The sequence below is a fragment of the Thermostichus sp. OS-CIW-32 genome, from assembly GCF_054060415.1.
Map to the genome: position 1 here is coordinate 56,215 of NZ_JBSSDD010000008.1, position 57,671 is coordinate 113,885.

Annotated in this window: 48 protein-coding genes, 1 tRNA gene and 1 CRISPR repeat array (2 of these 50 only partly in view); of the genes, 23 read left to right on the plus strand and 26 right to left on the minus strand. The window is 55.6% G+C overall.

Going from position 1 to position 57,671, the window contains the following annotated elements; translation table 11 throughout:
- From ACVWY8_RS10080 to tgt, 3 genes are all read right to left on the minus strand, one after another.
- Positions 1-334 carry the beginning of a hypothetical protein gene (locus ACVWY8_RS10080; RefSeq protein ID WP_457394516.1) on the minus strand. Its footprint begins 932 nt before the window's first position, so 334 of the gene's 1,266 nt are visible here — the first part of the coding sequence; the start codon lies at positions 332-334; the stop codon falls past the left edge of the window.
- A 94-nt stretch (positions 335-428) separates the two neighbouring features.
- Positions 429-1,040 carry a hypothetical protein gene (locus ACVWY8_RS10085; RefSeq protein WP_011432163.1) on the minus strand — a complete coding sequence of 204 codons (612 nt, stop codon included), beginning with the start codon at positions 1,038-1,040 and terminating at the stop codon, positions 429-431.
- A gap of 113 nt (positions 1,041-1,153) precedes the next feature.
- Positions 1,154-2,251, minus strand: coding sequence for a tRNA guanosine(34) transglycosylase Tgt (tgt, locus tag ACVWY8_RS10090; protein WP_457394513.1), 1,098 nt, complete (start codon positions 2,249-2,251; stop codon positions 1,154-1,156).
- 125 nt (positions 2,252-2,376) lie between these two features.
- Here tgt and ACVWY8_RS10095 point away from each other — a divergent pair.
- A tRNA-Leu gene (locus ACVWY8_RS10095) sits at positions 2,377-2,459 on the plus strand.
- 57 nt (positions 2,460-2,516) lie between these two features.
- Here ACVWY8_RS10095 and ACVWY8_RS10100 read toward each other — a convergent pair.
- Positions 2,517-2,894 (minus strand): hypothetical protein, encoded by a 378-nt coding sequence (locus ACVWY8_RS10100; protein WP_414422305.1) that lies wholly within the window; start codon positions 2,892-2,894, stop codon positions 2,517-2,519.
- Positions 2,895-3,358: 464 nt separating this feature from the next.
- Between ACVWY8_RS10100 and ACVWY8_RS10105 the strand changes: the two genes are divergently transcribed.
- A complete protein-coding gene (locus ACVWY8_RS10105) occupies positions 3,359-7,939 on the plus strand; it encodes a GAF domain-containing protein (RefSeq protein ID WP_457394511.1) in 4,581 nt (1,526 codons plus the stop codon).
- Positions 7,940-8,197: 258 nt separating this feature from the next.
- Here ACVWY8_RS10105 and ACVWY8_RS10110 read toward each other — a convergent pair whose 3' ends face one another.
- The 3 genes from ACVWY8_RS10110 to ACVWY8_RS10120 all read right to left on the minus strand — a co-directional run bounded on the left by ACVWY8_RS10110 (position 8,198) and on the right by ACVWY8_RS10120 (position 9,898).
- A complete protein-coding gene (locus ACVWY8_RS10110; RefSeq protein WP_041436191.1) occupies positions 8,198-8,341 on the minus strand; it encodes a chlorophyll a/b-binding protein in 144 nt (47 codons plus the stop codon).
- 103 nt (positions 8,342-8,444) lie between these two features.
- A complete protein-coding gene (locus ACVWY8_RS10115; protein WP_414375558.1) occupies positions 8,445-8,747 on the minus strand; it encodes a glutathione binding-like protein in 303 nt (100 codons plus the stop codon).
- An 86-nt stretch (positions 8,748-8,833) separates the two neighbouring features.
- A complete protein-coding gene (locus ACVWY8_RS10120; protein ID WP_457394509.1) occupies positions 8,834-9,898 on the minus strand; it encodes a polyamine ABC transporter substrate-binding protein in 1,065 nt (354 codons plus the stop codon).
- A gap of 356 nt (positions 9,899-10,254) precedes the next feature.
- Positions 10,255-11,613: a CRISPR direct-repeat array (repeat unit 36 nt; unit sequence GTTCCCCCTTCGGGGGGATCCCTAGAAATTGGAAAC).
- Positions 11,614-11,692: 79 nt separating this feature from the next.
- Between ACVWY8_RS10120 and ACVWY8_RS10125 the strand changes: the two genes are divergently transcribed.
- Positions 11,693-12,217 carry a GNAT family N-acetyltransferase gene (locus tag ACVWY8_RS10125; protein WP_414343795.1) on the plus strand — a complete coding sequence of 175 codons (525 nt, stop codon included), beginning with the start codon at positions 11,693-11,695 and terminating at the stop codon, positions 12,215-12,217.
- Positions 12,218-12,220: 3 nt separating this feature from the next.
- Positions 12,221-12,925 carry an esterase/lipase family protein gene (locus tag ACVWY8_RS10130; RefSeq protein WP_011432154.1) on the plus strand — a complete coding sequence of 235 codons (705 nt, stop codon included), beginning with the start codon at positions 12,221-12,223 and terminating at the stop codon, positions 12,923-12,925.
- Between the two features lie 9 nt (positions 12,926-12,934).
- On the opposite strand, the gene psb29 is transcribed toward ACVWY8_RS10130, so the two are convergent.
- From psb29 to ACVWY8_RS10175, 9 genes are all read right to left on the minus strand, one after another.
- The gene (gene psb29, locus ACVWY8_RS10135) at positions 12,935-13,654 is read right to left on the minus strand and encodes a photosystem II biogenesis protein Psp29 (RefSeq protein WP_041436186.1); all 720 of its coding nucleotides are present in this window, start codon (positions 13,652-13,654) and stop codon (positions 12,935-12,937) included.
- A 395-nt stretch (positions 13,655-14,049) separates the two neighbouring features.
- Positions 14,050-15,444, minus strand: coding sequence for a 23S rRNA (uracil(1939)-C(5))-methyltransferase RlmD (rlmD, locus tag ACVWY8_RS10140; protein ID WP_457394507.1), 1,395 nt, complete (start codon positions 15,442-15,444; stop codon positions 14,050-14,052).
- Between the two features lie 152 nt (positions 15,445-15,596).
- Positions 15,597-16,784 (minus strand): GNAT family N-acetyltransferase, encoded by a 1,188-nt coding sequence (locus tag ACVWY8_RS10145; RefSeq protein WP_457394504.1) that lies wholly within the window; start codon positions 16,782-16,784, stop codon positions 15,597-15,599.
- Between the two features lie 241 nt (positions 16,785-17,025).
- On the minus strand, positions 17,026-18,084 hold the full coding sequence (locus ACVWY8_RS10150) for an ATP-grasp domain-containing protein (RefSeq protein ID WP_414350608.1): 1,059 nt from the start codon (positions 18,082-18,084) through the stop codon (positions 17,026-17,028).
- A 39-nt stretch (positions 18,085-18,123) separates the two neighbouring features.
- Complete coding sequence (locus ACVWY8_RS10155) at positions 18,124-18,855, minus strand: alpha/beta hydrolase-fold protein (protein WP_457394501.1); 732 nt, start codon at positions 18,853-18,855, stop codon at positions 18,124-18,126.
- 153 nt (positions 18,856-19,008) lie between these two features.
- Positions 19,009-19,662 (minus strand): LON peptidase substrate-binding domain-containing protein, encoded by a 654-nt coding sequence (locus ACVWY8_RS10160; RefSeq protein ID WP_011432147.1) that lies wholly within the window; start codon positions 19,660-19,662, stop codon positions 19,009-19,011.
- 95 nt (positions 19,663-19,757) lie between these two features.
- A complete protein-coding gene (ruvC, locus tag ACVWY8_RS10165) occupies positions 19,758-20,306 on the minus strand; it encodes a crossover junction endodeoxyribonuclease RuvC (protein WP_457394499.1) in 549 nt (182 codons plus the stop codon).
- The gene (gene pgsA / locus ACVWY8_RS10170; RefSeq protein ID WP_414329287.1) at positions 20,281-20,799 is read right to left on the minus strand and encodes a CDP-diacylglycerol--glycerol-3-phosphate 3-phosphatidyltransferase; all 519 of its coding nucleotides are present in this window, start codon (positions 20,797-20,799) and stop codon (positions 20,281-20,283) included. The genes ruvC and pgsA overlap by 26 nt, the downstream gene beginning before the upstream one ends.
- A gap of 78 nt (positions 20,800-20,877) precedes the next feature.
- Positions 20,878-21,813, minus strand: a complete 936-nt coding sequence (locus tag ACVWY8_RS10175; RefSeq protein ID WP_011432144.1) for a nucleoside hydrolase — start codon at positions 21,811-21,813, stop codon at positions 20,878-20,880.
- Between the two features lie 121 nt (positions 21,814-21,934).
- Here ACVWY8_RS10175 and ACVWY8_RS10180 point away from each other — a divergent pair, with 121 nt between their 5' ends.
- From ACVWY8_RS10180 to ACVWY8_RS10220, 9 genes are all read left to right on the plus strand, one after another.
- Complete coding sequence (locus ACVWY8_RS10180; RefSeq protein ID WP_457394496.1) at positions 21,935-22,939, plus strand: circadian clock protein KaiA; 1,005 nt, start codon at positions 21,935-21,937, stop codon at positions 22,937-22,939.
- Between the two features lie 2 nt (positions 22,940-22,941).
- Entirely contained in the window at positions 22,942-23,244 is a 303-nt protein-coding gene (kaiB, locus tag ACVWY8_RS10185) for a circadian clock protein KaiB (protein WP_457394493.1), read from the plus strand.
- 28 nt (positions 23,245-23,272) lie between these two features.
- Positions 23,273-24,898, plus strand: a complete 1,626-nt coding sequence (gene kaiC / locus ACVWY8_RS10190; RefSeq protein WP_011432142.1) for a circadian clock protein KaiC — start codon at positions 23,273-23,275, stop codon at positions 24,896-24,898.
- Between the two features lie 219 nt (positions 24,899-25,117).
- Positions 25,118-26,236, plus strand: a complete 1,119-nt coding sequence (gene pilM / locus ACVWY8_RS10195; RefSeq protein WP_457397067.1) for a type IV pilus biogenesis protein PilM — start codon at positions 25,118-25,120, stop codon at positions 26,234-26,236.
- 60 nt (positions 26,237-26,296) lie between these two features.
- On the plus strand, positions 26,297-27,004 hold the full coding sequence (locus tag ACVWY8_RS10200; protein ID WP_457394487.1) for a PilN domain-containing protein: 708 nt from the start codon (positions 26,297-26,299) through the stop codon (positions 27,002-27,004).
- Complete coding sequence (locus tag ACVWY8_RS10205) at positions 27,004-27,705, plus strand: hypothetical protein (RefSeq protein WP_414350594.1); 702 nt, start codon at positions 27,004-27,006, stop codon at positions 27,703-27,705. Before ACVWY8_RS10200 ends, ACVWY8_RS10205 begins: the two co-directional genes overlap by 1 nt.
- Before the next feature lie 364 nt (positions 27,706-28,069).
- Positions 28,070-30,118, plus strand: coding sequence for an AMIN domain-containing protein (locus ACVWY8_RS10210; protein WP_457397069.1), 2,049 nt, complete (start codon positions 28,070-28,072; stop codon positions 30,116-30,118).
- A gap of 76 nt (positions 30,119-30,194) precedes the next feature.
- Positions 30,195-31,376 (plus strand): Ig-like domain-containing protein, encoded by a 1,182-nt coding sequence (locus ACVWY8_RS10215; RefSeq protein WP_457397070.1) that lies wholly within the window; start codon positions 30,195-30,197, stop codon positions 31,374-31,376.
- Between the two features lie 84 nt (positions 31,377-31,460).
- A complete protein-coding gene (locus tag ACVWY8_RS10220; RefSeq protein WP_414329093.1) occupies positions 31,461-31,838 on the plus strand; it encodes a hypothetical protein in 378 nt (125 codons plus the stop codon).
- A gap of 177 nt (positions 31,839-32,015) precedes the next feature.
- Here ACVWY8_RS10220 and ACVWY8_RS10225 read toward each other — a convergent pair whose 3' ends face one another.
- The gene (locus ACVWY8_RS10225) at positions 32,016-32,582 is read right to left on the minus strand and encodes a DUF2854 domain-containing protein (protein ID WP_414423555.1); all 567 of its coding nucleotides are present in this window, start codon (positions 32,580-32,582) and stop codon (positions 32,016-32,018) included.
- Positions 32,583-32,704: 122 nt separating this feature from the next.
- On the opposite strand from ACVWY8_RS10225, the gene ACVWY8_RS10230 reads away from it, so the two are divergent.
- Positions 32,705-34,246 carry an aminotransferase class I/II-fold pyridoxal phosphate-dependent enzyme gene (locus ACVWY8_RS10230; RefSeq protein ID WP_457394482.1) on the plus strand — a complete coding sequence of 514 codons (1,542 nt, stop codon included), beginning with the start codon at positions 32,705-32,707 and terminating at the stop codon, positions 34,244-34,246.
- Between the two features lie 16 nt (positions 34,247-34,262).
- Here ACVWY8_RS10230 and ACVWY8_RS10235 read toward each other — a convergent pair whose 3' ends face one another.
- Together ACVWY8_RS10235 and ACVWY8_RS10240 are read right to left on the minus strand one after the other, a co-directional pair.
- On the minus strand, positions 34,263-35,705 hold the full coding sequence (locus ACVWY8_RS10235) for a hemolysin family protein (RefSeq protein WP_457394479.1): 1,443 nt from the start codon (positions 35,703-35,705) through the stop codon (positions 34,263-34,265).
- Between the two features lie 264 nt (positions 35,706-35,969).
- A complete protein-coding gene (locus ACVWY8_RS10240) occupies positions 35,970-36,200 on the minus strand; it encodes a PepSY domain-containing protein (RefSeq protein WP_414413623.1) in 231 nt (76 codons plus the stop codon).
- A 406-nt stretch (positions 36,201-36,606) separates the two neighbouring features.
- Between ACVWY8_RS10240 and ACVWY8_RS10245 the strand changes: the two genes are divergently transcribed.
- Together ACVWY8_RS10245 and ACVWY8_RS10250 are read left to right on the plus strand one after the other, a co-directional pair.
- Complete coding sequence (locus ACVWY8_RS10245; RefSeq protein WP_011432133.1) at positions 36,607-37,527, plus strand: branched-chain amino acid transaminase; 921 nt, start codon at positions 36,607-36,609, stop codon at positions 37,525-37,527.
- Positions 37,528-37,592: 65 nt separating this feature from the next.
- The gene (locus ACVWY8_RS10250) at positions 37,593-38,111 is read left to right on the plus strand and encodes a phosphoribosyltransferase (RefSeq protein ID WP_414329088.1); all 519 of its coding nucleotides are present in this window, start codon (positions 37,593-37,595) and stop codon (positions 38,109-38,111) included.
- A gap of 207 nt (positions 38,112-38,318) precedes the next feature.
- Here the strand turns inward: ACVWY8_RS10250 and ACVWY8_RS10255 are convergent, their stop codons facing one another.
- Complete coding sequence (locus ACVWY8_RS10255; protein WP_457394476.1) at positions 38,319-42,098, minus strand: FkbM family methyltransferase; 3,780 nt, start codon at positions 42,096-42,098, stop codon at positions 38,319-38,321.
- A gap of 203 nt (positions 42,099-42,301) precedes the next feature.
- Here ACVWY8_RS10255 and ACVWY8_RS10260 point away from each other — a divergent pair, with 203 nt between their 5' ends.
- Positions 42,302-42,853 carry a type IV pilin protein gene (locus ACVWY8_RS10260; RefSeq protein WP_457394473.1) on the plus strand — a complete coding sequence of 184 codons (552 nt, stop codon included), beginning with the start codon at positions 42,302-42,304 and terminating at the stop codon, positions 42,851-42,853.
- 118 nt (positions 42,854-42,971) lie between these two features.
- On the opposite strand, the gene ACVWY8_RS10265 is transcribed toward ACVWY8_RS10260, so the two are convergent.
- The 3 genes from ACVWY8_RS10265 to ACVWY8_RS10275 form a co-directional block, all read right to left on the minus strand.
- Positions 42,972-43,922 (minus strand): glycosyltransferase family 2 protein, encoded by a 951-nt coding sequence (locus ACVWY8_RS10265; RefSeq protein WP_457394470.1) that lies wholly within the window; start codon positions 43,920-43,922, stop codon positions 42,972-42,974.
- Between the two features lie 17 nt (positions 43,923-43,939).
- Entirely contained in the window at positions 43,940-45,259 is a 1,320-nt protein-coding gene (locus ACVWY8_RS10270; protein ID WP_457394467.1) for a 2OG-Fe(II) oxygenase, read from the minus strand.
- A 159-nt stretch (positions 45,260-45,418) separates the two neighbouring features.
- Positions 45,419-45,562 carry a hypothetical protein gene (locus ACVWY8_RS10275; protein WP_011432125.1) on the minus strand — a complete coding sequence of 48 codons (144 nt, stop codon included), beginning with the start codon at positions 45,560-45,562 and terminating at the stop codon, positions 45,419-45,421.
- A gap of 486 nt (positions 45,563-46,048) precedes the next feature.
- On the opposite strand from ACVWY8_RS10275, the gene ACVWY8_RS10280 reads away from it, so the two are divergent.
- From ACVWY8_RS10280 to ACVWY8_RS10290, 3 genes are all read left to right on the plus strand, one after another.
- Positions 46,049-47,791, plus strand: a complete 1,743-nt coding sequence (locus tag ACVWY8_RS10280) for a glycosyltransferase family protein (RefSeq protein ID WP_457394464.1) — start codon at positions 46,049-46,051, stop codon at positions 47,789-47,791.
- A gap of 201 nt (positions 47,792-47,992) precedes the next feature.
- Positions 47,993-49,966 (plus strand): O-linked N-acetylglucosamine transferase, SPINDLY family protein, encoded by a 1,974-nt coding sequence (locus ACVWY8_RS10285; RefSeq protein WP_457394461.1) that lies wholly within the window; start codon positions 47,993-47,995, stop codon positions 49,964-49,966.
- A 232-nt stretch (positions 49,967-50,198) separates the two neighbouring features.
- Entirely contained in the window at positions 50,199-50,924 is a 726-nt protein-coding gene (locus tag ACVWY8_RS10290) for a hypothetical protein (protein ID WP_457394458.1), read from the plus strand.
- Here ACVWY8_RS10290 and ACVWY8_RS10295 read toward each other — a convergent pair.
- Entirely contained in the window at positions 50,921-53,185 is a 2,265-nt protein-coding gene (locus ACVWY8_RS10295) for a serine/threonine protein kinase (RefSeq protein WP_457394455.1), read from the minus strand. The two genes, ACVWY8_RS10290 and ACVWY8_RS10295, sit on opposite strands and share 4 nt — an antisense overlap.
- Positions 53,186-53,554: 369 nt before the next feature.
- On the opposite strand from ACVWY8_RS10295, the gene ACVWY8_RS10300 reads away from it, so the two are divergent.
- From ACVWY8_RS10300 to ACVWY8_RS10310, 3 genes are all read left to right on the plus strand, one after another.
- Complete coding sequence (locus ACVWY8_RS10300; protein ID WP_457394598.1) at positions 53,555-54,523, plus strand: NAD(+) kinase; 969 nt, start codon at positions 53,555-53,557, stop codon at positions 54,521-54,523.
- 45 nt (positions 54,524-54,568) lie between these two features.
- Positions 54,569-55,207 carry a histidine phosphatase family protein gene (locus ACVWY8_RS10305; RefSeq protein WP_457394452.1) on the plus strand — a complete coding sequence of 213 codons (639 nt, stop codon included), beginning with the start codon at positions 54,569-54,571 and terminating at the stop codon, positions 55,205-55,207.
- A gap of 64 nt (positions 55,208-55,271) precedes the next feature.
- Positions 55,272-56,231: a patatin-like phospholipase family protein gene (locus tag ACVWY8_RS10310; RefSeq protein ID WP_414424644.1), complete on the plus strand. Its 960-nt coding sequence runs from the start codon at positions 55,272-55,274 to the stop codon at positions 56,229-56,231.
- A gap of 103 nt (positions 56,232-56,334) precedes the next feature.
- Here the strand turns inward: ACVWY8_RS10310 and ACVWY8_RS10315 are convergent, their stop codons facing one another.
- Both ACVWY8_RS10315 and ACVWY8_RS10320 read right to left on the minus strand, forming a co-directional pair.
- Complete coding sequence (locus ACVWY8_RS10315; protein ID WP_457394449.1) at positions 56,335-57,378, minus strand: DUF58 domain-containing protein; 1,044 nt, start codon at positions 57,376-57,378, stop codon at positions 56,335-56,337.
- Positions 57,379-57,642: 264 nt separating this feature from the next.
- Positions 57,643-57,671: the 3' end of a DegT/DnrJ/EryC1/StrS family aminotransferase gene (locus ACVWY8_RS10320; protein ID WP_457394596.1), read on the minus strand. 1,129 nt of this gene lie beyond the right edge of the window; only the last 29 of its 1,158 coding nucleotides appear in the window; its start codon lies off the right edge, out of view; it ends in the stop codon at positions 57,643-57,645.

Here is a 57,671-nt window from a genome sequence, read left to right on the forward strand (position 1 = left end):
CTTCTGCGTAGTGAGAATGAGTAAGCTGCACTTCCCCGCCTGAAGGTGTCACCTCAAACGCCAGCCGCCCAAATCCTAAAAAACTGAAGATCTGAGCTGCCACTGCCAGGCGCTCTTGGGTCTCCTGAATGCCAAGAGCCTTGAAAGCTCCGTACAGAAGACTGTAAAAGATCTCCTGGGCTGCCGTGCGCAGGATCCCTACTCCATCGATCCAGTCGGGATCTTCAATAGTCTGCTGCAGGAATAGGTTGTAGTGATGGCAGTGGAAGATAACCGGCTCTCCAAACAGGGAGATCAGCTTGCGGTTGCGGTCGAGATGGAGATGTTCAAGCATGGACAAGTGGGTTGAGATGAATGATAGTGCTCAAAGCAGGCCCCTGAGCGCGGCAACTGCCCTCAGGCAAAGCTCGCCAGCCATTCTCGACTACTCAAACCGGCATGGCAATAGGCAGCCGCTCTCGGCCCAAAAGATCGGCCACTGCCTTGTAGAGAATGCGCAACTCCTGCCGGGTCAGGGTGCCTTTTTCAAGGCGGTTGCGGTCTAGACCTGTTTTCAAAGACAGGCGCAGGGCCACAAAGTTGGGATCCGGAGCGTAGCGCTTGGCATAGTCCATCAGAGCCTGAGCCAAAGACATGGTGCTGTCCTGCACAGGGGGCAGTAGCGGCTTTCCGTCAATCAGAATGGCTTTGATGCGCTCTGAAATGGCTCTGAGGTCGGTGATGGAACGGGTCAGAAACAAGACAAAGTAGGGGCTTTTGGGAAACGCTTTGATGACAACCCGCAGCGCCGGAGTACCTGCCAAGAGGTAGTCCGCCTCTTGGTCGGGGCTGACGGTTTGACAAAGGCGGCTATTGGCCTGCAACAGGTCGCCGGCGTAGGTGCCCAAACGTTCTAGGGCTTGCTCCTCTTGGGAATCGCTGACGTAGGTTACTTTGGCTACTGTAGCACCATCAGTGGCCCGCCCTATCAAAACAGCAATCAAGCCCGGAAGGCCGGCGATGTGCTGTTCAATCACGCTGCTGAGGGTTCGGATAGCCATGATCTGACTCCTTCCTGCGGCTACATGGGATAATTTAAGTATATACACGGGATATTGGAGTATCTAGTGAACTAGGATGGATCGGATATTTCCAGAGAAATCTCCTGACCGGCTTAGCTCCAGGGATCCCAGTGCTCATGAAATTGGCCTTCCAAGATGGCCTGACGCATCTTCTGGGTGTAGCGCATCAGCTCCGTGATGTTGTGGATAGAAAGCAGGGTATAGCCCAGGATCTCCTGGGCGCGGATGAGGTGACACAAGTAGGCTCGGCTGAAGTGGCGGCAGGTGTAGCAGGGACAGTCGGGATCGATGGGATCCAGGCTGCGGCGGTGCTCGGCATTTTTGATGTTCCAGCGTTTGCCCCGGCTGATCACCGTGCCATGGCGGGCATAGCGGGTGGGGATCACGCAGTCAAACAAATCCACTCCGGCGGCCACGGCGGCCCGCATCTCTGCATAGGTGCCCACCCCCATGAGATAACGGGGGCGATCTGCCGGCAGTAGAGGGGCTGTTTGCCGCACAACGGCGTGCATAAACTCGACCGGCTCCCCCACACTCACCCCGCCAATGGCATAGCCCGGCAGATCCAACCGACAGACCTCTTCCACCGCCCGCCGGCGCAGCTCAGGGTAAACTCCCCCCTGCACAATGCCAAACAAAGCCTGATCTGAGCGGCGATGGGCTTTCACGCACCGTTTCAGCCACTGGGTGGTTCGCCGCACCGCTGCTTCCACTTCCTCAGGGCTGGCAGGGTAGGGCGGGCACTCGTCGAAGGCCATGATCACATCGGCACCCAAGGCATTTTGAATCTGGATGGATAGCTCTGGGGTGAAGTGAATGATGCGGCCATCGAGAGGAGAGCGGAACGTCACTCCCTCCTCGTTGATTTGGCGAATGGCGCTGAGGCTAAAGACCTGGAAGCCGCCTGAATCGGTGAGGATGGGGCCCGACCAGCCCATAAAGCGGTGTAGCCCCCCTGCTGCTTGAATGATGTCCTCGCCGGGCTGTAGGTGCAGGTGATAGGTGTTGCTGAGAATAATATGGGCGCCCGTTTCCTTGAGCTGGGCCGGGGTGAGGGTTTTCACGTTGGCCAAAGTTCCCACCGGCATAAAACAAGGAGTAGGGATCCCACCGTGGGGGGTGACGAAGTATCCTGCCCGCGCTTGAGTGTGGGGACAAGTGCCCTCACAAGTAAAGGTAAAGTCGGCCAAGGTCAGCGTTGATCAGCTTTCATCTGGTGCGCAGCAGAGCTTAGCACAGATAGAGCCGCCGGCAAGGGATCCCTTTTGCCAGCCTTGACAGGGATCCCCTGCTTTGGGCACACTTGTAGATCGCCGCGGAACTGGCGGAATGGTAGACGCGCTAGATTCAGGTTCTAGTGGCAGCAATGCCATCGGGGTTCAAGTCCCCGGTTCCGCACTCCCCCAAAATGGGTTTCAGGGGATACTGCCAGGTTGTCCGGCTTCACCTCCACTTCTAGAGGGCCAGCTCCTTTTCGATTTGGCCAAGCTTGATGCGGGCAAGGGCCAAGTTGCCTTTCTCTCGATCCAGAACCAGATAGAAAAACAAACCAGAGATGTGCTGGACTAGATGCATTAGGTGGTACTGAGTCTCCAGCAGGATAAGAACCTCCTCGATTTTGTCAGTAAGCTTAAGAGACTCAGCAGCTCGCATTTTGGCGCGAATCACTTCTGTGTTTCCGGCGATTGCCAGCTCCAAGTTAGCTTCAGGAAAAGCGGGGCTGTTGGTGCCCTTATATCCCAAGCACATCCCTGTTTTCCAGTCCCCCAGCGCTACCCCCAGTGCTCCATCGATGCTCAGAGCTTTTACCAAACTGTCTTGGAGTTTTTGCATGACTGAGAGTATTCCCCCTTTACAAAGCTCGTCGCTCTATAGTAAGTCTTCCGTTGAGAAATTTCAACTCGAAGCTTGCTTAAAAATGTTAGGATTTGATTATTTATAGGGTGAGTGAAACCAAATGCATCAGAGGATGCTTATTGAGCTTTCTCATCTTTGACATCAGTATAAATACTGAAACTGGGATCCGGTAAGTCTTTTTCCCTTCTGCCCGCGGCGGCTCTGGACGGGCCACGGCTCAGACCCTTATTTTGGCTCGTTTGCAGGAGCTAGAGTAGCTGACGCAGGCGTGGTGAAAATGTAGCGAACTGAACCAACGGGAAGCTGGTTTGGGGATCGGATCCCTGTAGCTTCCGGTGGAGAGGCTTGGAAGTTATGCTGGGGTTACCTCTTTTACCTTGAGACTATCGACCTCCGAGATCGGTGGATCGGGATCCCTTTCTCTCCGCTTAGTTTGACCTATGCCTAAGGCCCCCCTCCCCCCCAATGAGGAGCAACGGCTGGCTGCCCTGCGGCAGTATCAGATTTTGGACACCGCTCCTGAGAACAGCTTTGACGAACTCGTGCGGCTGGCTGCCCACATCTGCGGCACGCCCATTGCTCTGGTCAGCCTTATCGACGAACACCGCCAGTGGTTTAAAGCCAAATTCGGCGTCGATGTGCAGGAGACCCCACGGGATGTGGCCTTCTGCGCCCACGCCATCTTGTCGCCTAAAGAGCCGCTGGTGGTGCCCGATGCCACTCAGGATCCCCGCTTTGCCGATAACCCGTTTGTCGCTCAAGAGCCCCACATTCGCTTTTACGCTGGCATTCCCTTGGTAACTCCAGAAGGGCAGGCCCTGGGCACGCTTTGCGTTGTCGATTATCAGCCTCGGCACCTGACCCCAGAACAACTGGAGCAATTACAAGCCCTGGCCCATCAGGTGGTGGCCCAACTGGAGCTGCGCCGTACTTTGAGGGAACTGGCTCAGACGCCTCTGCTGCCTAAGTCGGGGGATACTAAACCTGCCCGCAAAAACCGCTTTCTCCTCAAAGTTACTGCCGGTTTTGGCCTGGCTGCCTTGCTTTTGGGCGGGATCACCTACTCAGCTCAGCGGAATGCCTCTCAACTGCCGCAGCTTACAGAACGAGTGGCCCACACTCTAGAAGTGATCCAAAACTTGGAAGGATTGCTGGCGGAAACCGGCGCCGCCGAGGCCGGTCAATATGGTTATCTTCTGACCAATAATCCTCGCTATCTCAGTGAGTACCAAGCCAGCCTTGAAGCCACCTCCACCCATCTGCGCTTGTTGAAAGAGCTCACTGCTGACAACCCCCTGCAGCAAGAGCGCCTGAAGCGCCTAGAGCTGCTGCTGGAGCAACGGCTACGAGTCATCCAAGACTTGATCCGGCTGAGGGAGCAAGAGGGGCTACCTGCCGTTCAGGAAGCTCTAGAAAGCAGCGAAGGGCCAAGGTTAATGGAGCAAATTGCCGAGTTGATTCGGGTGCTGCAGCAGGAGGAAAATCGCCTTCTGCAGCAACGCAGCCAGGAATTTCAGTTTGCCTGGGTTAGAACCAATCTCATTGCTTTTGGCGGGCTCATTTTTACTTACCTGGTTTTGGCCTCGGTTTACTTCCTCATCCGCCGGGAGACTGCCGAGCGAGAAGAGGCAGAACGATCCCTCAAGCAAGAGCGAGATTTTACCAACGCGGTTATCGATACGGCAGGGGCGCTGGTGGTGGTCATGGATCCAGAAGGGCGTATCCTGCGCTTCAACCGCGCTGCTGAGCAGCTCTCTGGCTACTCGCTGGCAGAAGTTAAGAACCGGCTGCTGTGGGATTTGGGTTTGATCCCGCCGGAAGATGTGCCTGGTGTGAAGCAAGCTTTTGAACAGCTCAAGGGCAATCATTCCCTCTTTTTGAATCGCCATGAGAATTTTTGGCGCACCAAGCAGGGGGCACTGCGGCTTATTTCTTGGTCTAACACCGCCCTAATCAACGCTGCCGGCGAGGTGGAGTTTGTCATGGGCACCGGCATCGACATCACCGACCGTAGGCTGGCGGAGCTAGCCCTAAAAGAAAGTGAAGAGCGCTACCGGGATCTCTTTGAAAATGCCACTGACCTCATCCAAAGCGTGGATGCCGAAGGGCACTTTTTATATGTCAACCGCGCTTGGAAAGAGACCTTGGGCTATGACGAAGCTCAGGTCTATCAGATGACCCTCTTCGACATTCTCCATCCCGACTGCCGGGAGCACTGCCAGGCTCTTTTCCAGAAGCTTCTATCGGGGGAGAAACTGGAGAGGGTAGAGACAGCTTTCCTCACGGCCAGCGGTGAAACCGTTTGGGTGGAGGGCAATGTCAACTGCCGCTTTGAAGATGGGGTAATGGTGGCTACGCGGGGCATCTTCCGCAACATTACCGAGCAGAAGAAAGCGGCAGAGGAATTGGAGCGGCAAAACCGCCGGGCTCAGTTGCTAGCCAATCTCAGCTTGAAGATCCGCGAATCTTTGGATATCGCCGAGATCCTAGAGACGGCGGTAACAGAAATCCAAGCCCTGCTCAAAGCCGACCGAGTCTTGGTCTACCGCTTCCAGCCGGATGGCTCCGGGATCATCTCCAACGAGAAAACTCAGCCGGGGATCCCCTCGCTGGCAGGAGAGGTGATCGAGGATCCCTGTTTTCAGGAAAAGTACGCCCAGCTCTACAGCCAGGGCCGCGTTCGCGTTGTTAGCGATGTGGAAAGTGAAGGACTGGAGCCTTGTTACCTAGAGCTGCTGCAAAAAATGCAGGTCAGGGCCAACTTGGTGGTGCCGCTGTTTTTGGAGCAGCAGTTGTGGGGGTTGTTGCTGGCCCACCAGTGCTCCGGGCCCCGTCAGTGGCAACCCTTTGAGATGGAGCTGCTGTCGCAGTTGGCCAACCAAATTGGCATTGCCCTCACCCAGGCAGCCCTTTTGGAACGGGAGAGAAAGCGCAGCCTGGAGCTGGAGCAGGCCCGCAAAGCAGCAGAGCAGGCTGCACAGGCCAAGAGCAGCTTCTTAGCCACCATGAGCCACGAGATCCGCACCCCCATGAACGCGGTGTTGGGGATGACGGGCCTGCTGCTGGAGACCCCCCTCAATGCAGAACAGCGGGACTTTGTAGAGACCATCCGCGTCAGCGGCGATGCGCTGCTCACCCTCATCAACGACATCCTGGACTTCTCCAAATTGGAGGCCGGGGAAATGGAGCTGGAGATCCTGGATTTCGATCTCCGCTCGTGTCTGGAAGAGGTGGCGGATCTGTTTGCCCCCACTGCCCATGCCAAGGGGTTAGAGCTGGCGGTGCTCATGCCACCGGAAGTGCCGCGCTACCTGCGGGGAGATGCCTCGCGACTACGGCAAATCCTCAACAATTTGGTAAGCAACGCCATTAAGTTCACCCACCGAGGAGAGGTGGTGATCCAAGCGGAGGTGCTGCAAGAAACCGCTACCCATGTCCACCTCAGGCTCTCGGTGAGAGATACCGGGATCGGGATCCCGGCGGCGGCGCAGAGCAAGCTGTTTCAACCGTTTAGCCAGGTGGATGCCTCTACCACCCGCAAATACGGAGGTACGGGACTGGGCTTGGCCATCTGCAAACAACTGACAGAACTGATGGGGGGAACCATCTCGTTGCAAAGCCAGGAGGGACAGGGCAGCACCTTCAGCGTTGAGCTGACCCTGGAGCGGCAGCCCTATGCCCAGCAGCTTGCCCAGCCTTCTGCTCGTGTCCCGGTGGATTTGCAGGGCAAGCGGCTGTTGGTGGTGGACGACAATGCCACCAATCGCAAGATCCTGCGCTGTCAGGCCGCGGCTTGGGGAATGGTGGTGGAAGAGGCCGAGGATGCCTATCAGGCTATGGACAAACTGCGCCAAGCCGTTCGCGAGGGCAGACCCTTCCCCCTGGTCGTTTTGGATATGCAAATGCCGGAGGTGGATGGGGAGACCTTGGGCCGCTGGATCAAGGCAGATCCGCAACTGGCCGAGACGCAACTGGTGATGATGACTTCACTGGGACTGGGGGAGCACTCCCGCCGCGCTGCCGAAATCGGCTTTGCCGCCTACCTGGTTAAGCCGGTAAAACAAAGCCGCCTTCAGGAGGCGTTGGCCATGGCCCTGGGGAAATCTTCTGGCCTCTCCACCTCTCTTTTGGGCATTGGCCCCCCTCTCTCTCAGACGACGCCTATGGCCGACCGACCCCAGCAGTCCCTGCGCATTTTGCTGGCAGAGGATAACCCCGTCAACCAAAAGGTGGCTTTGCGCCAGCTCCAGAGCTTGGGCTACATGGCCGATGTGGTGGCCAACGGTCAGGAGGTGTTGGATCTCCTGCAGAAGGTCAGATATGACCTTATTCTCATGGATTGCCAAATGCCGGTGATGGACGGCTACGAGGCCACCCGCCGCCTACGCCAACAGGAACGGAGATCCGGCCACCGCACAGTGGTGATTGCCATCACGGCCAACGCCATGCAGGAGGATCGGGAGCGCTGCCTGCAGGCAGGTATGGACGACTATCTCAGCAAGCCGGTGCTGAAGGAAGATTTGCAAAGGTTGCTCAACCACTGGAGCCAGGTGATTGCTCAGTCTGCAGGGGGATCCTCCAACCAAGCCGCTTCTGAAGCAGCCTCTCCAGCTTCCCCCGCTGAGAGCCGGGATCCCTCTTCTTCCACCCAGCCCTACCCCATCGACTCTGCCTACCTGGATCAGGTTTCCGGCGGGGATCGCGGGTTTCAGCGAGAGCTATTGCAGGTGTTCATCCAAGATTGCGAAACCCAGCTTCCGCAATTGCGCCAAGCTATTGCCGGTTACAATGCAGAAGGAATGCGGCGGATCGCCCATCGCCTCAAAGGAGCCAGCTCCAACGTGGGAGCTAACGCTTTTTGCCAAGTGGTCCGCGAGCTGGAGCACTTGGGGGTAGCGCTGGCCCAGCAGGGATCCCAAGGTGGTCATGACCTAGAATGGGCACGCGCTCTCCAGGCCCCAGAAGACCTAGAACGCATCTTGGCCGATATCCGCCAGTACTTGCAGGATTTGGAAGAGTAGATTCCTAGGGATCCCAAGCCTTCTGCGCTGCTAGCTTTCACTCCCCGCCCCTCTCCCAGTGGAAGAGGAGAGTCAGCGGCAGAAGCAAGGCAGTGGAAGCTGGACTTAACAGCCTGCATTTCGCTTCCACTTCCATTTGGATTCATTCAGACCTAAATCCAGAATCGAGGGCAATGCGAAAGCCTGGCTGCTTTGCAGAGGGTGGAAACTACAGCCAGGCAAGCAAGGATCTACAGCAGTGTCCTAGGCCCACCGGGATTACATCAGGCCGATTTGAGAGAGGATCCCTTGGCCGGTCAGCAACTCGGTCGCAACGCCGATCACAAAGCCCAACATTGCCAAACGGCCATTCCATTTTTCGGCGAAGGTGGTAAAGCCAAACTTAGCTTCTTGGTTTTCCATGGTTCTAGCTCCATCAACAGGTGACATCTTTAATGTGGCTCAGATATTAAAAAGTGTCAAGTTTTATGTCGAGAGCTAACAAGATTGTCCCTTTCCTCTGGCATCAGCACCTTTGGTATTGCCGGTCGCCAAACAGGATCCCGTGTTCCTCGTCACTGAGGAGCTGCTCGAGGGAACGGCGTACCTCTGCCAGCAGTTGCAAGCCCTTCTGCACGGCGGGACGGGCTTCGATGGCTGCCAACCAGCGTTTGAGATTGGGAAATGGCTCGATGTCCAACCCTTGCCGCTCATAGCCCCGCATCCAGGGGAAGCTGGTAATATCGGCGATGGAGTAGTCGCCCGCCAGGTACTCCGACTCCATCAAGGCTTGTTCCACCACTCCAAACAGGCGCTGGGTCTCTCTCACGTAGCGGTCGATGGCGTAGGGGATCCGCTCATTCTAGCCTGCTCGCTTCTGCCCCACTGAGGCGGTAGCTGAGAGGAAAGGGATCCCTAGCTGCTTTTCACGGTTGTCCAGAGGGCGTCGATGAGGCGCAGCTCTTCCCCTGACAGCACTTTGAGGTAGGTGAGTTTGGCCAGGGCCTCTTCGTCGGGGTAGATGGCCGGGTTCTGCAGATCTTCTGGGTTGATCATGGGCAGAGCTGCAGCGTTGGGGGTGGCAAAGCGGTTGTGGTTGCTCAGTTGAGCGCCGACTTCAGCATCCAGGATGAAATTGATGAAGCGATTGGCCAGCTCGGGGTTGGGGGCCTGGGCGGGAATGGCCATTACATCCAGCCAAATGTGGGCACCCTCACGGGGGACAAAATAGCCGATGTTGGGGTTTTCTTCGGCAGCTTGCAGGGCATCGCCGCTGTAGACGATGGCTACATTGGCCGTTCCAGAAACCAGTTGGTTTTTGCCCCCCACGCCCCCAATTAGGCCGGCACTGCGGCGCTTGGTGTCGATCAAAAGCTGCTGGATCTGCTGCAGTTCGGAGCGAACGGTGGTGTTCATATCGAAGCCCAGGTAAACGGCAGCAGCGCCGATCATGGAGCGCATCTCGTCGATCATCACAAAGGGGCCATACTGCTGCTGCGGGTCGAAAATCAATCCCCAAGAGCGTTCAAAGTTTTCGGGCAGGCGGTCTTTGCGGTAGCCAATGCCGGTGGTGCCCCACTGATAGGCGGCGGTGTAGGTGTTTTCTGGATCAAAGGGCAGGCCGACAAATTTTTCGCCCAGGTTGCTTAGGTTGGGGATCAATTCTTTGTTGAGAGGCTGCAGCAGTCCCAGCTGCAACATGTTGGGCACAATGTAGTCGGTGGGAACAACAATGTCGTACTGGCTGGTGCCTCCCCCCCGCAGTTTGGCCACCATGTCTTCGTTGGATTCGTACACGCTGACCAGCACGCGGCTATTGGTGGCTTTTTCAAAGGCGGTGAGGATGTCGGGATCGATGTATTCTGACCAGATGTAGAGATTGAGGGTCTGCCTCTGGGCAGAGGTAACATGGGGCCAAAACAAAACCAGGACAAGCACACAGCAGAGTAGGGTTGTAGCCGAGGCAATCCACTTTTTCATGAGATTTCTCCGACTGTGAAAAGTTGAAAACATCGTATCTGCTTTCATCCCCCAGCCGGCTACACCCGCGGCTAGGGGGCACGCCTTGGGCAATCGCCAAGCCCCGCAAACTCCGGTTGAGGCTCGGGTACTCACCCTTGTTTCCAAGACAACACCCAAACGGTATCAACGCCTCCGCGAGCAATCCGCCAAAAGCCGCAAAGGCCGATTCTTTCGTCGGATCCCTCGATGCCTTGCACCACAAGGCTTTCCAGCCCCAAAACCCCCTCGCCGCAGCTCTTTTTGCCGACTTTTTTCCGGATCCCTCGCAAATGGGTCTTGCATTCCTTGCCCTGCTTGGGTTTAATAGGGGTGGAGTTCCCCCTTCGGGGGGATCCCTAGAAATTGGAAACAATTTGGCAGCCAACGTGGAGGACAACTTAAACGGAGTTCCCCCTTCGGGGGGATCCCTAGAAATTGGAAACTTGGTTAGTTATTCGAGGTCATAACTCGTTGCAACCGTTCCCCCTTCGGGGGGATCCCTAGAAATTGGAAACGTTCAAAGCACAGGCTACGGCCCACCACAACATGGGTGGTTCCCCCTTCGGGGGGATCCCTAGAAATTGGAAACACCACAACATGGGTGTACCTTCAACAACATACTCTGGGTGTTCCCCCTTCGGGGGGATCCCTAGAAATTGGAAACCCTCCGTAGCCCGGTATAGTCGGAGCCGCTTCCCGGTTCCCCCTTCGGGGGGATCCCTAGAAATTGGAAACTTCATTTGTGCCGAAGGGATCGCAAACGCGCCCCGTTCCCCCTTCGGGGGGATCCCTAGAAATTGGAAACCCAGTCGGTTGCGATGGAAGCCTGCTGGAGCACCGATCCTCCGTTCCCCCTTCGGGGGGATCCCTAGAAATTGGAAACCGGGGATTCCAGTAGTACTCACGTCCACCTATGGTAGTTCCCCCTTCGGGGGGATCCCTAGAAATTGGAAACGCCAAAGCTCTCGCCCGCTTTCTTTGGCGGTTGGTCATGGTGTTCCCCCTTCGGGGGGATCCCTAGAAATTGGAAACGCTTGCCAATCCGGTTCCATCCTGTTTCCAGGATTAGCCGTTCCCCCTTCGGGGGGATCCCTAGAAATTGGAAACTCTTGCCGGTGTTGGATCCTGAGCTGAAGACTCTGGGTAAGTTCCCCCTTCGGGGGGATCCCTAGAAATTGGAAACTGATTGACTGGTCTCTGCTCTAAAGTTAGATAAAAGTTCCCCCTTCGGGGGGATCCCTAGAAATTGGAAACATTAAGTTCTACAGGATCTGTTTTGTTTTGAACAGTATGGTTCCCCCTTCGGGGGGATTCCTAGAAATTGGAAACAATCCTCAAACCTCGACTCCCGAATCGTCAAGAAAGTTCCCCCTTCGGGGGGATCCCTAGAAATTGGAAACTGTACTCACACCTGGGTGTTTGGGAGGTTAGGTCTCTAGTTCCCCCTTCGGGGGGATCCCTAGAAATTGGAAACGTCAGGTACGTGCCAATCGTACCTGTCTTCAAGTAACGTTCCCCCTTCGGGGGGATCCCTAGAAATTGGAAACGTACCACCACCGCCAGTACCACCTCCACCGGTACCACCTGTTCCCCCTTCGGGGGGATCCCTAGAAATTGGAAACCCGCAGCACCTTGGTAAGTGCTTTGGACTTCTTAGTGTTCCCCCTTCGGGGGGATCCCTAGAAATTGGAAACAATTCCGCCACCGATCCTGGCTATACTGAGGACACGCTCACCCAAAGTAGGGGTGAGCTTTCACTCGGCAGCGATTCACATGAGTTTTTGGAAGGGCCTGTTCGGGTCAGCAGGAGCTGCTACAACCAAAGAGCCGGCGCAAACAGCTAGGGCCGACCGTCGCCAGGAAACGGTGGTGGTACGAGGGGAGACAATCCTCTTCAGCTTGGATCCCAACTTGGATCTGTACGAGCTAGAGGAGCTCTGCGATGCGGTGGGGTGGTCGCGTCGCCCCATTCACAAGGTGAGAAAAGCCCTGCAGCACAGCTTTTTGGTGGTGTCGATGTGGCAGCAGCGGGGCAGCTACCGTCGCCTCATCGGCTTTGCCCGGGCAACGTCCGACCACGCTTTCAATGCCACCATCTGGGATGTGGTGGTTCATCCCGATTTCCAGGGTAGGGGTCTGGGCAAGCGGCTGATGGAAAAGGTGATCCACGAGCTGCGCGCCCGAGACATCAGCAACATCACCCTTTTTGCCGATCAGGGAGTGGTCAGCTTTTACGAACGGCTGGGCTTCACCGCCGACCCTGAGGGGATCAAAGGCATGTTCTGGTATCCCCGCTAGCGTATGGCCCCTGTGGTGATTTTGCCCGGTTATCTGGCGGGTGCGTCGGAGTATGAGCCCCTGCGCCAAGAGCTGGAAGCCCGCGGCTATGCGGCACGGGTGGTGCCGTTGCAGGTGCGCAGTTGGTTTCCCACGCTGGGGGGAAGGCCTGTCACTCCCATCCTGTGGGCCCTTCGAGAGACCATCCAAAAGACCTGCGCTGAGTTTGGGGTTGACCGAGTTAACCTGGTGGCCCACTCCGCCGGCGGCTGGATTGCCCGCATCTACCTGGGATCCGTGCCCTATGGGGGACAGGTGTGGCAGGGGCGGGAGCAGGTCGCTGCGCTGATTAGCTTGGGATCCCCCCACACCAGCCGGGAGCGCTGGACGAAGCGCAATTTGGACTTTGTCAACACCCACTATCCGGGGGCCTTTTGGCCCGAGGTCAAATATGTGTGCGTGGCGGGCAGGGTCATCCAGGGGCAGAGGTTGAGTCTGGGATCCCTGTGGCGACAGGAGCATTATCTGGCTTGGCTGGCCTACAACAGCTATTGGCTCACGGCTGGACAGGGGGAATTGTGGGGCGATGGCATTACCCCCATCGAGGCTGCCCACCTGCAGGGGGCTGTTAACCTCACTCTGCCCAACTGCTACCATTCCGGTCGGGGTGGACGGCGCTGGTATGGATCCCCCGAGGTGGTGGAAACTTGGGCTCAGTATCTGGCTTAGGGCCGGGGTTTAGCTGCCAGGCTTGCTTGGGTCGCCGAGGGAAGTCTCGGGCAAAGAGGCGGCCGATTGGCGGCGTTCCTGCTGACGCCGGGCGGCTTTTACCATCTCCTCGACCACAGCCCGCGCCTGCTTCATGCGATCCAAACTGCTGCGATAGAGCTCCAGATCTTTTCTCACCCGCTCTGTTGAAAAGGGCAGCTTGCTCACCACATTCTCCAAAAAGCGGCGGGTGCGTTCTTCTGGTTCTTCGTAAAGGGACTTGGCCACAACTTCATAGGCTGTGTAAAGGCCAACAGCTAAGACCCGGCTGTAGGCGTAGGGCGGCTGAGTCATGCGCTCCAAAATGGCTTTCAACCCACCCACATCTTCCGCCTCTGGCTTGAGACAGAGGAGATCAAGTCTTTGACGGGGATCCCCGCTTCCCATCAACTCCAGCAGATCGCGGGCATTCTTGCGCAACACCTCTGGCTTGAGGTGCAGAGCCTTACAGAGGGCGTTGAAAATGGCTTCTCGCTGCTCAGGGGGGTGATAGGCTTCCATCAGCCCGTCGTAGAGGGTGACCAGCCCCAAGGCAAAAAACGGATCGTAGACGAAGGTGCTGTTGACGGTGGTCAGGTGCAGCTCCACCAACAACTCCTCCACCACCCGGCGATAGACGGCGTTGATCGGGCGAGGGTAGGCGCTGAAAAAGGCCGCTTTGGTGGCGGAGAGGGTGCGAACAGGATTCACAGGCAGACAAAAATGAGCTTGAGGATGGCTTCTCTGTTTTTTTATTCTCACCTGTGCTGACCCTGAGGGCAAGCTGTGTTGACATCCTCCCCGGCCTGAAGGCCGGAGATTCCTACCACGCTACGCATGGATGGCTCCTTGCGCAGTCGTCTCGGCGGGTTCCTGCTTCCGACCGCCCGTGCAGTTCGATCCACAGGCCATCCGGGCTGACACGGGTGGTTCACCCACCCGCATCCCGACCGCAGCGTCGGCCGTGTCCTGCCCTTCGTCTCGCAACAGCTGTATCCCGCGAGCAAGGATGTTGATGGCACCGACCAGAAAGGCCTCCGGCCCGCTGCCGCTCCCTGCCCTGAAGGACGGGGCTTGCCGCGCCTTTTGGTCAGGGTGCGTACTCTTCAAACTCGCTCCAAAAAGGCCACCCCCTCCACATGCCCGGTTTGGGGAAAGAAGTCAGCCGCCCGCCATTGGGTAAGGCGATAGGATCCCTCTGCCAGTAGGATCTGCAAGTCTCGCGCCAAAGTGGCAGGGTGACAGCTAATGTAGACGATGCGTGGTGGTCGTCGCAGCTTTAGGGTCTCGAGCACTTGGCGGTCGCAGCCGCGCCGCGGCGGATCCAGCACCACAATGTCGGCAGGGGGCAGGGTCGGCAAAACCTGTTCCACCGTGCCCTGGAAAAATTGGGCTGAGGCGATACCGTTGAACTGGGCATTGTAGCGGGCTTGGGCCACCGCTTCCGGCAAAGCTTCCACCCCCATCGTCCGTTTCGCCCGTTGCGCCAGCAGCAAGGTTAAGGTGCCGATGCCACAGTAGGCATCCAGGATGGTTTCCTCTCCCCGCAGGTTCAGTTGGTCGGCTATCCAGGTAAAAAAGGCTTCTGCTTGCTCTGTGTTGACCTGGAAGAAAGAGGTGCTGTCGATCCAGAGGGAAAAACCGGCAAATTCCTCCCGCAAAGACCCCCGACCGGCAATCACCTCAGTCTCCGGGCCGAAGATGGCATTGGTGCGGGCCGAGTTGAGATTGAGACAGACCCCCACCAGGTCAGGGTAGCGCTGCATCCAGCGTTCGGCCCAGCTTTCCAGATGGGGCAGGCGACGACTGCAACTGACCAAGGTCAGGAGCACCTCGCGGGTACGGCGACCGATGCGCAAACCCAAGTGGCGGAGATGACCTTGGTGACGACTTTCGTCGTAGACACTCCAGCCCGTTTCTTGGAGATCCCGCTTGATTTCCCTCAGGAACACATCCAGCCGCTCGTCTTGCACGGGGCATTGGTTGAGGTTCACCAGGCGGTGGCTGCCCCGTTGGTAGTAGCCCATGCGCAAGGGCTGGCCCTCCGGTTTGGCCATGGGGTAGGTGACCTTGTTGCGATAGCGCAGCGGCTGCTGGGATCCCAAAATAGGGACAGGCTGCGGCAGAGTCAGACCGCCAATCCGCTCCAGTGCATCCCTGAGGATTTGCTGCTTGGTGGCCAATTGCTGGGCATAGCTGACATGTTGCCATTGGCAGCCACCACATTTGTCCGCCACAATGCAGGCTGGTCGCACCCGTTGGGGAGAGGGAGAAATCAGCGACCGAATTCGCCCGACCAAGTAGTTGCGCTTGATCTCGGTTATTTGGGCCACCACCTGATCCCCGGGCACCGCCTGGGACACAAACACCACTCGCCCTTGTCCAAGTCCTACCGTGTGGGCAATGCCATCTCCCTGGGGGGTCAGGGCCGTGATCTCCAACATCAAAAGATCCCCAGGTTTGACGGGATCAGGAAGGCCGGAAGGGATCGGATGTTCCATTAGGCTGTTTCGCCGAAATTCGAAATAACTATAACCATAGGTCAGGTCGTGTTGGCTGGAGTCAGTATTGCCGAAAAAAGCTGTAGCAGGGCAAAAAGCATGTCAGCCGCCAACTGCTGACAGGGATTGAAAACCCGATCCAATGGAGTGGATTACTCCTTGGTCAAAGCAGATAGAGAAGGCAAAACATCTTCTCGAAAAGGAACCTCGTTTTGATTCACATTCTCCAGCTCGGCCAACATGAGAGGGTTAACCCGGTTCAGGTAGGGCACCAAAACCTGTTGTAGCCTTCGGCTGTAGAAGCGGTGGTAGCTGTACACAGGCGTGGCCGGAAATCCCCGTCGAATCTTATGGGATCCCCCTGCGCCGGGATCAAAGTTGCGGATCCCTTCTCGGATAGCGAGGGCAATGGGCTCGTAGTAGCAAACGTTAAAGTGCAAAAACTTCACCTCCTCCCGACAACCCCAGTAGCGCCCGAAGAGGCGATCTCCCTTACGAATACAAAAAGACATCCCCACAATTTCTGCATTCCGTTCCCCGGCCACCAGCACAACTCGCTCCCGATAGTCGGGATAGAGAGACTCGAAAAAGCGGCGATTGAGATATTTGCTCCAGTTCCAAAATTGGGCGCAGGTGTTGCTGTAAAAGTCGTACATGAGAGACAACAGGCGGGGCGTGATCTCCTCTCCTGTGTAAATCTTGAGTTCTAGGCCGCTTTTTTCCATTGCAGCCCGCTCTCGCTTGATGTTGCGCCGCTGGTTGGCATTGAACTGGCTCAAAAAGTCTTCGTAAGAGCGGTAGCCGGGGTTGTGCCACTGGTAGTTGTGGGTGATCCGGGGCGTAAATCCATCCGACTCCAATTGAGTCCGCCAGTCCAGATCTACGTAAAGCAAGCTAAACACCGAAATATCCTTCTCTTGGCAAAACCGGTCAATGGCTGCCAGCATCAATGGCCACACCTCTGCTTCTGAATACTCGGGATGGACGAGAATGCGATAGCCCGTGGCCGGGGTGAAGGGGGCCATGCCGATTAACTTCGGGTAGTAGCGTTCCCCCAATTGGCCGGCAACTGCAGCCCATTCTTGGTCGAAGACAAACTCCCCCTGGCTGTGGCTTTTCAAATACAAGGGGGCAGCAGCAACCAACTGGCCGTCCGCCTCCACCAACAGGTGACAGGGCAGCCACCCTGTCCTGCGGCTGGCACAACCTGAGCTCTCTAGGCTGTGCAACCATTCGTATTCCAAAAAAGGAGAGGTGCGCTCCGTTTGCAAAGCGTGCCAGGCCACTGCCGGGATCTCGCGAATATCGTGGCACCAGCGCCATTTCAAGCCGGTTGACATTTGCCTGCTCGGATCAGACCAACCCGCCGTGCAATTGCCTCAGCTTGGCCGGGAAAAGGCCCCCAATGCTCTTGCCGACTCAAGAGGGGATCCCACGCCGCCAAATGCAGCACCTGGCAGGATCCCTGCGCCTGCTTGATTATGGACCACCCTGAAGCGGGGTCGGAAACCACGCTGCTGCTCCTTTGCCCGTCCACAACTTCTCCGGCGGAAAACCACACTTTTGGGTTCTGGTTTGATTTTAATCGGGATCCCTGGGCTCGTAGTAACGGTTGGCCAAATCCAGAGCCATCTGAAACTTCTGCTCGCGGGTGAGGTCAGCCCGTCGGGCAATGTGAGCAAAGCGGTTGATATCTGGGGGCAGGAAGTCGAAAGGACGCTGTTCCCGCACGATGTCCAAGACCAAATCGCAAAGGGCCTGCTGGTAATCGTTGTAGAAGATCTCTCCCAAAGCCTTGAGCCGTCCATCGGGCACCGGATTGTTAAAGTCGATGGCCTGGAGCTCTCCCTGCTCGTCGATAAATAGCTCCACCGAGTTCATTTCATAGCCCAAAACTCGATTGATAATCCGACAGGTATTGATGACTTTCTGGCCCATTTCCGGCGTGAGAAATTCTGGATCAAACAGATATTCGCTGGCATCGAACTTGCGAAAGATATACTTGATCGGAATGATCTTTCGGCCAATGCAGAGGGCGCGAATCTGCCAAGGGTAAGGGGTTTTGACCTTCTCTTGGATCATCATCACCTGAGATCCAGAGCGGTCGTAAAAATAGAGGAGCTGCTCCATGTTGTGGGCTATTTCTACTCCAATGGCCTCTCGCCCCTCCGCCGGCTTAATCACAATTGGCCAGCCCAGATCTTCCGCCATCCCCTGCCAATCGAAAAACTTGTGATACTTAAAGTCCTCTGCTTTCAATGCAGGGGCTTCTTTAGGGGGCAGAATGTAAGTTTTGGGGATGGAGATCCCCAGCTCTTTGACCACCATGTAGGCAGCATCTTTGTTGCGCAGGTAGTAATAAAAGCTAAAGGGGTTGTTGATGAGGTAAACCCCCCGAAAGGCAAAGCCCATGAATAGGCCGATGGCTTGGGGGTAAAGGTAGCTGAAGCGATCCAGGATCAAGCGATACTTGGTGCGGTAATCCAGGTTCACCTCATGAATGGTGACGTGTTCGGCCCGGATCTTGTAAGTTTGGCCGTTGCGAGCTTGAACAGGGGGAAGTGCGTTGAGGCGAGCCAGAGTATCGTCCCCGAAAGGCTCGCTGAAGTGCAGGCTGCCAACCCAATAGTCTTCAATCATCAAAGCTCTCTCGTCAAAAGCTATTCCCTGCAAGGGATCCTACGCGAAGGCGCGGATTTGCGCTTGCCAAGTGGGCCAATCGTGATTCCCCTCCCATACCTCCAGTTGATGGGGGATGTTGTTGCGGCTAAGCACTTCTGCCAGGCGCAGATTGTCGCTGAGGCAGTGGTCGTGGCGAGCGGTGAGCAGCTTCAGCTCGGTGTTGCGCCCGCCCAAGTGATCCCAGAGTTGCCGGCTCATGTTGGACATATAGGCCAGCGGGTTGATGAAATACAGCTCCTGCTCTGCCCGTTGGGGATCCCAGCCGGTGATGGAGCCGAGAGCGGCCACATCGTAGGGCCCCCCCAGGGCCAAGCAACGGCGCACCAAGCCGGGATGCCGACAGGTGAGGTTGACAGCATGGGTAGCTCCCAGGGAAAACCCAGCCACCACCAGAAACTCATTTTGCGCCTCGGCCTTGGCGTAGGGGATCAGCTCTTCTACCCAGTGCTGCTCCAACAACAGCCAACGATCCCGACGTTGGGGCAAGTCCAGCTCGCGGTTGAAAAAGGTCTCCCAATCCAGGGTTTCCACGCAAAAAGCCTGCAAATAGCCCTGTTCCAGATGATGGCTGAGGCTGGCAATAATGCCGCGATCTTCCACGTCAAAAAAACGCCCGTTGCTGGTGGGCAGACAGATCAGCGGGTAGCCGTGATGCCCAAAGTGGAGCATCTCCATTTCCCGGCCCAAGATCTGAGAGGGAAAGCGCAAGTAGCGGCGAGCGTAGGCCATGAAAAGCGGGGAAGGGATCCTCAAGAAATACCCAACCTTTCCGGGGGAAGCATTCTGCTCTGCCTGGTCGAGCAAGGCAAAGGGCACTCTCTGGAAAGGTCCACAAGAGCCACCAGAACAGATGGGAGCAGACCTGACCAACTGACAGGAACCTCAGGAAATTTCCGTGAACAGATCCTTGAGGGCCGTGCGGGCGGCCAAGTGCTTGCGGGTGGACTCGAGAATTTCGGCTTCCCGGCGCAGCCGCCTTTCGGTACTGACCATTTCCAGCAGAGCTTGCTGCTCTTGGGGGGCCCCATGGAAGTGGCTAGCCACCCAGTAGGACAGTTCTATGGGGGTGGTGGGGAGCTGCTCCGGCAACTGTGCATCCCGCTCCATTAGCTTGCCCGAGAGACGCACCACATCTTGAAGGAGAGTGGTAACCTGGCGCACCCAGCTCTGCAGGTCATCGGAAGGGGTGGTCGGCTCATCCTCAATCCATTCCACCAGCCCCACCCGGAAGGGTTTTTCCCGCACGTAATCCAAGACGCGGAAGCGCTGCTGCCCCAAGGTCAAAATGTCCATGCGGTCATCCGGCAATCGCTGCACCTGCAACACCTCAGCACAACAGCCCACCCGCACTGGGGATCCCGTCTGGGGATTGAACATCAGCACCCCAAAGCGGCGATCCGTCTCCAGAATGGTGTTGATCATCATGCGGTAGCGGTACTCGAAAATGTGCAGCGGCAGAGGTCGGCCCGGAAACAGCACCACCTCCGGCAAGGGAAACAGCGGTAGCTCGCGAACATCCACGGAAGAAGAAGGCATAGGGCTTGTGCTTCTCGCTGTACTGAGTCTAGCCCATCTTTATTGGCCAATCTTTATCTCTGCTAAAGGTAGGGGATTGACAGGGAGGGGATCCCTCAAGAGAAGCGGTGGTGCCAGACTGTGATGGCAATCGCCAAGGCATCGGCGGCATCATCCGGGCGGGGCAAGCTGGGCAGGTTGAGTTCCCGGGCCACGGCAGCTTGTACAGCCTGCTTGTCGGCGCGTCCGTAGCCTGTCAAACTTTGCTTGACTTGGGCGGGCGTAAACTCCACCGGCAACAGATGATGCTGGGCCAAGGTGAGCAGGATCACGCCACGGGCTTGGGCGATGGCAATGGTATTGCCCATTTTGTAGAAAAAAAGTTTTTCCAGCCCCACCTGATGCGGGCGCAGTTGGCGCAGCAACTGGCTCAAATCCTCGTGCAGCGTTTGCAGCCGCTCCGGCATCGAGTGTTGGCTGGGGGTGCTGATCACCCCATAATCCACAGGTTTCAACCCCGCAGATCCCGCCAGAATGCAACCAAAACCCATGGTTCCCAGACCTGGATCTAGGCCGAGGATGCGCTGCTCAGGTGGGGTGTCTCCTCTGTCGGCGAGGGGCGGGGGGATCTGACAAGGGCTATGGCCTGCCGGGTGACTGCGCATGATGGGGATGATCGGTGTGCAGGTAGGTCAGGCCCGAGATCAGGGTGAGAACCACCGCCACCCAAAAACAAGGGATCCCTCCCGGCCACCCCAAAATCAGCAAAGCAATGGCCAGGATTTGGGTTACCGTCTTGGCTTTGCCCCAGAAATTGGCACCGCGGATTTGGCTTTGGTTGACCCGCCAGCCGGCGATGGCCAGCTCCCGCCCCACCAGCAAAAACACGCCCCAAGCGGGGATCCGCCCCAGTTCCAGCAGGCCCAGCAGCGGCGCCAACACCAGCAGCTTATCCACCAGAGGATCCAAAAACTTGCCCATATCGGTTACCAAGCCATAACGGCGGGCCAAATGGCCATCCAGCCAATCGGTTGCTGCCGCCAGCAAAAAAGCCCAGAGGGCCAACCTCTCCCCCAGTGGGGATCGCAGGCTCAGCCCCAGCAAAACAAAAGGGATCCCTGCCAGCCGCAGCAGGGTGACGGCGGTGGGCAGGTTCACCCACTCCAGCTTGGCACGTTGGACGGCGCTGGGATTCTCCACCTTCGGATCTGGCCTCAAGGATCAGAACTATCAGAATTATCGGTAACGGCCCAGGCGCTCGGTGAGCAGGTGGTAAAACCCCTGGGCATCCACCCCAAAAGCCACCTGAACATTGGCGAGGCGACCACTGGATCCCCAGCGATCCACCACCGTCCGGCCCAGGTTCAAGGGGCTAGCCGTTTCCACCTCGACGTAGCAGGGCTTGAGCTCGAACAACTGCGGCTGTAACAGATAGGCAATCACACAAGGGTCGTGCAATGGCCCTCCCGGTAGCCCGTAGCGTTCTACGTCGACCTTACCGTAAAAGGTGAGCATATTGGCCACCGTCTGCCCAACGCGGGTGCCCAGGGCGCGGATGCGCTCAATCCGCTCCGGCGTGCTGAGGACCTGTTGGGTGACGTGCAAGCCCAGCATCACCACCTCCGGGATCCCGGCGCTGAGCACGATCTGGGCGGCGTGGGGATCGGTGAGGATGTTGAACTCGGCTGCCGGGGTAACATTCCCCTCAAAGGCGGATCCCCCCATAAACACCAGCCGCTGGATGCGCTCCACAATCCGAGGCTGCTGCACCAGGGCCACTGCCAAGTTGGTCATCGGGCCCAGCAAAGCCAAGGTAACCGGCTCAGGGGCAGCCATCAGGGTTTCAATCAGATACTCCACCGCATGCTGGGATCCCAAAGGCATCTGGGGCTCCGGCAGATCCGCTCCGTCGATCCCGGTTTTGCCATGCACCTGCTCGGCGGTTTCCAGAGGGCGCAAGAGAGGTCGGGGGCAGCCGGCATACACCCCCATCTGCGGCTGACCGGCCAATTCACAGATCTGTCGAGCATTGCGGCTGGTTTTGTCCAAGGAGACATTGCCAGCCACCGTGGTAATGCCCAGCAATTGCAGCTCTTCTGGCGACGCCATAGCCAGCAGCAGAGCCACCGCATCGTCTTGGCCAGGGTCACAGTCGATGATCAGGGGCACCATAGGGATCTCGGCAGCAGCTCACTCACCCCTAGTTTAGGTTTTTCTCCCGCTCTTTTCCTCTGGCCGGTGAGCGCGGATCCCGGTCAGATTTAAGATAGGAAATATATCTTCATCCTTTGTCTTGTTGCCTGACACCCATCCACTGCGCATCAACCTGTTGCTGGATTGGGAGCCGCCAGCAGGAGAGCCCCTAGCTTGCGAGGACTGGCTACCCCCTGAACGCTTTGTTGTCGAGTGTTTTCAGGATCAAGCTACCTTCCTAGAGGCTCTCAGAAAACAAGACGGCCATGTCGATTGCTTGGTGCTCCTGGTGGATCCCACTCGGCTGCAAGAGCTGCACGATCTGGGCAATCAGCTCTGCGCGTGGGGACTGCTGCTGCCGACGGTGTTGGCGATTGTGCTGGAAGAATCCCACCTGCAAAAGGAAACACCGGAGACGGAAGGAGAGATCCCTGCCACCTCATCTTTGGTGAAAGCATTGCTCAAGCGAGAGCAGTTTTTCTACCACAACGCCACCCTCGTCCGTCCCATTTCGCCACAGGAGCTGAAGGGGCAGGTGCGGGCCGACTGTACCGCTTCGGGATCCCCTTCCGTCTTGGAGCTGCTGGTGGATCGGGCCATCGCCTTGTTTCTGCAGATGTCTCCCACTTGCGGCCTCCCGCAGGGCCCAGTGCATCCCAGCGATCAGCCCTACCTGGCCTACAGCAACCAACAACAGCGACGGCTGGCGGAGAAATTGCGAGAACGGCTGAGCTATGCCGGAGTGTACTATCATCGTGACCCGGAGCTGTTTTATCGCCGCCTTCCGCCCCACGAGCAGCGAGCTTTGATGCAACGGCTGCGCGGCCTTTACCAGGCGATTGTCCTGGAATACTTTCAGTCTCCCGAAACCGCCAATGCCCGCATCGATGAACTGGTGGCCTTGGCCTTTTTTGCCGATATCGGCGCTGCTCAACTGCTGGAGCTGCACATGAACTTGATGGAAGACTTTGCCAAACAATTGAAACTGGAAGGCCGCAGCGAAGAGATCCTGCTGGATTACCGCCTTACCCTGATCGATGTGATGGCCCACCTGAGCGAAATGTACCGCCGCTCCATTCCCAAAACCGCTCCAAGGGATCCTTAGATATGTCCACTCGCAAAGCCTATGTTCTCAAGCTCTACGTGGCGGGCAACACCCCCAATTCTCTGCGTGCCCTCAGCACCTTGCAAGACATCTTGGAAAAGGAGTTCCGCGGCGTGTACACCCTGAAGGTGATCGATGTCTTGAAAAATCCGCAACTGGCAGAGGAAGATAAGATCTCGGCAACGCCGACCTTGGCCAAAATCCTGCCGCCACCGGTGCGGAAGATTATTGGCGATCTGTCCAACCGCGAGAAAGTGCTCATCGGCCTGGATCTGCTCTACGAAGAATTGGACGAAGAGGCTTGAGACAGGCTGCAGGAGCAAGGAGAGTGGGATGAACCAGTCATTGGGGCCTTCTGAGCCAGAAAAGCCACAAGATAACACCGCAGAGGACTCCACCGAACCAACCCCAGACAACCACCGGGCGGATCTCTCAGAGCTGCGAGGGATCCCCAAAAAACAGACGGGCATTGAGGGCTTTGAAGACATCAGTCACGGTGGGCTACCCCTGGGACGCACCACCTTGGTCAGCGGCACCTCCGGCACCGGCAAAACCCTGTTTGCCATGCAGTTCCTTTACAACGGCATCGTGAAGTATCAAGAGCCGGGGATCTTCGTCACCTTTGAGGAAACCCCCGCCGATATCATTCGCAATGCCTCCAGCTTTGGCTGGGATCTGCAGGCCCTCATCGACAGGGGCCAACTGTTTATCCTGGACGCTTCCCCCGATCCCGAAGGCTATGAGGTGAGCGGCAATTTCGATTTGTCGGCCCTCATCGAGCGCATTCAGTACGCCATTCGCAAATACAAAGCCAAGCGGGTCTCCATCGACTCGGTGACGGCCATCTTTCAGCAGTACGACCCTGCCGGTGTGGTGCGGCGGGAGCTGTTCCGCCTGACGGCCCGCCTCAAGCAGGCCAACGTCACCACCGTCATGACCACGGAGCGCACCGACGAGTACGGTCCCATCGCCCGCTACGGTGTGGAAGAATTCGTCTCCGACAACGTGGTGATCCTGCGCAACATCCTGGAAGGAGAGAAACGGCGGCGCACCATCGAGATCTTGAAGCTGCGGGGCACCACCCACATGAAGGGGGAATATCCCTTCACCATCACCAATGACGGGATCAACATCTTCCCCCTGGGAGCCATGCAACTGACGCAGCGCTCCTCCAACGTGCGGGTCTCCTCCGGCATCGAGAAGCTGGACGAAATGTGCGGCGGCGGCTTCTTCAAAGACTCGATTATTTTGGCCACCGGCGCCACCGGCACGGGCAAAACCTCGCTGGTGAGCAAATTCCTGGAGCGGGGCTGCCTGGATGGGGAACGCTGCATTCTCTTTGCCTACGAAGAGTCGCGGGCGCAGCTGTCCCGCAACGCCTCCTCCTGGGGCATTGACCTGGAAGAGTTCGAGCGGCAGGGCCTCCTCAAGATCATCTGCGCCTACCCAGAATCTGCCGGCCTGGAAGACCACCTGCAGAAGATCAAAACCGAGATGATGGCCTTCAAGCCCTCCCGCATGGCCATCGACTCTCTGTCAGCCCTGGCGCGGGGAGTGAGCCAAAATGCCTTCCGCCAGTTTGTAATCGGGGTAACTGGCCTGGCCAAGCAGGAGGAGATCACCGGCTTTTTCACCAACACCACCGACCAATTCATGGGATCCCATTCCATCACCGAATCCCATATTTCCACCATCACTGACACGATCATCCTGCTGCAATACGTGGAGATCCGCGGAGAAATGGCCCGCGCCCTCAACGTCTTCAAAATGCGGGGATCCTGGCACGACAAAGGGATCCGCGAGTACCTGATCTCCAATGCGGGCATCCAAATCCGCGATTCCTTCCGGGGCTACGAGCGCATCATCAGCGGATCCCCGACTCGCATCAATGTGGATGAGAAAAACGAGCTCTCCCGGATTGTGCAAAACGTTCAGGCCCTAGAGGAAGAAGGGTTGTGAGCGGTTACAACAGTTCCGTGAGTGGGCGCGGCAACAGACCCGTTGAGTCAAGCGAATTTCCAACACCGCTCAACACCGCGCAAGCCCTGCACTTGCGGCTGGCAGGGAGGGATCGGCCCAGACAAGGATTTCCCCGCGGCCAATGGCGAACAGTGGTAACCCACCTACAAATTGGGTAGTATGCCTCTAGCAGTAGCGCAAAGGGCGGGGTTTCCCGGCGTGTTTAGTTTTTTTGGTGGTTCCAAAACCCGAACCATGCTTGGGGTGGACATCAACCCCGAGCGCATCGCCGTTGCCCAACTGAAAAAGCAGGGCAATGGTAGCTATCGTCTGGCCCACTACCACAGCGTGGACATGCCGGAAGGGGCGATGGTCGAAGGACGCATCCTCGATCCGAGCACAGTTGGCTTGATCCTGATGAATTTGCTCAATGAAAACAAAGTGCCCACCAACCTGCCGGCAGCCACAGCAGTGCCCGTAAGGGAGGCCATCGTTCGTCTCATTCGCCTGCCTGCCGACCTACCTGCCGATGAGCTGCGCCGGGTGGTTTTGGAGCAGGAGGCCGAACTTTACATTCCCTATCCGCGGGATCAGGCGGATGTCGACTACCAGCCCTTGGGTCTCGATCTTTCCCAGGATGGCATTGAGCGCATCGAAGTCTTGCTGGTGGCCATCCCCAAAGAGGTGGTGGACAACTACCTGGAGGTGCTGCAGGTGGCCAACTTGCAGGTGCGCTGTGTGGAGCTGGCCAGCTTCTCCCTCATTCGCACCATCCGCGATCAGCTAACCCAGTACGGCCCCCAAGAGGCCGTGTTGCTCAGCTCCATCGGCTACGACAGCAGCGAGATCAGCATTTTGGTGAACGGGATCCCGCAATTTACCCGCACCGTCAACATCGGCACCATCCACATGCGGCAGGTGCTGGCCCAATCCCTGAATCTGCCGCTTAGCCGCACCGGCGACCTGTTGCGAACTCTGAGGTTACCCTTGATCAACCCCACCGATATTTTGGCCACGGGAGAACAGCCAGCGCCCAGCAATCCCGGTGTAGCAGCAGTAACGCGCGTTGTCTCCGATTTGGCGGATGAACTGAAGCGCTCCATCGACTTCTTTACGAGCACAGAAAGCAGCTCGCCTGTGGTGAAAGTACTGCTGGCCGGAACTGGGGCAAGCATCGGCCAAATCGACGGCTTCTTATCTCAGTCGTTGAGCGTGGCGGTGGAGTTGGCGGATCCCTTTGGCAACATTGTCGTGCCGGATTCAGTGGAACTGCCCCTGGAGGAACGCCCAGCAATGGGAGTGGCCCTGGGGTTGGCGTTACGGGAAGACACCAAGTAGCGGCAGCAGGCAGCGCAAGCTCGCCCAACCGATGGAATAGCGCACAAGGCGGTTAAAGAGATGTACACACCGGAGATCAATTTCCTCAAAGAAAGGCCGGATGTCCTCACCACAGCTCGAACAAGTGGGGGAGCAGTAGCCGCGACTGGGGCCGCAGAGGGATCCCAGAATTGGATCCCGGCCATTGGCCTGGGGGTTGCTGTTGCTGCTGTAGCGATGGGAGCTTTTTGGTATTTCCAAGACAGCTTTTCCCGCCAGAGAGAAACCTTGAGGGCGGAGCGGGCTCGCCTTGACAGTGAGCTCAGCACAGCCAATGCTGAGTTGTCCCAGCTGCAGAATGCCAATCAAGAGCTGCAAACCATTCGCGCCCAAACGGAAGGGTTCCGCTCCTTTCTGGGATCCGTCCAGCCTTGGTCGGCCATCTTGGAAGAGCTGCGGCGCAAGATCCCCGGCCAGGGGGTATGGATAACCAACATCAGCGCTTCCGGGGATACCGTCAATATCCAAGGAGGGGCGCTGGACTTTCCCCTGGTGAACGACTTTTTGCTCACCCTGCTGGATTCCAACTTTGTTACCAGCGCCGTCCTGAACAGCAGCTCCCGGGTGGACGGCACAGACCTAACCGAGCCCAGCGTTACCTACGGCATAACCGTAACCATCCGTACCCTGGGGGATCCTGACCCAGAATTTACCCGCGAGCTGGAGCAGCGGGGAGCGATAGGCTTGGTTGAAAAGATCCGCATTTTGCGTCGAGTGGAGGCGAACTGATGACTGGATCGGTTGAAGGTTTTCCCGACGAACAACTGGTGGTTCCCCCGGCAGGGCCGCCGGTACTGCTGGGCGTGGAGCTGACCCCCATTCGAATTGGTCTTTTAATCGGGATCACAGGGCTAGGCGCGGCGGGGTTTCTGGCCTTCACCCAACTTCGCCCCTTGATCGAGGAGGTACAGGCTTTGGAAAGGGAGGTAGCCAACAAAACCACCCAGTTGCAGGACATAAAGAGCCAGATTGCCAGTTTGCAAGATGTGCCCAATCAGGTCGAGAGAGCTCGCGTGGAGCGGGAACAGATCAGTGCCCTGCTCTCCACCCCCGAGAATGCCGACACGCAACTGCTGGATCTCAACCGGCTGGTGCAGGGGCAGCCCAACAGCGAGCTGCGCAGCTTTAGCCCTTCTCCACTGACTCCAGCGTCTTCGGCCAATCCGGAAGTGCCTGGGATCATCGCTCCCGCCATCCAAGTGCAGACCACCCGTGTCGCTCTGCGTGGCCCCTATACGGAGCTGATCAATCTGATGGGAGATATAGAACGTCTGCGCACGCTGTTCCGGGTGAGCAACATCAGCTTAAATCCTGTTCAAGACACAGGGGAACTGGACGCTGCTTTTGATTTGATTGCCTACATCTACAACAAAGACGTTCCGTTGGGCACTGCTCCTCCACCTGAAGGGCAAACGGCACCTGGTCAGTAGCCCAGCCATGCCTTGACTCAGGGGGGGATCCTGCCAGTGCGGGATCCCCTCTGGTTTTCAGAAGACGGGAACAACCGCCGGTTCAGCACGGATAGTGTTGCCGAATCGAAGATCTGGGAAAAATTGCTCCCGAAACAGCTACAGGTAGTGGCAAAGTCCGAGATTTCGGCTTTGATTAGGGAAGCACGGGGTGAACGAGGCCAAAGGCACCCGTGGCGAGGTGAAGCAAGAATACGACTGGGTGAAGGAGTGAGCTGTGAGGATGATGAACCGTCGAGTTGCTTATGGGTGTGCGTTGGGCTTGATCCTGTCCCTGCCCCCATTGGCCTTAGAAAGCCGGGTCAATGAGGCAGCCGCTCAACAGTTGACCTCCGCAAACCCGCAACGCCTCAGCCGCATCACAGATATCCGCCTGGTGCCCAACGGCAACCGCATGCAGTTGGAGATCAACACCGAAGGGGGCGCTCGCCCACAGGTGTTCTTTACCCAGCAGGGACAATCTTGGATCGGGGACATCACCAATGCTCAATTGAGCGGAAGCCAGGGCCGCTATCGCCAAGAGTCTCCCCTGCCGGGGGTGCGCTTCATTGAGGCCCGCCAGTTGAGCAACGACAGCGTGCGGATAGAAATAGCCGGTGTGGCCGCAGCTCCCCAAGGCTTGCTGGCTCGGCGCAGCCCGACGCAGTTGGTCTTCGACTTTGAGGGCCTACCCTCTGCTCCACCGGCCCCCCTAGCGGCGGTTCCCCCTCAACCCTCGTCCAACCCAGTAGCGCCCGGCCAACCGGCGTCACTAAACCGACCTCAGCCCGTGGCTCCTGCTCCTCAGCCCGCAGCTCCTGCCCCTGCCTCCCAACCGGTCGCTCAAAACCCTGCCCCTCCGCAGACAGCTCAAGCGGCTCCTCCTGCACCTGCTGTTCCTGCTGCACCCGTGATTTCTCAGGTGCCTTCTGTAGGCCAGCTTAACCAACCTCAGCTGCCTTCGAGAGCTACTGATCCCAGTGCGTCTCCGTTTCAAGGTCGAGCAGTGGCTCCTCCGGCCGGAGATCTTGCTGTCGGCAATATTATTCCGGCTCCCCCTCCAGTTGACTTGGGTTCAAATGCCACAATTACCTTAACCCTCAAGGATGCCCCTGTGGGTGATGTGTTGAGTCTGCTGGTGCGTCGAGCTGGACTGAACGTAGTTCTCAATGACGTCCCTCCAGACCTGACGATTTCCTTAGATGTGGCTGATTCACCTCTACAAGAAACATTTAACTTTATTTTGCGCCTGAAGGAACTTCAAGCATCTCGTTCAGGGCAAACGGTTTTTATCGGCACTACACTCCCTGGAGTTAGCCAGCAGATTGTCAAAACCTATAGACTCAATCAACTGAGAATCGAAGAAACAGAGCAAACTTTTGTCTTTAACGCTTCGGGAACTGCAGGGGGAGGAGGAACAGTTGAAATCAATGCTAGGCAACTAAGTATTACTCCGAGTGAAATCAGAAATAGAATCCAGGGAATCTTGGAAGCATCAAACATTCCTTTGGATCAACAGTCGGCAATTCAGGCAGATCCAAGAACAAATTCGCTAACTATTGTTGCCACACCTACCCAGCATGATGTAATTGCAGCATATCTTGCCCAAATTGATCTAAGAAGTCGGCAGGTCTTAATTAGTGCTAGGTTTATTGAAATCAATCTCAATAACAACTCTGATCTGGGAGTTGCATTAGGCGGTGCTTCTGGCAACTTTGCGCTGGGATCCGGAGACAACACCGTCTTTGGTGGAACTCCTCTTAACCAACCTGCTGGATCCTCAGTTCCTAACGTTGGTTCGGTTCCGGCTCCAGCAACTGGGGGCTCACTTGTATTTAATACTTTAAACCGGCTCCAGCAGTCTCTTGCAGCTCGTATAGATGCATCTATTGCTTCGGGGACAGCTAAGATATTGGCCGATCCAAAAGTAGTCGTTGCCAACAACACCGGTGCGGCTGTTGTGGTTGGCCAAGAAGTCATTACCAACAGGAGAATACAAACGGATCCCGCAACAGGCCAGTCAGTAGTTGTTTTCGAGAAGGGAAACGCAGGAGTTAACTTGCTTATTCAAAATGTTAGGATTGACGATAATGGCTATGTTACGTTAAATCTCATTCCTCAGATTTCATCCATCGGTAGCCAAGTTACTTTGGCAGATGGCACCGTAATTAGCTTGCTGAACCAGCGTTCTGTTGGAACTTTGCAAACCAGACTGAAAGACAGAGAAACCCTATTTTTGGGAGGCTTGATACGAGAGGAGGATCGAGTATCTGTTGACAGGGTTCCACTGCTTTCTGAGATTCCTCTGCTGGGTTCTCTTTTTCGTAGGCAAAATACGATAAATGAGAGAACTGAAATTGTAGTCCTAATTACGCCGACAATTTTGGAGGACTGAAGGAAAATCTTTATCGCTGCAAGCCGCTTTCTTCCTGTTGAGCTAGTTACCTTCCTATAAAGACATCTTGGTTTAAATGCTAAGGTCAAGCTTTTCTTGCCGATTTTGGTTGAGACTGGGATCCCTGCTGCTGAGCTTGGCTCTGGCTGGGGCGCTGGCTTCGATTGACACAGGGTGGTCGCAAACCCATCGCCTTTCTCTACCAGTCCAGGGTCAGAGCTATCCACAGCTAGTCGAGCAATCACGTCCTCTGGTTTGGCGAGCTTTGGCGCAACAATTCCAAGCGCAACCGCAGCCGGAGCAGATCACCTTGGAGGTACTGGGACAAGCCGGGGATCGGCAAGCCCCTCTATTTACCGTGCGAATGCCTCGCAGCGTTTGGCAGCAAAACCCCTCCCCCGCTCAATTGGAGCAGCATACCATTTTCTATCCTGATGCGTTGGCTCTTTTACAGCCGCGAGCACCGCTGCAGCAAGCCCAGGTAAAATCTACTGCTCCCTTTGCAAATGGAATTACATTGGTCTCCAGCAATCCTTCCAATGGCCAAAGAGGGATCCCAATTGACCAAAATATCCATCTGCGTTTTGATCGACAGCTTCCAGCCGGAATAACAGGTCTAGCCTTCGGGATCCAGCCCCCTGTGGAGGTGGCCTTTGACATTCAGGGAAACGAGCTGATCTTTCAGCCTTTACAGCTACTCAGCTACAGCACAGATTACAGAATACTCTTGCCTGCAGCCAAAGAGCTGGATTTACAAAAGCCCATAGAATTGACTTTCCGCACCGAGCCTCAGTACAGTTACCAGCGAGATATTAAGCCCTTGCTAGAAGCCAGTTGTGTAGGTTGTCATCAGCAGGCCGGTCGGATGCGGCGCAGCCCTTTAGATAGTTATGCTGCGGTGATGCGTTATGTAACGCCGGGATCGGAAAATAGCGAGTTGCTCAAACCGCGTTGGTTAGCTCGTCATGCTGTCATCCAGCGAGCTGCAGGGATCCGTTTGAATGGGGGGGGAGTGGATGCCCTGAGTTTGTTGTCGCAGGGCAGGGAAGGAGCTGAACCTACGCCCAGGGTTCCTGTGAGTGATCCCCAGGGAGAGTCTCCCGGATCTTTTATCGGACGCAGTGGATCCCCAGAATTGGCCTATATTCGTCGCAACGGCACCGGCATGGATCGCCTAGGTCACTTGAGCGCTGATGAAATTCAAATCCTGCGTACCTGGATTATTCAGGATCAAGCGGCTGAGGCCCATAAGAGTTAGCCTGATGGGCTGGAGAGTCTTTACCAACAAAGATCCCTTGCTCGTTTGTTTACTTTAAGATTAGGAACCTACGAGATCAATTTGATGACAACCCCCACAGAGGATCGGCTAGACCGGATTGAGCGTGTTGTAGAAGTTTTGGTGAACCAGCAGAGGGAAGTGCTGGGGCGCGTCGATGGGTTGTCTCACCGGGTGGATAGCTTGACTGAGCAGGTGGATAACCTCACGGATCGAGTAGACAACCTGACTAACCGAGTAGATAGCCTGACCGACAGGGTGGATAACCTCTCCCAAAGTGTCAGCAAACTTTCCGCCGATGTCGATAAGTTGGGCTTCAAGTTCGACACTGCTCAATCGGTTGGGGAGCGGCTAGAGCGGCTGGCAACCAGCTTGATCGCAGGAGCCACGATTAGCATTATTGCCGGGGTTATCCTTGTGCTGCTCAGAGAGGGATCCCGTTAATTCTTTCCCGCCCCCTCGATGGAAAAAAATAGGGATCCCAGCCAATGGGATCCCTGGTTATCCTTCCTCTAGTGTTTCAGTCCTCAACACACCTTCCCTATGAGATGCTCTGATTCTAAGAGCCGACCCGTGAAAAAGTCGTGAAACTGACAGATGAGGTGGAAGGTTAAGCCTTGCTCAGGTGGTCAGGGATCCACCTCGGGCAACAAGCGCCAATTCCACCTGATTTTCTTGGGGCTGCCCCAGTTGCACCTCCACATCTCGGCCAAAGAAGCCTTGCATTTTTTTCTGGTAGCTTTCCTGCCATTGTTGGAAGGGAACCTTGGGGGAATCGAACAGAAGCACCAAGGTATACCGGCCATCTCGCAGCTCTTCTCTGTACCCTCTCACCTTGGGCAGATCTGCTTCTAGGGGGCCGCGCAGACCCAGAAACTCCAGGGCATCTTCCAGGTGGGCATTGGCCCCGTAGCTATATTTGGTGATATCGGCGCGGACTTGCTTTTGAATTTCCGTGGCCTGCTGGGCGCGGGCTTGGATCACCTCGAGAGAAGGGGCGGCCAGGGCAGGTACCGGCTTGAGTTCCACTACCTTCATGGTTATCCCTCCCAACAGCAAGGGGATCCCGGCAAACAGGCCGATGAGATTGAGGGTGGGATCGTTGTAGTGGGCAAAGCCCCAAGCCGTGGCGGCAACGCCGGCCAGCAACACGAGAGTGCTCAGGGGGAAGGGCAGTTTTTCAAACATACAGGAGAGGAAGAAAGGCCACCTGAAAACCCAGGCTAGCAGGAAAAGCGCCAGCGGTGGACTTAGCCTCCATTGGGATGGATAATCACAAAATGCCCACCTGGTGTGTTGAGGAGTGGTCTGTGGTTCTGTCCAATCTGTCCAAAACCTCTCGTTGCTTGCGCTCGCTGGATCGCAAAGCCCAAGAGCGAGCACCTCTGTTTGAGGCCATCCGCCACTATTGCAGCTTGGATAAGGCTCCTTTTCACACGCCAGGCCACAAACAGGGACGTGGGATCCCTGCCGATCTGCAAGCCTTTCTGGGAGAGAACGTCTTCCGGGCGGATCTGACCGAGTTGCCAGAGGTGGACAACCTCCACGATCCCGATGGGGTGATCCGGGAGGCCCAGGAGCTGGCGGCAGCAGCTTATGGAGCGGATCGCAGTTGGTTTTTGGTCAACGGTTCCACCTGCGGCGTGGAAACGCTGGTGATGGCGGTGTGCGATCCGGGAGACAAGATCCTCTTGCCGCGCAACTGCCACAAGTCCGCCATTGCCGGGGTGATCCTCTCTGGGGCGGTGCCGGCCTATATCGAGCCGGATTTTGACCCGGAGCTGGGCATTGCCCACGGGATTACCCCAGCCGGTTTGGAGGGGGCCTTGGCGGAGCATCCCGATGCCAAAGGCGTTTTGGTAGTCAGCCCCACCTACTACGGGGTCTGCTGCGATGTGCAGGCTTTGGCCTCCATCGCCCATGCCCACGGCCTGCCGCTGCTGGTGGACGAGGCCCACGGGCCCCACTTTGGGTTTCATCCGCAATTGCCCATCTCGGCCCTAGAAGCCGGTGCGGATCTGGTGGTGCAGTCCACCCACAAGGTGATCTCCGGCATGACCCAGGCCTCGATGCTGCACCTCAAGGGATCCCGTATCGACCCCAACCGGGTGCGCAACATTCTGCAACTGCTGCAATCGACCAGTCCCAGCTATGTGCTGATGATGTCGCTGGATGTGGCACGGCGGCAGATGGCCTTAGAAGGGGAAGCCCTGCTGGGCCAAGCCTTGGCTTTGGCAGATCAAGCCCGCGCCCGTCTCAACCGCATCCCCGGCTTGCGCTGTTTTGGCCCAGAGCGTATCGGCTCCACCCCTGGTTTTTTCGATTTCGACCGCACCCGTCTCACGGTAACGGTGACAGAGCTGGGGTTGTTCGGCTTCGACGCTCACGACTGGGTTAACGATCACTTCCACGTGCAGCCGGAGATGTCCACCCTGCACAATGTGGTCTTCATTGTCAGCATCGGCAATACCCAGCGAGACATTGACCGCCTGGTGGAAAGTTTCGCCGCCCTGTCGCAACATTTTCAGGGATCCCGCCCATCCAGAGCGGCAATGGAAAAAATGCAGCGGCTGGCACAACTGCCCCGTCCTTGCTTGCCACCACAACGGCTATCACCCCGGGAGGCTTTTTTTGCTCCCATTCAGCGGGTGCCTTTCCAAGAAGCAGTGGGCCATATCTGCGCCGAGATCATCTCCCCCTATCCACCTGGGATCCCGATTTTGGTGCCGGGAGAAGAGGTGACTCAAGAGGCGGTGGACTATCTGCTGTTGGTGCATGAGGCAGGCGGCTTTATCAACGGCCCAGAGGATGTGCGCCTGCAGACCCTGAAAGTGGTCAAGGCAAGGACCTAATGCTCTCCTAGCGGGCTTATGGACGGGTTTTTGCCGTTTGCGCTGGGGGGAGCAGCGGTAGGGAGTTTGCCGGGGTGCCGGGGCGGCGGGCTACCTTCACCCGATCCACCCGTGGCCCCTCCATGCGCACCACCTGAAACTCCATGTCTTGGTAGGTGAACTTTTCCCCAGCACGCGGGATCTTCTGCATGTGGTAGATCAAAAAGCCCCCCAGCGTTTGGTAATCCTCGTGCAGAGGCAGGTTGAGGCCACAGCGCTCGTTGATCTCTTCAATATCTAGCTGAGCCTGGATGAGCAAGGTATTTTCGTCAAGTTCTTGGATGTCCGGCTCCTTGGTGTTGGGATCCGGGCCATCGGAGAGCTTGCCGACAATCTCCTCCACCAAGTCTTGAACGGTAATCAGGCCCGCCGTGCCGCCAAACTCATCCACCACCACCACCATCGGCCAGTGGTGCTGCCTCATTTCGGGCAACAGTTCGGCAATCGGCTTGTTCTCCGGCTCAAAGTGGGCCTCGCGGATGAAGTTGGTGATGGGGCTGTGCAAATCTATGGATCCCTTGGCCAGCTCCCCAATGACTTCCTTGACGTGGATCAGCCCGCGGATGTCATCCAAAGACTCGCCGTAGACCGGGTAACGGGAGTGTCCTGATTCGGCCACCTCGGCCAGCACCTCTTGCACCGTTGCAGTTTCTGGCACCGCGTCGATGCTGGTACGCGGGATCATCACCTCGCTAGCTACCGTCTCGCCAAACTCGAAGATGTTGCTCAACAGCTCTCGCTCTTCCGCCTCAATGTTGCCCGACTCCACCGACGAGGCGATCAGCAGTTGCAGCTCCTCCACCGTCATGGTGCTGTAAAAGGAGCTGGCCTCCGGAATCTGGACTCCCAAAAGCCGCAGCACACACCGAGAGGAAAAGCGGGGCAGCTCTACAAAAGGTCTTAGGATACGGCTGACCAAACGATTGAGCCAGGCCAGTTGCAGCGCAATCGGCTCGGAATAGAGGATGGCCAGAGTCTTGGGGATCAGCTCCCCTACCACGATCTGAAAATAGGTGAGCAGCGAAAACACCAACACCACTGCCACCCCTCGAACAAGGGCCGGATCCAGGTTCTGAAGCCAAGCCAACTGCCTCAAGGCCAGAAACAGCGTCGGCGCCACTTGCGTAGCCCCGATCCAGCCCAACAACACACTGGCCAGGGTAATGCCCAACTGGGTGGTGGAGAGGGCATATTCCAGTTGCTCTTGGGCTTTTTGCACAAGAGCTGCCTGCCGGTTCCCTTCGCTGGCCAACTGCACCATCCGGGAGCGCCGCGCCGATACCAAGGAAAACTCGACTGCGACAAAGAAAGCGTTGATGACCAGAAGACCGATGACCCAAAGGAGACTAAGCGACGCATCTCCCCACGAAAGCTCGGTGTTGGGGAAAGCAGCCGTCGAGGCTAAAGGGGGGTCGTCCATCAGGGGGAGCAGCAAGACGGATAGACAGCATTCTAGCTCAGCCTGACCCCACCACCTGTCCCTAGCCAGCTGTCGAACCGGCTTCAGCCATCAGGCAGCTACCGTGTAGACGCTTTCCCCATGCCCAAAAGGAAAGGGATCCCTGACCTTTGCACAACCCAGCTTTCGCAGTTCTCAAGGTCGCTACTTTTTCATCAAGCAGTAGCAGCTACAGCCTTTTCCGGCAACGCTCACCCCCGCCTAGGCAAGGGCACCTCCTGAGTGCTAGTCGTCGATATCGACAATATTGCCGGTAGTGGCGTCGATCTTAACTTCAATATCGTTGGTAAATTTCACTTCCCAAACTAGGCGCCCATCTTCGCGCTCCAACTCAACTTCTTTAATCACGGCATTGGGCACGGCAGATCGAGCGATCCGAATGGCTTCCTCAATGGGGATACCCAGAGCAAAAGATTGGGCAAAAGCAGCCCTCCGGCTCCCACCCGTCGACAGCATCGGGCTAGCGGGGGACAAAATGCCAAGCAAAAGTAAGGCAGCAATTGAAAGTTTTGCAGGCTTTATTTACAGCTGCTTGAGCAACCACCTCCTTACCCTACCACCCTGAGACTCAAGAAGCCTTGCCACAAGGAGCATTGCTGCCTTCACAAGGAGTTCATCCCCCTTGCGTCATAGGGTGTAGTTGCTCGGCCCCTCTTCAGCTACGAACTGTTTGCTTCTCCAATCCAACCCTCTCGGAAACTGACTGGCTAAACAACGCTGCTGCGGGGGAGGAATACCTCTACGCCTATCCCGCGTGCTGCTACTACAGGCAGGGAAGTCATGCTGACGTTGGAGCTCCCGGCGCTGCACGAATCGGTGATAATATTCCTACCTCTCATTCCTACCCCGGTGGGTGCCGACCATGCCAGATTTTCTGCCCTACGCCTACTTTCAGGGCCAGATTGTCCCCTTTGCTGAGGCGAAGATCTCCATTGCCACCCATGCTCTGCACTACGGGACAGCGGCGTTCGGCGGCCTACGCGGGATCCCTGATCCGCAAAACCCGGATCAAGTTCTGGTGTTCCGTCTGGATCGCCATTGCCGACGACTGAGTCAAAGCGCCCGCCTGCTCTGTTTTGATCTCCCTGCTGAACGGATTGAGCAGGTGATCGTCGAGCTGATCCGAAAAAACCGTCCCTCCACGTCTTTCTACATCCGCCCCTTGGTGTACACCTCCGACCTAGGCATCTCGCCGCGGCTGCACAACATTGAGAAAGACTTTTTCGTGTACGGCTTGGAACTGGGGGACTACCTCTCGCCAGAGGGAGTCAGTTGCCGCATCAGCTCTTGGGCCCGGCAAGAGGATCGCAGCCTACCATTGCGGGGCAAGATCACCGGCGCCTACATCACTTCCTCTTTGGCCAAAACCGAGGCGGCGCAGGCTGGCTATGACGAGGCCATTTTGATGAACTCCCAGGGCAAAGTGAGCGAAGCCTCGGGCATGAACATCTTCATCGTGCGCAATGGCGTGCTGATTACCCCCAGCTTCGACCAAGATATCTTGGAAGGGATCACCCGCGACAGCGTCCTCACTCTGGCCCGCGACCTGGGGATCCCTACCCAAGAACGGCCCGTTGACAAATCGGAGCTATTGATTGCTGACGAGGCCTTTTTAACCGGCACTGCTGCCAAGATCACCCCCATTCGCCAGATCGAGCAGTACGTCCTGCCCCCCTCCCGCCCCATCACCGAGCAGTTGCGGCAGAAGCTGACGGCAATTACCGAAAATCGGGATCCCGTCTATGCCCATTGGGTGAAGGTGATCCCTCTGAAAGAAAGCTAGTCCCTAGTCGAGGGGAGAAGCGTCATTATTAAACTGAGCACTCTAGATGGGTAGAGGGGGATCCCTTGCACGAAATTTCCATTACCTGGGCCGACTACCACCGCAAAATCGAGGAGTTGGCCGTCAAAGTCTACGAAAGCGGGTGGGAATTTAACCAAATCGTCTGTATTGCCAAGGGGGGGCTGCGCATCGGCGATACCTTGGCCCGTCTTTTCGACCTGCCCCTGGCTATTCTCTCAGCCTCTTCCTACTCTGGGCCCGGTAACCGCCAGCGGGGGCAACTGACCTTCTCGCGGGATCTAGCCATGACCACCGCCAACCTGGGCAGCCACGTGCTGTTGGTGGACGATCTGGCAGACTCTGGCATGACCCTAAAGCGCTCTGTCCACTGGCTCAAGCACCACTACGGCTTCTACATCGAGGAGATCCGCACCGGCGTACTGTGGTACAAGGCCGCCTCCGTCTATCAACCCGACTACTATGTGGACTATTTGCCGGATAACCCTTGGATCCACCAGCCCTTTGAGCCCTACGAGCAGATGACGCCCCAGCAGCTGATGCAGTTGCTACGCTCTTCCGGTTAGTTGAATTTGCTCAAATTGGCTTGCTCGCCGCGCCTACAGGGTCAGCGTCAGTCGGAGTTCTCGGCATGAGCTGTCTACTTACGATTGCCCATCCCTACTGCAAGCCTTGTTTACCAGAAAGGTGAAATAACCTATAGGACGGGAGCCACTCCGCACAGCTAAGTTTCTTGTGCATGGTATGCGAAAGAGCGAAACTCAGGCTCAGATCTAAACCGACATCATATCTGCAACTTTTCCTAGATCTGAGGGATGGATTGCAATAGTGTTTGAGGCAGCAATGGGGTATTGCTGAGGCTTTACTCTGGTTAGCTTATTCAGAAAACGGTTGTATGTATAAAACTCGTACCCCAAAAGTTCCAGTACTTTAGCTGTAGCAGTTCCAATGGGGCTACGCTTGTTCTCAAAAATGATGACAGGGTGGCTGGCGCTAAGCAACTCTTTACCGCCTGAAATCACTCGATCTTCTGCACTTTCTGCATCGATCTTGATGAGATCAATCTGGGGTTCACCTTTCGAGCGCCAGACGGAGTCCAAGGTAACAAGGTTCACAATTTTTCCATCATCGTTTGGTTCCCGTTCTGACATCTGCTTCGGATCATCGACAGAATTGAAGACACTAGCTCTTTCTTCCCTTAGCTGAATAGTGCCTTCATGATCCCCAGCGGCAGCTTCGATAAGGAAGACAACATCTTCTAAGGAGCTAGCACTTATTGTTTTTTGCATACACCGAACACAGGAAGCTGTAGGTTCAATTGCAATCACGCTTCCTGTAGGACCTACCCGATGTGCAGCAAGGAAAGTGTATACCCCAACATTTGCCCCTACGTCGATTACATTCATCCCTTGTCTTAAAAAGTGCTTGCAGAAGCTAATCTCATCCTCAAACCATTCTCCTTGAGTAAGTAGGACGCGGGTGACGATACTCGAGAACGAAGGCTCGAGGGAGAATCTGCAATTTTCGTAGTCAAAGTAAAGATCGGGCTGCGCAGGGGAAGAAGCTGTTTTCACTTGAGGTACAACCTCCCACATTGCAATTTGCTTGACCAGACTTGCTTGTTGATGGGTTGGGTCAAGGCCAAGTATGTGGTTGACTGGTATTAGCCCTTCTATCTTTTTCTGCGAGAGAAGCTCAATCGCTACCGCCAGAGCTGCTTGTCTATCATCTGGGTTTATCGAATAAGCTAGGTTCCAAAATCGCATGGCTTCTGGGCTGTACACGACCCCAACGTGAGCAGCCATCCACTTGGCTAGATAGTATAGGTAACTGTATTTTGTATAAGCACCCGGATCCGCAGAACCTTCGCTTTCAACCCAGATAGGAACATCTGTCAACTGAGAAGGTTGCATACTTTGTGCTTCCGTGCATAGAAATTCTAGGAGAGCGTAGGCATCTTCAAAAGCGCGAGAGCGATCGCCCAATACCAATAGGGCATGGATTCGGTTTAGCCAACACGGAACATGATAGGGATCCCTTGCCAAGCCCCTTCGCCACAAAGACAGCGCTTCTTCCCAAGCGGATTGGTGCGTTGAAACCGAAGCATCAGCACTTAGGGATCGAATGAGCTGGATCCCAGCTTGATTCCATTCATCTGGAGTTGAGTACAAGTCGTTGGAGTGAAACGTATAAGTTTCGTGGGATTTACCTTCGAGAATGTGGAAGAAAGCAGCTTCCATGCTACGAGCGTGTTCTCTTGGATCCCAAATCACCGACCAACGGCGAGAATCCTTAATTTGCCTTTTGATCCGATTAATCCACTCTGGATCATTACCCAGTTGGATCCCGCGCTGGATAAACTCTTCTACCGACCAAGTAATGCAGTCTTCAAGACCAATATTTTTGAGCAGACTGTAGCTCATTCGGCCGTAGTAATGGCGACCTACTAAGGTAAGAACTGGCACACCCATGTAGAGAGCTTCCATAGTGTGGGTTGCACCTGTGTAGGGAAAGGTATCGAGAACAAGATCCACCAAAGCTAGTTGGCCCCGGTGCTCTTCCACGCTGCTTGCTTGAGCTAGAAAACGGACGCGATCCAAAACATCCAATTCCTTAGCTCTTTCCTGGTAACGCCTGATAACTGTGGCAATTTCCCCTGAGCCTTTGACAATTAGGATACCGTTAGGTACGGCTTTTAGAATCTGCAGGTGAGCATCAATGCATTCAGGGGTGCGCTTGTAGGCACTGGCCGCAGTTAGAAGAACAATACCTTGCGGATCGATTCTCAGCTTAGCTCTGAAATCTATCTTATCAGCGGGCAGGACGTCCAGATAGTCCACAGCACAGTAGCTAGGCAAGCGGATAATTTTTTCATGGTAATCGGCCTGTGCATCTTCAGGAAGGATATAGGGATCGGCGAAAAAGTAATCAAATTCTGGCAAACCGACAGCATCTCCGCCAAGCCAACCAATTTGGATGGGGGCAGCTCGCAAAGCTGCTACAATATTCGCATCGTGGCAGGTAATAGAGTCCATAAATATCATAATATCGATGCGATCCTCACGCGCTTGAGCAGCTACTTGAGGCGGCTTGGTTTCTCCTGGAAAAAAGCGAAAATGGAGATTTTCGTGAGAGCGAAACTTTTGATACATATTGTCACGGCCGGCTATCTCTTCGCTTTTCCACCCTTGGTAGTAGTAATAGGCAACATCCACCAAACTGCGAGATAGATTTCTTAGGGTAGCCTCGCTGAGAAAGCCAACCGAGTGCCGATGAAAGCAGCTACCCAAAAAGCCCACTCGCAACTTGCGCTCAGCTCTACCGGATCTGCAGTAATCTTGCTGATTCTTCTGCCAATATTCCGACCAAAGAAAGCCTCGCTGAGAAGCCATTAAGCTTAGGCAGTCGTTAAAGATTCTACCACCAATTTGTTGGTAATGACGAATCAGAGAGCGATCGTCAGTTAGATAACTCCAACAAAAGCAAACTCGAAATATAATGGATTTGGAAATTGTTAAGCTCTCAAGTAGATTTTCGTCATCAATTTTTAAGGACTCTAAGTTAGTTTCCCTTGACAAAATCAAGTCTATAATTTTTTGAATAACAAGGTTTATCCGTTCTGGCTGGGCAGCATGGATCAACTTTTCCAGCGATTCTGATAGAAGGGATAGACGAAGAGTAAAGTTCTCTTGCACCTGTGAGCTCTCGGCCGCCGTGATGAGAGCTTCTCCTAAAATGGAATAGCCATCACTGGTAGAGTTCTGGAAGAAGGCGCGGGCTGCCCTCTGAAAAAAGTCACCGATTAAGTCCTCTATCGTCCACAAACCTTCATAGCGCTTCGCCTGCTCGGGATCCACCGCATTGGCTAGCTGGGCCAGCAAAGCAGCAAATCCAGATCTTTGTTCCTCCGGAAGAAAGACTTGTAAAGTTGTGGCCACCTCAAAAAACAAGCTCAGGTAGCCATCGTCCCATAGCCGCGCGAGCAATTCAGTAAGGAGTGGCTCCTGAGTAATATCGAGGCTCTTCTCGCCGCCTAGGCTCTCCAGTAGGGCTTGCCCATAAAAGCCTACTGCCAGCTCGTCCTCAGCTTGCAGGGCCCGCATCAGCAAAACTTGGGTGTTGTCCCGCCGGCTTGGATCCAGCTCAAAGGCCATCTCCCGCAGCTTCAGACAAATCTGGAGAGGCTGCAGTGGACCCTGCGTGGGGCTGTTTTCCAGACGACCTGCGAGGGATAGTAACAAATCCAAGACTTTCTCCTGGGACAGGATCCCTGCCCTCACCAGAGGCGTGTAAAGCTGGTAAGCAAGGTTCAGTCGGTTGGTAGCCAAGGCCTGCTCCAGCGCCGATAGGGTAATTGCCTCTGGCTCAGAGGGGAAGGCTGGCTCATTGGCCAATGAAGATGGGGAGAGATCAAAGAAACCCCACAGGAACTCCCGCCAATCCTTTGCGTCTTGCTCTCGGTAAAAAGCAACCAACCACTCCGCAAAGGTATCGGGAGACTGCTGAAACAGTTGCTTGGCTTCTAGGATCCGGGCTTGCAGCGCAGGGTTCATAGGTTGAAGGAAGAGTGCTAGTCTTAATCTGCCATGCTGAGGCCGGCTCAGCTAAACCACTGACCTGTGTCAGGCTCATCTGGCAAAAATCCGCAATTGCGCCAGGGAGCAGGCTGTTATGAATCGCCCTTGAGCGGGGTAAGTTAGCACTAGCAGGTGAGCTGCACAGTTAACTCTCTAGTTTGCTAAAGGATCTGGTACTCATGAGCGCAAAGTCTCGTCAGTCTCTGTTGCGGGCCAAACTGGCTCAGCAAATTCTCTCCAAAGCCAAGGGCTTCACCCTGATTGAGCTGTTGGTGGTGATTGTAATTGTGGGTGTGCTGTCTGCAGTGGCAATCCCGCAGTTCCTGAACCAAGTGCGCCGCTCCCGCACTGCTGAAGCTCAAGCAGCTCTCACGGCAGTGGGTCGTGGTTCTGAAGTCTATCGCCTAGATGTTGGCGTGTACCCGGACGAATACACCAGAATTGAGTTCGGATGTCCTACCACTGATGGGGCTGATTCCTGCGGCGCTAGGGGCGATAAGTTTATGAATGATCCCTGGAGCGCCCCCAATTACCAAACACCAGTGGCCGACGTTACTTCTTCTACTGCGCCTCAGGGGATGCGCTGGGACACCACTGCTGTCACGGGTGCAAGCCGCTACGTTAACGCTTCTGGTGAACCTATTCAGTGCACCATTGGGCTGGGATCAGAGGAGACAGTTGTGGCTACTGAGTCTACCTTTGTTGGTAAGAGCTGCAACGTCTTTGACTAGTTTCTATCTTTTCTATCTCTACTTTATGTACTCCGTGGCTCCCTGTGGGGAGCTTTTTTATTTCAGTTGCTCCAGTCTCCCTCAAGAGTAGGCAAGGGCTCTAGGCTAAACCAGTGAACTAGAGCGAGGACAGTAACTGTGATGGGTAGGAGATGCGAGTAAGAATACCCTTTTCGATGAGGTTCTGGTTGGTTTCAGGACTGCTGTAAAGTATGAACTCTTGATAAAGAGCTGCCATGCGAGTTCTATCTCCTGAGCAATAAGCATCCCGTGAGGTTAAGTGAAAAGGCACCCGAATAGGATTAGACTTGGAGCGCCACCAGTAGTCGGGAAAGTTTCCCAGTTGGGCGTATTTTTTATAGTAGTTTTGAAAGCCGCAGTTTAAGTAGTGCAAAATAGAGGGAGACGACGTTACTAGAGTATGATCCCCTGGAATATCAAAGCTATGTACGCTGTTAGGCAGAAGAGAGGGATAGATCCGAGCTGCTGACTTTCCATTCTGGTAAGCCAAAAAGTATTGACTCTTACTAGAGATCTTCTGAAACTGGGTATAGAATCCGGGATCCAAAATAGCAGGGTTTCTCTTAAATAAAGTGACCTCGCGGAAGTAGTCTTCGATCTCAAACGCTTCGGGAGCTGCTTCGTGGTTTAGGAACGTAACCTGGAATATATCGTCGCTTACTTGATCAAACCAATCCAAAGCCATCATCTGGCCAGGATAAAAAAGCTCATCTCCATCAATATGAAGAATCCAGTCCATGCCCTGATCCAGGGCAAGTTGTATAGCAGTTTCTACGTTAAGGATCTGGCGAGCCATAACCTCATAGCCAACGTGAGGTCCATATTTTGGGTAGAGAACATTCCCCAATGCTTGTTGGACTTGCAAAGCTTCATCGTTGGGAATAGCCGTTACATCGGAAAACTGAAGTGCCACCTGAATAGCGGGATCCTCTGGATCGTCAAAGAAGATATAAATATGGGCAATTCCAAGGGCAAGGTGATAGCGAATGAACGACTCCAAGCACACGCCTGGATCCCGAACAGTGGTAATTATGCAAACTCTGGCCATGGTGGAGCTGCAAGCCTTTAGGTGAATTGCTTGGCTCCTAGCCAAGTATTGATAGTGAAGCGGCTATCGGCAAAGGCTTGGCTAGGGCTAAATACCGGCAGGATTTCATGTAGGCAACTGCTGGAGAAGAAGACGATGCTGTTATTTGTAGGGGTTACCTCATCGTATGCCCCGTGCAGGATTGGTGGATGAGGTTTTTGCCTTTGGGTATCGTAGATGCGCAGCTCACCTCCTCGATAAGGCTTTGGCTCTTTGTGGAAGTAATATACGCAGCTCACCTGGCGGAAGGCAGTTTGTGGGTAGGAGTTATCGGTGTGGGCGGTAAAGAAGCAGCCATCATGGCTGGCAATCATCTCCATCTCAAAGATTTGAATGTCGAAGTTCTCGATGCCTAGCTCAGCGAAAATCTGGGGAGCAACAGCCGCAATTTTTTCCCGCAGCAGGGCTCCATACTCCTGAAAGTGGGCAAAGTCCAGCCGCAGGGAGCGACGAAATTTTAGTGACTCGGCCTCGGTGTTGTTTTTACTATAGCTTCTGGAAGGAACAAACTTGTCCTGGTGGGTAATTGCATGCTGGAGAATGGCTTGGTTGATCTCTTGAGGCAGGAAGTTGTCCAGCTTGATGTATTTACAGGGGTAAAACCGGGTGGGTTCTGAAGGATCCGGCTGAGCAAAGGTGAGGGATACCGGGTTAGCAGACAGTAGTGATCCAGGGCCGATTGTTTGGATATAAGCAAGATCCTGTTCGGTTAAGACCTTGTGCTGGGGATCCCAAGTGAGGAGATGGATCCCTTGGCCTAGATTGGGCAAAACCTTCTGCAGATGAAAACTGGGATCTATCCCCATCAAATCTAGGTTGGCTTGGGCTATGGCTCCGTAGCGGCAATGGTTGACCAAGTATAGGGCTGAGTCGGCCAAGTAATCCCGCAGTAGCAACGATCGAAGTAGATGGGTGCGATAATCGGTGAGCTCAGTCTGGAAGCAAACGCCAATCTGGGTCTCTGGGAACCAGTGCCATAGATCTGCTAGAAGGGCAGGAACAGAACCTTCCAAAAGTAGAACCCGTTCTTCTAATCCCAATTGAGAAATTTGAGTTTGGATATCTTCCGTGCTAATTGGCTTTTCGGATGAGTTCTGCAGAGGATCCCGCAGAATCACCGCCAGCTTTTCAGTATAGCGAAGCATTGCCTGCAGAATAGCTGCGGACTCTTCCCAGCCAATCTGGCAGAAGATCTGTTGGGCAGGGAGACGAGCTAAGGCCCAGTCCAATAGCTGGGTGAGACTCTGGGTTTGCTCCAGTTCTAAGGCAAGATCCTGTGCGAGGTCTTGGCGCTGCATGGAGAGGGATCCCTGACGTCTGCTCTAGCTTAATGTACCCGGATCCACCCCCAGTTCTCACAACTTTTAGGCCAGGCGCTCAGCCCTTTGCTGCTCCAGTTCAGCCTTGGCAGGCATCAGTTCCCCAGCGGCAGTGGCCCACAGAATCCAGGTGGCCTCCTACCCTCCCACTTCGCTGGGTACAGCCTCAAAACCTCGCTCGGCATGGGTGGTGGAGATGAGCAAGTCCATCTGGCACGTGTGCCGCCAGCTTTCCATGGGTATGCCATTGTCGTAGGAGAGCTCGTCTTGGGTAGGGGCCATCCAGGCAGATAAACTGGATTCGGCTCTTGCAGACAGGGATCCATGGGGTTGCTTATAACCTATGCTCGGCTTATCGTTTTCCAGGGCAACAGAGATCCCTTGTTGTTGTGTCCAATCCTAGTAGCCTGTAGGAGCTAGAAGAACCTGTCGCTCAACTTGGGGAGTCGAGAAATGCAAGACATCAAGGCCAATGCTCCGCGAATTCTCCTCAATTAGCCAACTCCGCCAGACTATATCCCGCCCCCGCAGCTTTCAGATCGGCAGGTCAGTCTTTGCCCCAAGAGGAGAGCCAAGGGCTTTGGACTAAACTTTGTCAATCTCTCTAAGGAATTGGTGGAGTGCCCAGAGGGAGACTATGACCTCTATGACTTTGTGCAGCAGTCTGAGCAAATTACAAATAAGGAGTTTGACCTAGTTATTGTTTGGACTTCCAGCTTTGACCAGAGTAATCCCCTAAATACAAGGAAGTTTAAATGACCCACACTCTTGCTAGCTGGAGACACCCACCACTGGGAGTTTCCCATCAACCATCTCTTGGCCTACTGGGCTACTGAAGGCTTTGATTACGTCGCTACTGCCTATAACTTCCAGCATTTGCACTGGTTTGCCGCAGCAGGCGCTGAGAATCTTGCCTGGTTGCCTCTTATCTCCATGCGCACTGTTACCCACGATTGGGTGGAAGATAGAGAAAATCAAGTGGTCTTTATCGGCCAACAGGGATCCCGCCATCCCAGGCGTTGCCGGCTGGTTCAAGCCATAAAGAATGCAGATTTGCCCATCCTCATCAAAACAGCCAACCGCCAAGAGGCAGCCAAATGGTTTGCCCATTCTCTGATTTCCTTTAACTGCAGCCAAAATGGGGATCTGAACTTAAGGAACTTGGAAGTGATTTCCGCGGGGGGCTTTCTGCTTACTGACCAGCTCTCCTTCGCCTCAGGATTGGACGAACTTTTGGCGCCCGGCACCTACTGCGACACCTACAACTCCGAAGCCCAACTCCTGGAGAAAATCCGCTACTACCTAGACCATCCCCAGGAGGCCATTCAAATTGCCCGCCGCGCTTATCACACTTTCGACCAACATTGGCATCCCCGCCACCGCATTCAGAACCTGCTGGACTGGGTGTTTGGGGGAGAGCTGCCGGAGCCCTTTCGTTACTCGCCCCGCTCTGATGTGCGCTACTTTGTCAGCACGGCCAGCTCTGCCTGGATAGACACACGACTAGGAATCTACGAGCCCATTCAAGAGCTGCATCGCGTGCAGGAGCGACTGAGGGTATTTGTTGGCCGAGGCTGTCCTGGGGTGATAGCCGCGGACTTGCTGGACTTGCCGCGGCTGGAGCTGTACGTGGAAGAGGGGTTTGGGGATCCCTGTGGTCTGCTGCAGCAGAAGGGAGTGCCCGAGCGAGTTCATGAGGTGAGGGGGGAGCCGAGCAGTTGGCCCAGCTTTGATGCGGTGGTGTGCACGGTGGGAGACTTGCAGCGGCTGGGGCGGCCTTTGAGGGCCAGCTTTGCTTTCATTCCGGGAGAAGATACCCAGCTCCTCTTTGCCAATGCGGGGAACATAACAGAAACTTTTCTCATTGACTTAATCCAAAAGGGCAGCTCTGCTCCGTCAGCTTGGTTGCGGGGGTACGAAGGCCTTGAGTATGAAGGGACAGTAGCCAGCCTGAGCCGCATCTATCAGCCTGCGGCTTCCATTCTTCCTGATGTCAAGGTTGTCGTGGATGTGAGGGCCGGGGTAGGTGTGGCCAGCGCTTGTTTCAGAACTCTTCACCCTGAGGCGGCCATTCATTGTTTCGAGACGAACCCTTTGGCCTTGCACCTACTGCAGCAGAATGCTTTGACTTTGGAGAACTGCTTTGTGCATCCGGTGGGACTGGCGGGGCAGGATAGCTGCAGAACCCGTCGCCTCTGGCCGGAAGATCCTCAGGCCGAGTGGGGAGTGGAGCAGCTGCTCCCTTTCCGGGAAGCCAGGGCAGCCCTCAAGGAGTTGGGTTTGGAGCCCATCGATGTGCTCAGGGTGGCTACAGGTGGAGATGAGGTGGAGGTGTTGACCAGCTTGCAAGAGCAGCTCAAAGACATCAAGGTGATTTACGTGGAGTTTACTTCTGAGCAAGACCGCAAGCAGATTGACCAGATGTTGGATCCCTCTCATCTCCTCTGGCAGGGGGAGATTTCTCAAGGTAACTACGGCTGTCTCTGTTACCTGAGCAGAGCTTACGTTTAGGTAAAGTAGCTGAACAAAGTAAAAAAATGAGCCACGGAGCGGAACAAATACGACTCTCTCTCAGATCTAAGCTTCCTCTTTAGGTCCACCTGCATGTTATCTTGCCTGTAAAGTCATCTTATCCCCAACTGAACTGACTATAACTGGAAAAAACTATACTGGGCAGACAAGTCAGGAGAATTTCTAGCCATCTTGTAGTAGATGTCAGACTGGATACTTACAAACAAACTTCTGGCCGGGATCCGAGCTCAGCAAGCAGGAGATTTGCGACAAGCAGAAGCCATTTACTCCGAGATCTTGGCGGAGTTTCCTGAGCAAGCCGACGCTTTGCACCTGCTGGGAACGGTGGCCCAGACCAAGGGGGATTTGGAATGGGCAGCTGCGCTAATTGCCGAGGCTATTGAGTTAAATCCTTGCGTAGCTCTTTATCATCACAACTTAGGCGTGGTCTACGAGTCTTCGGGCCAATGGGAGAAAGCCTTATCCTGCTACCAGCAGAGCTTAAACCTCAATCCCGATGCCACTCTTTCCGCCTTTCAAGCTGGCAAGATCCTCGTTAACTTACGTCGCTGCGAAGAGGCGATCCCCCTGCTCAATTCCCTGTTGGTAAACTCGGATCGAGCAGCAGGGATCCCTTTGGAAGAGGTGCATCTGAATCTGGCTATCGCCTACCGAGATCAAGGAGAACACGCTGTTGCCTTGGATCACCTGGAGAAAGCATTGGCTTTGGATCCCCAGTTAGAACAGGCTCGTTGGTTTTATCATCTCTACTTGCCGGCAGTCTATCAGAGTGAGGAAGAGCTCAACTCCTTTCGTGCTCGCTTTATCGAGCACCTGGATCGTCTTATTGAGGAAACTCCCCTAGAAACAGAGGAGCAACGTCGCACAGCGCTGTGGGCATCAGGACTGGGAACCAATCACTACCTACAGTACCAAGGCTACAACGACCTGGATTTACAGAAAAAATATGCCCAGTTTGTTCAACGTATAGTCAACGCTTGCTATTCCCAGTGGAGATATCTTCCTCACCAATCCCAGCCAGAGGATCCCATCCGAGTTGGGTTTGCCTCAGCTTCCATGCGAGCTTGCTCTTACAGCCGCTTATCTCTGGGTTGGGTTAAGTACCTAAATGCCAATTGGATTGATGGACAGGCTAACTCGGAGCGGAAGTTTCAAGTTTTCGCTTATCACTTGGATCCCAGAACCGATTTCATGACAGACCGGTATCGTCAATATGCCGATGTGTTTCGACACATTCCCACCGGACTTGAGGATGCAGCCCGACAAATCCTGCAGGATCAGCTAGATATTTTGGTGTATTTGGAGATTGGTCTTTCACCTCTTATTCTGCAACTGGCTTCCCTGCGACTGGCACCGATACAGTGCTCCACTTGGGCTCATCCTGTAACTTCTGGGCTTTCTACGATTGACTATTTCCTCTCCAGCGATTTAATGGAGCCGGAGAATGCTCAGGAACACTACAGTGAAACCTTGATCCGGCTACCTCATTTGGGCACTTGCTTCGAAAAGCCGGTTTTGCCTCAGCAAAAGCGCTATCGAGAGGATTTCGGCCTGCGCAGAAACGCAGTGGTTTACCTAGCTTGTCAATACTTGGGTAAATATCTGCCCCAATACGACTATCTTTTTGCCGCTATTGCTCAGCGAGTGCCCAACGCTCAATTTGTTTTTTTGGCTCTACCCAATGCTGCTATTGCCCGACAATTTCGGGAACGGCTCACCCAGGCTTTTTCTTTGTATGGCCTCAATGTAGAAGACCACTGCCTGATCCTGCCCGGATTGGATTATCAAGACTACTTGGATCTCAACCGCTGTGCCGATCTTATGTTAGACTCCTATGGCTGGTCAGGTGGGATCACCACCTTAGAGGCCGTTGCGGTCGGATTGCCTGTGATCACTTGCCCTGGAAAGCTGATGCGGGGGCGGCATACCTATGCCATTCTCAAAAGAATGGAGCTGGACAGTTTAATTGCCTCGGATCTGAAAAGCTACGAGGATTTGGCCGTAAAACTGGGATCCGATCCTGAGTTTCGCTACCACATGGCTGAGGAGGTTCGGCAGCGATGCCACCTACTCTTCGAAGATCGAGAATGTGTGGCAGCCCTAGCTCATTTCTTTCTCACCCTCACCAAGAAGCCCGACGCTGGTCGTGATTAGCCCACCGCGAAAAAGGGTTTTGCTCTGGATCCCTTCCTGAGGACAAAATTGGCTCAACGGCCCCACTACGCCCTTGAAGCTCCCTTCTCGAGGTCAACAGCGGAACAGCTCCCCCAGGCCGGTGCAAGCCTAAACGTGGGAAAATCCTGTCAGTGATCTGCATTTTGCTGAGAATTGCTCAGAGCATCGTAATCTAGAGGAACATTGACATCCGGTGTCCGGAGGAGTGCTTATGCCAGGGCTAGCATCGAATGCTTCTAGAGCTCCGCAGGGATCCCTGCAGAGGCTGTTCTTGGGCCTTTTGGCCTCGGCTGCGGTTTTGGCAGGCTGTGGAGGAAGTGGAGGGAGTACAATACCGCCTCTGGTGAACGTCTGCGAACAAGCCTTCAGCCCAGACTTTTTCGCTTCGATTGGCCTCCGCCGACAGGGGGATAGGCGCAGTGGAACCTTGGGGCCGAATAGCCTTTTGGAGTTTTATTTTGATGAGGAGGGCAATTTTCGAAATGCCCGGGAAGTTCCACCTCCCCCTGGCACGTTTACCTTTTATGTCGATGGATTCCTTTACTTTCCTTCTGCAGCCAATGTTACAGGAGTTACTATCCGCCTAACTAGTCCAGTCTTCGACCCTGTGCTGGTCATCTTTGGTCTTGATGTCAACAGGGAGACTGATCCGGAATTCTTCTTCATCAACGATGACGCAAAGCCTGGTGATTTCACCACCTCTGAGCTGACCATCCCAGTACGGCAAGACCGCTGCTACTTGCTCCTGGTGGAAAGCTACTGGGCGCAAAATGCCTCTCCAACGGCTGGGCCGGGTAGCCCTGGGCGAGGCCCTTACACCATCGAAGTTGTGAGCGAAAGCTTTGCTGCTCCTCCTCCACTGCCTCAACGGCAACAGAAACCGGAGGATAGAGAAAACGGCGGTGGCGGAGACCGAGGGGGGGGTGTCGGCCTCTAGCTCTGGCGGGTGAGCTTGATGGCAAAGTCAGCGCTGCCACAGGTGGCTCTGCCGCGAATCACGCGCCCGTCAGGGCTGACCGTGCCACTCCAAGCAACGGTTGGGGTACCGCTACCCCCTATTCTGCCGCTAACAGAAAGTTGGTTGCCGATGAGCTGGCCACTGCGCTCAGAAAAGCTGGGGGAGGAAACGCTGATCTGGTTGCCCTCCTGACGAATGGAGACGGTTTCCTGGACGCCAGCCGCAACATTGACCTTGCACAGGGATCCCTGCCAGATAAAAGATCCTCCCTCGTAAAGCCACTCGCCGCTGAGGGCCAGCTCTGCCGCAGGCGTTGGCGTTGCCGGGGCAGGTGTGGCGGTGGGAGTAGGAGGTGGAGGCGGGGTGGGGGTAGGAGTACGAGGGACAAGCGGGGTGAATCGAGGGATAGGGGTAAGCGTCGGTGTCGGAGTGGGTGTTGGCGCTGGAGTCGGGGTGGGCGTCGGTCTCGGAGTGGGTGTTGGCGCTGGAGTCGGGGTGGGTGTCGGTCTCGGAGTGGGTGTTGGTGCTGGAGTCGGGGTAAGCGTCGGTGTCGGAGTGGGTGTTGGCGCTGGAGTCGGGGTGGGCGTCGGCGTTGGAGTTACCTCAGGGGTAGGCGTGGGGGTTGCTTCGGGCGTAGGGGTAGGCGTAGAACCGGGAGTTGGGATCCCTAGGATTGGTTTTACGGGTATAGGCTCTATGCGTATGGGCTCTACCTTGGGTTCGGGAGTTGGGGTGCGATCCGGCTGTTCCTGGGTATCGCGAACCGCTGGACGTGGCCACAGCAAAAAGGCGGCCAGCAAAGCCATAACGCCTAGGGATCCCCCGGCCAAAACCCACTTCAGGTTGCTGTCGGAAGGTTGCAGAACCGTTTGGGGGGCAGCTTGCCGCAGAGGGCGAGTGCGGGGAGTATCGGTTCGTGCCGGCGTGGCAGGGCGAGCGACGGGGGGATCCTGAACGGTCGGGAGAGCGTTGCTGGCTGGGATCACTGTGGAGGGCGTTTTGGGAGTTTCATCCTCACTTTGAGGGGAGGGATCCGGTGTTTCCGGCGGAGCTTCTGCTGAGGAGGGTTCCCGCTCGGTGATGTAATAGGGGATCCCTGCACCTGGGGAGGGGGGAGAGACCGGCTCATCTTCGATGAGATCCAGATCCTCATCGCGGATATCTTCAAAGGCTCCAGAAGCTGATCCTGTATTGCGGGTGGTTTGGATTGGTGGCTTGGGGTCAGAAGAGGGTGGAGCATCCTGTTGAGGCTTGGCACTGCCGGTGGGCAGGATCACAGTGCTGGCTTGGCCACTAGAGAGTTGGGTGGTTGCCGTCAGGTCATAGGCTTGCAGCAGTCGTTCCCCCAGCTCCCGCATCGTTTGCGGTCGTTCGTCTGGGTTTTTTTTCAGGCAATCCATCACCACGGCTGCTAAAGGGGGGGGGATCGGCTGGGGGGCTGCCTTCGGGTTGATCTCGATTGGGCTTTCGTAGCAATGGGCGTGGATCCAGCTGTGCAGGGAGTCGGTTTCCAGCTGAAAGGGCATGGATCCCGTCAGCATCTCGTAGAGCACTACCCCAAAGGAGTAGATATCCGAGCGGGCATCCAAGGCTTTGCCCCGTATCTGTTCGGGAGAGGCGTAGCGAGCTGTGCCGATAAATCCTCCCCCTTTTTGGGTGCCCAGGCTGAGGGTGTGATCCGCCAGGGTTTTGGCCACGCCAAAGTCGAGGATTTTCAGTTGGGGGATAAGCTTGCCATTTTGAAAAACTTGCTCGATGAAGAGGTTGCTGGGTTTGATGTCGCGATGGATAACGCCTCGAATCTCGCGACCCTCTACCTTGGCCTGAAACGTGTGGGCAAAGTGCAGCCCCTCACAGGCCTGCAAGGCTAGTCGAACGGCTTGTCGAACCGGCAAAGCCCCTTTTTCTCGGATCAGCTTGCCCAGATCCTGCCCCTTGAGGTACTCCATCACCAAGTAGGCCTGCTCCCCCTCTTGGCCGTGATCCAAAACCTTGACGATGCGAGGATGCTGCCCCAGAAGGGTGCTAACGCGGATCTCTTCGGCAAAGCGACGGCGCAAGTCTGTCTGGAAGTCGCCCCGGCTCAGCAGCATGGGGGCATAGAGGATCTTGACGGCTACCTCTTGGCCGTTGTTGCGTAAGTCTAAGGCGCGGAAGACGGATCCCATACCACCGCTACCAATTTCTTGAATCAGCTGGTAGCGGTTGCCCAAAATGCGGTTGGTGAGATCTGCGGTCATGGGTTTGCAGCTTGGAGAAGAGGAATTGCAGGGGGAATGTCCATACCATAAACCGAATTGCTGAGGTCTGCACCAGCCTACGCCGGTGGCTGAACTCAGGGATCCGGATTGGGGCCATCTGTTGGAAATGGCGGGGTTTTCGGTTGATTCTTCAAGGTGACTTCTCAGATTTACTTAACTGTTACTTAAAAGTTGTAGAAGAAAGCTCTGGCGGGGGCAGTGACGCTCAAGGGAGAGCTGCGGTGATCGGTTTCACCGTCCAAGAGAACATTTTCTGGTTAACTTTGGGGGGGAGAGTCTGGATTATCCTGAGCAATCCCCAGCCTGAAGAAGGGGACAATCGACAGGGATCCCTTGATGAGGTTGACCATGGACTTGGGCTTGGTGGTGATTGCCTACAAAGAGGGGGATCGGGAGAGCAAAGCCGCCTGCCAGAGGTGTGCGGAGCAGTTGCGCCGGCGCGGTGTTACGGTGTTAACGGCTCCCACCGGCTTGCACCACAACCCCTACCCAGTCTTTTTGGAGGCCACCTCGGATCCCATCGATCTGGCAGTGGTGCTGGGCGGAGATGGCTCGGTGTTGGCGGCGGCACGATACCTAGCCTCCTATGGGATCCCGATTTTGCCAATCAAAGTGGGGGGTAGGCTGGGGTTTTTGGCCCAGTCGGAGCGGGTGCTGCAACAGGATCCCTGGGATCGCATTCAGGCAGGGGATTTTTTCTTGCAAGCCCGCATGATGTTGCAAGCCCAGATTTGGGAACAGCCGCAGTTGGGGCAAGGGGATCCCTTGGCCGCCCGTGGAGAGGGAAAGTCGCAAGGCTGTTCGGCCAGCGAAGTCTACTATGCCCTCAATGAGATCTGCCTGAAGCCGATCAACCGAGAACGGCTGCCTGCCGCGATCATGGAGATCGAGGTCAACGGAGAGATTTTGGATCAGTACCACGGGGATGGCGTGCTGGTGGCCACACCGACGGGATCCACCTCTTACACTCTGGCAGCCAATGGCCCCATCCTCGAGCCCACCCTCGACGCCATCATCATCACCCCTATTTGTCCCCTGAGTTTGTCTAGCCGTCCTATTGTCATCAGCGGCACAGCCAGGGTGGACATTTGGCCTCTTGCCGATCCCGAAGGGTTGACCCGCCTGTGGACAGATGGCGTGTTGGCTCAGTCGGTGAATCCCGGCCAGTGGGTTCACATTCAGCAAGCGCCTACACCGGCCAAGCTGATGATCCTGGAAAAAGATCTCTCCTACTTTCGCACTCTGCGGGAAAAATTGCAGTGGGCGGGCAGCCGCATCTACATCCCCACCACCAACCACCGCCCCGAAGGGGGATAAGGAGAGCTAGAGTGGCGAAGTTCACCACCCATCCGCACATCTCCCATGAGCCTGAAACTTTACCTCCTCAGACACGGCGAAACCCCCTACAGCCGTTCCGGCGGCTTTTGCGGCGCTCTGGATCCCGACCTCACCCCCGAAGGCAAACAAATGGCAGAAGCCTTTGCCGCAGCCTATGCTGGGATCCCTTGGCAAGCTCTCTACGTCAGCCCAATGCGGCGCGCCTTGGCTACCCTAAGCCCCCTGGCCGAGAAAGTTGGCTTGCAGATGCAGATTCGAGAGGGCCTAAGAGAAATTCACTACGGCGAGTGGGAGGGCAAAACCCACGCTGAGGCGCAAGAAGCCTACCCAGAAGCCTATTGGCGCTGGATGACCGAGCCGGCCTGGAACGCGCCCCCAGGGGGGGAAACCGCTGTGCAAATTGCCAATCGGGCTATGCCGGTTGTGGCTGAGATCCAGGAAAAATGGACCCATGGCAACGTCTTGATCGTCTCCCACAAAGCCACCATTCGGGTCATTCTCTGCAGCCTGCTGGGCATTGACCTGGGTCGCTACCGGGATCGCATTGAGGTTTTGGCCGCCTCGGTCAGCGTGGTCAAGTTCGACCGCTATGGCCCCCTTCTGGAAATCTTAGGGGAACGCAGTTATCTGCCTTCCGATCTGCGGGAAAGGGCAGGTACCTAATTGTTAGAGGGAGCAAGGTTTAGGATTCTTGAGGTCTTTTGGGTCTCTTTTTGAGGGAGCAATCATGGGCAAAAAACTGGGATTAGCACTGGGCAGCGGCGGAGCCAGGGGATGGGCTCATATTGGTGTGATTCGAGCTCTAGAGCGGGCTGGGATCTCCGTTGACTACATTGCTGGGACGAGCATTGGCGCTTTTGTGGGAGCCATTTATGCAGCGGGAGAACTGGATGAGCTGGAAGACTTTGTGCGAGATCTCAACTGGAAGATGATCCTGTCTTTGTTTGATGTGGTCTTTCCCACCTGTGGCCTTTTGGATGGCAACAAAATTTATGAGCTGCTGACAGAACATTTGCAAGAGCTGTGTATTGAAGAGGCCGGGATCCCCTTTTGTTGTGTGGCTACCGACTTGATCACAGGCCAGGAGGTGCTGTTGCGTTCGGGCAAAATGGCAGATGCCGTGCGGGCCAGCATCTCTATCCCAGGAATTTTCACTCCCTTTCACCACGAAGGGCGCTATCTCGGAGATGGGGGCATTGTCAACCCGGTGCCAGTGCGGGTGGTGCGAGAGATGGGGGCCGATGTTGTTGTTGCGGTCAATCTCAACCATGTGGATCCCGCGGATGTGGAGTCGCAACTGGAAGAAACAGAGGTGGAAGAAACCCTTCAACGGCGACAGCGCTTGAATGCTGAAGGAGAAGTGATCGAAGAAGAAACCAACTTCATCACCCGCATTCGCAAACGCTATCAATCCCTACAACAAGGGATCCAAGAAAAAATTAGCCAATGGTTTCCAGATGAGCCCTCTGGTCCCAATATTTTCGACGTTATTGGCAAGACGTTGAACGTGATGGAGCAAATCGTTACCCGCAGTGTTTTAGCCGAACATCCGCCGGATTTGCTCTTACAACCCAAGCTGAGCCAGTATGGGATCTTCGATTTTCATCAAGCAGATCCGATTATTCAGGAGGGCTATCGACAAATGCGGCGGGCCATTCCAGAATTGCGACAAAAGTTGGAGCAGTGAACCACCACTTCTTCAGCAGTTTAACCTAAAGCTTTGCAAGGATCTGCGCCCAAGCTTTCCAAACAATCTCAGATGGATCCTGCTATCAAAATGGGCCTGAAGCTCACTCAATTGGGATAAATTGCAACAGCGATCCCGTGTGGATGAGATGGGCCGGGGCAGATTTTCCATCCTGGCCAGGATGGGCCAGCAGCACACAGCGATCTTGAGGGGTGAGGTCAAACTCGACAGAGGGATCAGGTTCTCTTTCCAGTGGAGGGCTGAGCTGGGGATCCCCGACAAAAGTAAGTCGTGCCAACACGGTCAGCAGGTGATCTTGATGGGCCAGGTCTGACCCAAAAGGAGTCCGCTCTTGTAACGTAACAAGTGCTACCGGGTAACCTTCTCGCATCAAGTAGAAGAGGATCCCGGCACAGCGCTCTACAGCTCGCTCCAACTTGTCTCGATGGATCTCGGGCCTCTCTTTCTGGGGCTGCCAGCGGTTTTCAAAACAGAGGGTGATGGCCTGGGCTCGTGGACGCTCCAACTCCCGCACGATCAGTTGATCCCGTTTGGCCGAGATCTTCCAGTGGACAGAACGCACATCGTCGTGGGGTCGGTAGGGCCGTAAGCTCAGGTAGTCTCCCTCTCGACCAGGCTGGGGGCGCAATTGGTTGCCGCTGCTGAGCTGATCCCACAGCGCCAATCCTTGAACCGGGGCGAGCCGCGGAAACACGATCACCGTTTGGGGATCCCTAATTGCCACCGCCTTGCGGAAGAGTTCAAATGGGAAGCTGGTGGCAACTTCAAAACCCTGCAACTGCCAGGCTCCCCGCCTTGAAAAAGTATGCTGGTAAAAAGTGTCCACCTTGGCATCGGGATCCACCCGCAAAACATAGCTGGAAGGCCAATCTTCCCGCCTCAGCCCCTCAATGCGTTCGCTCACCTGCAACGAGAAGCTGGGCAGGCGCCGTTTGCGATTGACCAGCGTGAGACCCACCAAGACAGGCTGGCCGGCGAAAATGCGGCTAGGCAACTGCCGGCTGACCTCCAGATCTTTGAGGGTGAGATCAGAGAGGGTACCACTGATGAGAATAAGGCTGAGCAGCATCCCCAGCAACAAGTACAGGGGATTGTTGCCGGTGTTGAAAGCAGCAATACTGACCAACAGGGCGATCCCGACAAACCGCCCCCCAATACGGGTAAGGCGGAAGCGGCGCAGAAAACGAACCTGGCGCCCTGATTTCTGCTCTGAGGAGAAGATCCCCAGGCTTCCCGTCCGTTGAAGCAGTAATGGAACTAGTTTTCGGCTTAGTTTCCACAACACCGCAGTCCCCTCATCACTCCTTCATCCCCGGCCCCTCTCCAAAGGAGAAAGAGGTCTGGAATCTACAAGCTGCTTCAGTGTAATTTGAAATCACCATAACCAGTGCTACGGGCAGGTTTTTTCTGAGAGGATTT

Bases quoted from the DNA above. Each gene is read 5' to 3' on its own strand.
- ACVWY8_RS10285 (WP_457394461.1), top strand. From the start codon at position 47,993: ATGTCAGACTGGATACTTACAAACAAACTTCTGGCCGGGATCCGAGCT.
- ACVWY8_RS10085 (WP_011432163.1), bottom strand. From the start codon at position 1,040: ATGGCTATCCGAACCCTCAGCAGCGTGATTGAACAGCACATCGCCGGC.
- ACVWY8_RS10120 (WP_457394509.1), bottom strand. From the start codon at position 9,898: ATGAAAAAGTGGATTGCCTCGGCTACAACCCTACTCTGCTGTGTGCTT.
- ACVWY8_RS10160 (WP_011432147.1), bottom strand. From the start codon at position 19,662: ATGCCTTCTTCTTCCGTGGATGTTCGCGAGCTACCGCTGTTTCCCTTG.
- ACVWY8_RS10155 (WP_457394501.1), bottom strand. From the start codon at position 18,855: ATGGCCTACGCTCGCCGCTACTTGCGCTTTCCCTCTCAGATCTTGGGC.
- ACVWY8_RS10295 (WP_457394455.1), bottom strand. From the start codon at position 53,185: ATGACCGCAGATCTCACCAACCGCATTTTGGGCAACCGCTACCAGCTG.
- ACVWY8_RS10105 (WP_457394511.1), top strand. From the start codon at position 3,359: ATGCCTAAGGCCCCCCTCCCCCCCAATGAGGAGCAACGGCTGGCTGCC.
- ACVWY8_RS10305 (WP_457394452.1), top strand. From the start codon at position 54,569: ATGAGCCTGAAACTTTACCTCCTCAGACACGGCGAAACCCCCTACAGC.
- ACVWY8_RS10125 (WP_414343795.1), top strand. From the start codon at position 11,693: ATGAGTTTTTGGAAGGGCCTGTTCGGGTCAGCAGGAGCTGCTACAACC.
- ACVWY8_RS10290 (WP_457394458.1), top strand. From the start codon at position 50,199: ATGCCAGGGCTAGCATCGAATGCTTCTAGAGCTCCGCAGGGATCCCTG.
- ACVWY8_RS10310 (WP_414424644.1), top strand. From the start codon at position 55,272: ATGGGCAAAAAACTGGGATTAGCACTGGGCAGCGGCGGAGCCAGGGGA.
- ACVWY8_RS10215 (WP_457397070.1), top strand. From the start codon at position 30,195: ATGCTAAGGTCAAGCTTTTCTTGCCGATTTTGGTTGAGACTGGGATCC.
- ACVWY8_RS10175 (WP_011432144.1), bottom strand. From the start codon at position 21,813: ATGGTGCCCCTGATCATCGACTGTGACCCTGGCCAAGACGATGCGGTG.
- ACVWY8_RS10235 (WP_457394479.1), bottom strand. From the start codon at position 35,705: ATGGACGACCCCCCTTTAGCCTCGACGGCTGCTTTCCCCAACACCGAG.
- ACVWY8_RS10200 (WP_457394487.1), top strand. From the start codon at position 26,297: ATGTACACACCGGAGATCAATTTCCTCAAAGAAAGGCCGGATGTCCTC.
- ACVWY8_RS10300 (WP_457394598.1), top strand. From the start codon at position 53,555: ATGGACTTGGGCTTGGTGGTGATTGCCTACAAAGAGGGGGATCGGGAG.
- ruvC (WP_457394499.1), bottom strand. From the start codon at position 20,306: ATGCGCAGTCACCCGGCAGGCCATAGCCCTTGTCAGATCCCCCCGCCC.
- ACVWY8_RS10205 (WP_414350594.1), top strand. From the start codon at position 27,004: ATGACTGGATCGGTTGAAGGTTTTCCCGACGAACAACTGGTGGTTCCC.
- ACVWY8_RS10225 (WP_414423555.1), bottom strand. From the start codon at position 32,582: ATGTTTGAAAAACTGCCCTTCCCCCTGAGCACTCTCGTGTTGCTGGCC.
- ACVWY8_RS10240 (WP_414413623.1), bottom strand. From the start codon at position 36,200: ATGCTGTCGACGGGTGGGAGCCGGAGGGCTGCTTTTGCCCAATCTTTT.
- ACVWY8_RS10265 (WP_457394470.1), bottom strand. From the start codon at position 43,922: ATGGCCAGAGTTTGCATAATTACCACTGTTCGGGATCCAGGCGTGTGC.
- ACVWY8_RS10275 (WP_011432125.1), bottom strand. From the start codon at position 45,562: ATGGCCCCTACCCAAGACGAGCTCTCCTACGACAATGGCATACCCATG.
- kaiC (WP_011432142.1), top strand. From the start codon at position 23,273: ATGAACCAGTCATTGGGGCCTTCTGAGCCAGAAAAGCCACAAGATAAC.
- rlmD (WP_457394507.1), bottom strand. From the start codon at position 15,444: ATGGAACATCCGATCCCTTCCGGCCTTCCTGATCCCGTCAAACCTGGG.
- ACVWY8_RS10150 (WP_414350608.1), bottom strand. From the start codon at position 18,084: ATGATTGAAGACTATTGGGTTGGCAGCCTGCACTTCAGCGAGCCTTTC.
- ACVWY8_RS10130 (WP_011432154.1), top strand. From the start codon at position 12,221: ATGGCCCCTGTGGTGATTTTGCCCGGTTATCTGGCGGGTGCGTCGGAG.
- ACVWY8_RS10255 (WP_457394476.1), bottom strand. From the start codon at position 42,098: ATGAACCCTGCGCTGCAAGCCCGGATCCTAGAAGCCAAGCAACTGTTT.
- ACVWY8_RS10270 (WP_457394467.1), bottom strand. From the start codon at position 45,259: ATGCAGCGCCAAGACCTCGCACAGGATCTTGCCTTAGAACTGGAGCAA.
- ACVWY8_RS10220 (WP_414329093.1), top strand. From the start codon at position 31,461: ATGACAACCCCCACAGAGGATCGGCTAGACCGGATTGAGCGTGTTGTA.
- ACVWY8_RS10110 (WP_041436191.1), bottom strand. From the start codon at position 8,341: ATGGAAAACCAAGAAGCTAAGTTTGGCTTTACCACCTTCGCCGAAAAA.
- kaiB (WP_457394493.1), top strand. From the start codon at position 22,942: ATGTCCACTCGCAAAGCCTATGTTCTCAAGCTCTACGTGGCGGGCAAC.
- ACVWY8_RS10145 (WP_457394504.1), bottom strand. From the start codon at position 16,784: ATGTCAACCGGCTTGAAATGGCGCTGGTGCCACGATATTCGCGAGATC.
- ACVWY8_RS10245 (WP_011432133.1), top strand. From the start codon at position 36,607: ATGCCAGATTTTCTGCCCTACGCCTACTTTCAGGGCCAGATTGTCCCC.
- ACVWY8_RS10260 (WP_457394473.1), top strand. From the start codon at position 42,302: ATGAGCGCAAAGTCTCGTCAGTCTCTGTTGCGGGCCAAACTGGCTCAG.
- ACVWY8_RS10100 (WP_414422305.1), bottom strand. From the start codon at position 2,894: ATGCAAAAACTCCAAGACAGTTTGGTAAAAGCTCTGAGCATCGATGGA.